Source organism: Cryptosporangium minutisporangium (assembly GCF_039536245.1).
Classification (GTDB): Bacteria; Actinomycetota; Actinomycetes; order Mycobacteriales; family Cryptosporangiaceae; genus Cryptosporangium; species Cryptosporangium minutisporangium.
In genome coordinates this window covers 113141-161732 of the sequence record NZ_BAAAYN010000048.1, presented here as the reverse complement: position 1 = coordinate 161732, position 48592 = coordinate 113141, and the positions used below count along the sequence as shown (strand labels likewise).

Annotated in this window: 40 protein-coding genes and 1 pseudogene (1 of these 41 only partly in view); 12 read left to right on the top strand and 29 right to left on the bottom strand. The window is 70.1% G+C overall.

Features of this window, described 5'->3' with window-relative positions:
- Positions 1 to 297 precede the first annotated feature (297 nt).
- Complete coding sequence (sucD, locus tag ABEB28_RS34690) at positions 298 to 1194, bottom strand: succinate--CoA ligase subunit alpha (RefSeq protein ID WP_345732487.1); 897 nt, start codon at positions 1192 to 1194, stop codon at positions 298 to 300.
- A gap of 10 nt (positions 1195 to 1204) precedes the next feature.
- Positions 1205 to 2377, bottom strand: a complete 1173-nt coding sequence (sucC, locus tag ABEB28_RS34685) for an ADP-forming succinate--CoA ligase subunit beta (RefSeq protein ID WP_345732486.1) — start codon at positions 2375 to 2377, stop codon at positions 1205 to 1207.
- A 77-nt stretch (positions 2378 to 2454) separates the two neighbouring features.
- Between sucC and ABEB28_RS34680 the strand changes: the two genes are divergently transcribed.
- Positions 2455 to 2604: a hypothetical protein gene (locus tag ABEB28_RS34680; RefSeq protein ID WP_345732485.1), complete on the top strand. Its 150-nt coding sequence runs from the start codon at positions 2455 to 2457 to the stop codon at positions 2602 to 2604.
- Between the two features lie 981 nt (positions 2605 to 3585).
- Positions 3586 to 4227 (top strand): M23 family metallopeptidase, encoded by a 642-nt coding sequence (locus ABEB28_RS34675; RefSeq protein WP_345732484.1) that lies wholly within the window; start codon positions 3586 to 3588, stop codon positions 4225 to 4227.
- A gap of 565 nt (positions 4228 to 4792) precedes the next feature.
- On the opposite strand, the gene pcrA is transcribed toward ABEB28_RS34675, so the two are convergent.
- Positions 4793 to 7189 (bottom strand): DNA helicase PcrA, encoded by a 2397-nt coding sequence (gene pcrA, locus ABEB28_RS34670; protein ID WP_345732483.1) that lies wholly within the window; start codon positions 7187 to 7189, stop codon positions 4793 to 4795.
- Between the two features lie 83 nt (positions 7190 to 7272).
- On the opposite strand from pcrA, the gene ABEB28_RS34665 reads away from it, so the two are divergent.
- The 3 genes from ABEB28_RS34665 (at position 7273) to ABEB28_RS34655 (ending at position 10854) form a co-directional block, all read left to right on the top strand.
- The gene (locus tag ABEB28_RS34665; protein ID WP_345732482.1) at positions 7273 to 7749 is read left to right on the top strand and encodes a chorismate mutase; all 477 of its coding nucleotides are present in this window, start codon (positions 7273 to 7275) and stop codon (positions 7747 to 7749) included.
- Positions 7750 to 7929: 180 nt separating this feature from the next.
- On the top strand, positions 7930 to 8667 hold the full coding sequence (locus tag ABEB28_RS34660) for a PIG-L deacetylase family protein (protein WP_345732481.1): 738 nt from the start codon (positions 7930 to 7932) through the stop codon (positions 8665 to 8667).
- Positions 8668 to 8832: 165 nt separating this feature from the next.
- Positions 8833 to 10854: a PhoX family protein gene (locus ABEB28_RS34655; protein WP_345732503.1), complete on the top strand. Its 2022-nt coding sequence runs from the start codon at positions 8833 to 8835 to the stop codon at positions 10852 to 10854.
- 103 nt (positions 10855 to 10957) lie between these two features.
- On the opposite strand, the gene ABEB28_RS34650 is transcribed toward ABEB28_RS34655, so the two are convergent.
- Positions 10958 to 11668: a sensor domain-containing protein gene (locus ABEB28_RS34650; protein WP_345732480.1), complete on the bottom strand. Its 711-nt coding sequence runs from the start codon at positions 11666 to 11668 to the stop codon at positions 10958 to 10960.
- 144 nt (positions 11669 to 11812) lie between these two features.
- On the opposite strand from ABEB28_RS34650, the gene ABEB28_RS34645 reads away from it, so the two are divergent.
- Positions 11813 to 13777, top strand: a complete 1965-nt coding sequence (locus tag ABEB28_RS34645; protein ID WP_345732479.1) for a neutral/alkaline non-lysosomal ceramidase N-terminal domain-containing protein — start codon at positions 11813 to 11815, stop codon at positions 13775 to 13777.
- A gap of 357 nt (positions 13778 to 14134) precedes the next feature.
- On the opposite strand, the gene ABEB28_RS34640 is transcribed toward ABEB28_RS34645, so the two are convergent.
- The 16 genes and pseudogenes from ABEB28_RS34640 to ABEB28_RS34565 all read right to left on the bottom strand — a co-directional run bounded on the left by ABEB28_RS34640 (position 14135) and on the right by ABEB28_RS34565 (position 33464).
- Positions 14135 to 15166, bottom strand: a complete 1032-nt coding sequence (locus ABEB28_RS34640) for a polyprenyl synthetase family protein (protein WP_345732478.1) — start codon at positions 15164 to 15166, stop codon at positions 14135 to 14137.
- On the bottom strand, positions 15163 to 16722 hold the full coding sequence (gene nuoN, locus ABEB28_RS34635) for an NADH-quinone oxidoreductase subunit NuoN (RefSeq protein ID WP_345732477.1): 1560 nt from the start codon (positions 16720 to 16722) through the stop codon (positions 15163 to 15165). Before nuoN ends, ABEB28_RS34640 begins: the two co-directional genes overlap by 4 nt.
- Positions 16719 to 18260, bottom strand: coding sequence for an NADH-quinone oxidoreductase subunit M (locus ABEB28_RS34630; RefSeq protein WP_345732476.1), 1542 nt, complete (start codon positions 18258 to 18260; stop codon positions 16719 to 16721). Before ABEB28_RS34630 ends, nuoN begins: the two co-directional genes overlap by 4 nt.
- On the bottom strand, positions 18257 to 20218 hold the full coding sequence (gene nuoL / locus ABEB28_RS34625) for an NADH-quinone oxidoreductase subunit L (RefSeq protein ID WP_345732475.1): 1962 nt from the start codon (positions 20216 to 20218) through the stop codon (positions 18257 to 18259). The genes ABEB28_RS34630 and nuoL overlap by 4 nt, the downstream gene beginning before the upstream one ends.
- Positions 20219 to 20232: 14 nt before the next feature.
- Positions 20233 to 20532 carry an NADH-quinone oxidoreductase subunit NuoK gene (gene nuoK / locus ABEB28_RS34620; RefSeq protein ID WP_345732474.1) on the bottom strand — a complete coding sequence of 100 codons (300 nt, stop codon included), beginning with the start codon at positions 20530 to 20532 and terminating at the stop codon, positions 20233 to 20235.
- 4 nt (positions 20533 to 20536) lie between these two features.
- Positions 20537 to 21301 (bottom strand): NADH-quinone oxidoreductase subunit J, encoded by a 765-nt coding sequence (locus tag ABEB28_RS34615; RefSeq protein ID WP_376981261.1) that lies wholly within the window; start codon positions 21299 to 21301, stop codon positions 20537 to 20539.
- A gap of 26 nt (positions 21302 to 21327) precedes the next feature.
- Positions 21328 to 21885 carry an NADH-quinone oxidoreductase subunit NuoI gene (gene nuoI / locus ABEB28_RS34610; protein ID WP_345732473.1) on the bottom strand — a complete coding sequence of 186 codons (558 nt, stop codon included), beginning with the start codon at positions 21883 to 21885 and terminating at the stop codon, positions 21328 to 21330.
- 1 nt (position 21886) lies between these two features.
- Entirely contained in the window at positions 21887 to 23251 is a 1365-nt protein-coding gene (gene nuoH, locus ABEB28_RS34605; RefSeq protein ID WP_345732472.1) for an NADH-quinone oxidoreductase subunit NuoH, read from the bottom strand.
- Entirely contained in the window at positions 23251 to 25857 is a 2607-nt protein-coding gene (locus ABEB28_RS34600; RefSeq protein ID WP_345732471.1) for an NADH-quinone oxidoreductase subunit G, read from the bottom strand. Before ABEB28_RS34600 ends, nuoH begins: the two co-directional genes overlap by 1 nt.
- Entirely contained in the window at positions 25857 to 27164 is a 1308-nt protein-coding gene (nuoF, locus tag ABEB28_RS34595) for an NADH-quinone oxidoreductase subunit NuoF (RefSeq protein ID WP_345732470.1), read from the bottom strand. The genes ABEB28_RS34600 and nuoF overlap by 1 nt, the downstream gene beginning before the upstream one ends.
- Positions 27165 to 27778: 614 nt before the next feature.
- Positions 27779 to 28675: pseudogene (gene nuoE / locus ABEB28_RS43265) on the bottom strand (NADH-quinone oxidoreductase subunit NuoE); the annotation flags it as partial.
- A gap of 34 nt (positions 28676 to 28709) precedes the next feature.
- Positions 28710 to 30032: an NADH-quinone oxidoreductase subunit D gene (locus tag ABEB28_RS34585; RefSeq protein ID WP_345732468.1), complete on the bottom strand. Its 1323-nt coding sequence runs from the start codon at positions 30030 to 30032 to the stop codon at positions 28710 to 28712.
- 28 nt (positions 30033 to 30060) lie between these two features.
- Entirely contained in the window at positions 30061 to 30717 is a 657-nt protein-coding gene (locus ABEB28_RS34580; RefSeq protein ID WP_345732501.1) for an NADH-quinone oxidoreductase subunit C, read from the bottom strand.
- Positions 30718 to 30779: 62 nt separating this feature from the next.
- Positions 30780 to 31442 carry a NuoB/complex I 20 kDa subunit family protein gene (locus ABEB28_RS34575; RefSeq protein WP_345732467.1) on the bottom strand — a complete coding sequence of 221 codons (663 nt, stop codon included), beginning with the start codon at positions 31440 to 31442 and terminating at the stop codon, positions 30780 to 30782.
- Between the two features lie 108 nt (positions 31443 to 31550).
- On the bottom strand, positions 31551 to 31928 hold the full coding sequence (locus tag ABEB28_RS34570) for an NADH-quinone oxidoreductase subunit A (protein WP_345732466.1): 378 nt from the start codon (positions 31926 to 31928) through the stop codon (positions 31551 to 31553).
- A 237-nt stretch (positions 31929 to 32165) separates the two neighbouring features.
- The gene (locus ABEB28_RS34565; protein WP_345732500.1) at positions 32166 to 33464 is read right to left on the bottom strand and encodes a geranylgeranyl reductase family protein; all 1299 of its coding nucleotides are present in this window, start codon (positions 33462 to 33464) and stop codon (positions 32166 to 32168) included.
- Between the two features lie 458 nt (positions 33465 to 33922).
- Between ABEB28_RS34565 and ABEB28_RS34560 the strand changes: the two genes are divergently transcribed.
- A complete protein-coding gene (locus ABEB28_RS34560) occupies positions 33923 to 34528 on the top strand; it encodes a superoxide dismutase family protein (protein ID WP_345732465.1) in 606 nt (201 codons plus the stop codon).
- Positions 34529 to 34655: 127 nt separating this feature from the next.
- Here the strand turns inward: ABEB28_RS34560 and ABEB28_RS34555 are convergent, their stop codons facing one another.
- The gene (locus ABEB28_RS34555; RefSeq protein ID WP_345732464.1) at positions 34656 to 35348 is read right to left on the bottom strand and encodes a demethylmenaquinone methyltransferase; all 693 of its coding nucleotides are present in this window, start codon (positions 35346 to 35348) and stop codon (positions 34656 to 34658) included.
- A gap of 166 nt (positions 35349 to 35514) precedes the next feature.
- On the opposite strand from ABEB28_RS34555, the gene ABEB28_RS34550 reads away from it, so the two are divergent.
- Together ABEB28_RS34550 and ABEB28_RS34545 are read left to right on the top strand one after the other, a co-directional pair.
- Positions 35515 to 36063: an SCP2 sterol-binding domain-containing protein gene (locus ABEB28_RS34550; protein WP_345732463.1), complete on the top strand. Its 549-nt coding sequence runs from the start codon at positions 35515 to 35517 to the stop codon at positions 36061 to 36063.
- Between the two features lie 56 nt (positions 36064 to 36119).
- Complete coding sequence (locus ABEB28_RS34545; RefSeq protein ID WP_345732462.1) at positions 36120 to 37760, top strand: AMP-binding protein; 1641 nt, start codon at positions 36120 to 36122, stop codon at positions 37758 to 37760.
- 44 nt (positions 37761 to 37804) lie between these two features.
- On the opposite strand, the gene ABEB28_RS34540 is transcribed toward ABEB28_RS34545, so the two are convergent.
- The 3 genes from ABEB28_RS34540 to mqnC form a co-directional block, all read right to left on the bottom strand.
- Positions 37805 to 38914: a polyprenyl synthetase family protein gene (locus ABEB28_RS34540; protein WP_345732461.1), complete on the bottom strand. Its 1110-nt coding sequence runs from the start codon at positions 38912 to 38914 to the stop codon at positions 37805 to 37807.
- Between the two features lie 44 nt (positions 38915 to 38958).
- Positions 38959 to 39948, bottom strand: coding sequence for a MerR family transcriptional regulator (locus tag ABEB28_RS34535; protein ID WP_345732499.1), 990 nt, complete (start codon positions 39946 to 39948; stop codon positions 38959 to 38961).
- A gap of 110 nt (positions 39949 to 40058) precedes the next feature.
- Positions 40059 to 41255 carry a cyclic dehypoxanthinyl futalosine synthase gene (gene mqnC / locus ABEB28_RS34530; protein WP_345732460.1) on the bottom strand — a complete coding sequence of 399 codons (1197 nt, stop codon included), beginning with the start codon at positions 41253 to 41255 and terminating at the stop codon, positions 40059 to 40061.
- A 75-nt stretch (positions 41256 to 41330) separates the two neighbouring features.
- On the opposite strand from mqnC, the gene ABEB28_RS34525 reads away from it, so the two are divergent.
- Positions 41331 to 41621, top strand: coding sequence for a hypothetical protein (locus ABEB28_RS34525; RefSeq protein WP_345732459.1), 291 nt, complete (start codon positions 41331 to 41333; stop codon positions 41619 to 41621).
- A 57-nt stretch (positions 41622 to 41678) separates the two neighbouring features.
- Here ABEB28_RS34525 and ABEB28_RS34520 read toward each other — a convergent pair whose 3' ends face one another.
- From ABEB28_RS34520 to ABEB28_RS34510, 3 genes are all read right to left on the bottom strand, one after another.
- Positions 41679 to 43403, bottom strand: a complete 1725-nt coding sequence (locus ABEB28_RS34520) for a molybdopterin-dependent oxidoreductase (protein WP_345732458.1) — start codon at positions 43401 to 43403, stop codon at positions 41679 to 41681.
- Positions 43404 to 43514: 111 nt separating this feature from the next.
- Positions 43515 to 44369 carry a menaquinone biosynthetic enzyme MqnA/MqnD family protein gene (locus ABEB28_RS34515; protein WP_345732457.1) on the bottom strand — a complete coding sequence of 285 codons (855 nt, stop codon included), beginning with the start codon at positions 44367 to 44369 and terminating at the stop codon, positions 43515 to 43517.
- A 45-nt stretch (positions 44370 to 44414) separates the two neighbouring features.
- A complete protein-coding gene (locus ABEB28_RS34510) occupies positions 44415 to 44690 on the bottom strand; it encodes an isoamylase early set domain-containing protein (protein WP_345732456.1) in 276 nt (91 codons plus the stop codon).
- A gap of 274 nt (positions 44691 to 44964) precedes the next feature.
- Here ABEB28_RS34510 and ABEB28_RS34505 point away from each other — a divergent pair, with 274 nt between their 5' ends.
- The gene (locus ABEB28_RS34505; protein ID WP_345732455.1) at positions 44965 to 47025 is read left to right on the top strand and encodes a HelD family protein; all 2061 of its coding nucleotides are present in this window, start codon (positions 44965 to 44967) and stop codon (positions 47023 to 47025) included.
- A 77-nt stretch (positions 47026 to 47102) separates the two neighbouring features.
- Positions 47103 to 47693 carry a Uma2 family endonuclease gene (locus tag ABEB28_RS34500; RefSeq protein WP_345732454.1) on the top strand — a complete coding sequence of 197 codons (591 nt, stop codon included), beginning with the start codon at positions 47103 to 47105 and terminating at the stop codon, positions 47691 to 47693.
- Positions 47694 to 47700: 7 nt separating this feature from the next.
- On the opposite strand, the gene ABEB28_RS34495 is transcribed toward ABEB28_RS34500, so the two are convergent.
- Both ABEB28_RS34495 and mqnE read right to left on the bottom strand, forming a co-directional pair.
- A complete protein-coding gene (locus ABEB28_RS34495) occupies positions 47701 to 48000 on the bottom strand; it encodes a DUF4229 domain-containing protein (RefSeq protein WP_345732453.1) in 300 nt (99 codons plus the stop codon).
- Between the two features lie 6 nt (positions 48001 to 48006).
- On the bottom strand, positions 48007 to 48592 hold the 3' portion of the coding sequence (gene mqnE, locus ABEB28_RS34490; RefSeq protein WP_345732452.1) for an aminofutalosine synthase MqnE. 584 nt of this gene lie beyond the right edge of the window; only the last 586 of its 1170 coding nucleotides appear in the window; the start codon falls outside the window, past its right edge; the stop codon is at positions 48007 to 48009.

Sequence of the window (48592 nt, the reverse complement as noted above, 5' to 3'; positions counted from 1 at the left end):
CCCGCGCCCGCGCCCGCGCCCGCCATGACTTTTCGGGAAGGCCACGCCTCTCGTCAGCGCGCGAGACGTGCTCTTCCCGAAAGCCCGCCCGCGCCGCCCGCGTCAGGCGCGGTCTTCCCGAAACTCACCTGTGGAGCGCGGTGAGGGGCGCTCTTCCCGTAGACCCGTCCCGCCTGCGGGCGGCGGCGCGCGGTGGAGCGTCCGCATAGGTGGTGAGGGGCGGCAGGGCACGGGGCCGCACGAACGACGCCGGCCGGGCCCCGCGGAAGCGGGACCCGGCCGGTTGGTACGAAAACGTCAGGCGGTGACGATCTCGCGCATGAGACGCGCGGTCTCGGACGGCGTCTTGCCGACCTTGACGCCGACGGCCTCCAGGGCCTCCTTCTTCGCCTGCGCGGTACCGGCCGAGCCGGAGATGATCGCGCCGGCGTGGCCCATCGTCTTGCCCTCGGGGGCGGTGAAGCCCGCGACGTACGCGACGACCGGCTTCGTGACGTGCTCGGAGATATAGGTCGCGGCCCGCTCCTCCGCGTCGCCACCGATCTCGCCGATCATCACGATCGCCGTGGTGTCGGGGTCGGCCTCGAACGCCTCGAGGCAGTCGATGTGGGTGGTCCCGATGACCGGGTCACCGCCGATGCCGACCGCGGTCGAGAAACCGATGTCCCGCAGCTCGTACATCATCTGGTAGGTCAGCGTGCCGGACTTGCTGACCAGTCCGATCTTGCCGGACTTGGTGATGTCGGCCGGGATGATGCCCGCGTTGGACGCCCCGGGAGAGATCAGACCCGGGCAGTTCGGGCCGATGATCCGGGTCTGGCCGCCCTCGGCGCGCTTCTTCTGCGCGTAGTCCCAGGCCCAGGTGGTGTCGTGCACCGGGATGCCCTCGGTGATGACGACCGCGAGGCCGATGTTGGCGTCGACGGCCTCGATGATCGCGGCCTTGGCGCCGGCCGGCGGAACGAAGATGACGCTGACGTCGGCGCCGGTCTCCTTGATGGCCTCCGCGACGCTGCCGAACACCGGCACGGACACACCGTCCTCGAAGTCGACCGACGTGCCGGCTTTCTTCGGGTTGACGCCGCCCACGATCTGGGTGCCGGAGCGGAGCATGCGCTGCGTGTGCTTGCGCCCCTCGGACCCGGTCATGCCCTGGACGATGACCTTGCTCTTCTCGGTCAGGAAGATCGACATCTCGCGTCCCTTACTTCGCTGCCAGCTCGGCGGCGCGACGGGCGGCGCCATCCATCGTGTCCACCTGCTCGACCAGAGGGTGGTTCGCCTCGGTGAGGATCTGCCTACCCAGCTCGGCGTTGTTGCCGTCCAGCCGGACGACCAGCGGCTTGTTGACCTCGTCGCCACGCTCGGCGAGCAGCTTCAGGGCCGCGACGATGCCGTTGGCGACCGCGTCGCAAGCGGTGATGCCGCCGAAGACGTTGACGAAGACGCTCTTGACCGAGGGGTCGGAGAGGATGATCTCCAGGCCGTTCGCCATCACCTCGGCGGAGGCGCCGCCGCCGATGTCGAGGAAGTTGGCCGGCTTCTTGCCGCCGAACTCCTCGCCGGCGTAGGCGACGACGTCGAGCGTCGACATGACCAGGCCGGCACCGTTACCGATGATGCCGACCTCACCGTCGAGCTTGACGTAGTTGAGGCCCTTGGCCTTCGCGGCCTGCTCCAGCGGGTCGACCGCGGAGACGTCCTCGAGCTCGTCGTGGCTCGGCTGCCGGAAGTCGGCGTTGCCGTCGAACGTGACCTTGCCGTCGAGCGCGATGATCCGGCCTCCGGGGGCCTTGACCAGCGGGTTGACCTCGACGAGCGTGGCGTCCTCCTTGACGAAGACGTCCCACAGCTTGACGACGGCCGCGGCGGCCTCGTCCAGCACGTCCTCGGGGAACTTGCCGGCGACGAGGATCTCGCGGGCCTTCGCGGCGTCGACGCCGTCAACGGCGCTGACCGGGATCTTCGCCAGCGCGTCCGGGTTCTCGACCGCGACCTGCTCGATCTCGACGCCACCCTCCCGGCTGGCCATCGCGAGGAACGTGCGGTTGGCCCGGTCGAGCAGGAAGGAGAAGTAGTACTCCTCCTCGATGTCGCTCGCCTCGGCGACCAACACGCGGTGGGCGATGTGGCCCTTGATGTCCATGCCCAGGATGTCGGTCGCCCGGGCCTCGGCCTCGTCCGGCGTGGCGGCCAGCTTGACGCCACCGGCCTTGCCGCGACCACCGACCTTCACCTGCGCCTTGACTACGACCTGGCGGCCGACCTTCTCCGCGATGGCGCGAGCCTCCGCGGGAGTGTCGGCTACGGAGCCGGCCAGCACCGGAACCCCATGCTTGGCGAAGATCTCCCTCGCCTGATATTCGAACAGATCCACTGCCGCGTCCGTCCTCGCTCGTGTCGACGCGGGTCTCAAGCCGCCGCTCGGCCCGCTGTCGCTGCCTCGTCGCACGGATGTCGGAGGCGAAACCCGTCGTCGCGGTGCCGACCGCACGGGTGCTGCCGCTGCGGCCGATGCTGCCGGGCCGGGGCCCGGTTCGTCGGGGCATCCGCGGCGCGGCCGCGGGTGACCCGGCGCGCCGAGCCGGATGGACCGGCAAGTAACACGACGTCCGGAGATGACGGGTATCCGACACCCTCTTGCGGCAGGCTATCGGTGGCGACACGCCCTGTGCGTCTCCGCGTCGGTGTGTTACCTCACAAGCACGACGATAAGAACATCAGGTGTCCGGTCGGACACCCGAAAGCCGCCAGGTCACGCAGGTTTCGACGCATCGGGCGAGGTGGGTGGCGGGTCGTGTGACGTGGACCGCCGGCGAGCGGACCACCGATCCTGCCCGCCACGATCCGACCAACGGCGCAGCGCGCTAACCGGACAGACATCTTTTTGCTCTTCAGCCCCGTTCGACACACCAGCCCCCGTTACCCCAGGCGTGGCCGTGCGTTGTTCCCCACGACCGCCCACTGGCAACGGTGGGCGGTCGGGGTCGGGCGTTCGAGGGGTGCGCCCGACCCCTCCGTTCGGACCGGGTCCGAGGCGGTCGACGGTAACCCTCCGTAAGCGCGATCCGAAGCCAGGCCGGACGTCGGCCGGTACTCAGCCGTACGGGGGAACACCCGCCCCGGACCCCGTACGCGTGACCCAAGCCTTCTTTAGATAGGTTTAATGATGGATCCAGCGCCCGCGATCTGGCGGTATCGAGGGATCTGACCCGATTCACTAAAGTGCCCCAGAGAAACGGTTGATAACCAGAGGTGCTTCCACGGCTACTGAAAGCCGCGGTTTCGGAGCGAATAAAAGGGATTCCAGGGGCGGAAAGCCACGGGTTCGTATGCCATTCTTGTGTCTGCCGTCGAGGGCTGGCTACCGTAACGCCCTGTGTCGGGCTGGCTTGCTAGCAACGACGCCTCCGGACCTCGATCCGTCGGCACCACCCGGTGCCGTAGTGAACACTTCTGCGGTGTCACACGTGAACGAGGAAGGGAAGCAGGTAGGCCGTCGAAAGGCAGTTTGTGCACGAGAGCGGGAAGGTCCGACACGTCGGACGCCATCGCGCGCCCACAGCACCACGCGCCGGATATGCCATGGCGGTCACGACTGCCGTGGTCGGCGTCAGCGTCGCGGCGTTGGCGGTGGGTTCCGCACTCCCTTCGACGGATGCCGCATCCGCCTCGGCGGCCCTGGGCCAGCAGGTCGACGCCGGCAAACTCGCCGGCCAATCCAGCGACGCGGGGAACACCACCCAAGCGGAGACGCGCAGCGGTACCCCCCGCGCCTCCCGGTCACTGAAGCGCAGCGGAGTCGGCGAGCCGGAGCAGCTCCCGGTCTGGACGCGACCCGCCGCGGGCCCGCTGAGTTCCCTCTTCGCCGCCCGCTGGGGAGCGTTCCACTACGGCATCGACATCGCGGCCGGCTACGGCGCTCCGGTGAAGGCGGCTAGCGCCGGCACCGTGATCCGCTCGGGCTGGTACGGCGGCTACGGCCAGATCGTGATCATCGACCACGGCGACGGCGTCACGACCCGGTACGGGCACAACTCAGAGCTGACCGTCTCGGTCGGCGACCAGGTCGAGGCCGGCGACACGATCGCCAAGATCGGCAGCACCGGCGCCTCGACCGGGCCGCACCTCCACTTCGAGGTCCGCATCGACGACGTCCCCAGCGACCCGCTGGCATGGCTCGAGGACCACGACGTCGCCATGACCGGCGTCGACACCACCCTCTGAGGCTCCAGGGCGATAGGGCCCGATGACGTAGGCCCCCCGCACCTCCGCGTGCCGCCGTTCGGCCGCCGGAACGCTCGAGCGCACCGCCGCCACCGCCGGCCGGAACCGCGCACGCAGTACCGCACTCGGACCGGGGCGCCGATGACGTCCGGGCTTGCGAAGCACTACGAGTACGTCATTCCGCGAGCCAACACCGTTCATGTCGCACCGCCCTCGCCGCTGCCGACCGCGAACCCATCGTTCGAACATGTGTTCGATCCTATCGGGACAGCGGGTCGAACACCACCCTTTCGGCCGACCACCTCGTGGCGAATAACGGCTGTTGTGACGCGTGTTGCCGCTGCGTTCGCCGCTCGCCGAAACGTCGACTACTCAGCAAACGAGCGAGAAGGCACAAAGATGCGCAGGAGCCGCTTCACAGCGTCGTCAGCCGCGGGTATTTGTCCTTATTACGGCGCTGGAGCCCGCTGAGGGCGGCGCTGGCAGTCGAGCGCGAGGCCGCGTCGTATTAGTCGTACTCACGGCCTCGCGCTCGCCTGCCAACGTCGTTCTCAGCGGGTCGCCATCAAAGCTTCTGGAAGGGGGCGTAGCGGAGCAGGAACCACCGCGGCTTGCCGTCACCGAAGTCGACGCAGGCCTGCGCCCGGTCGCCTTCGCCGCGCATCTCCACGACGCGGCCCAGCCCGTGAGCGTCGTGGGTGACCCGATCGCCGATGTCCAGCGAGATCACCGGCCGGTTACCGCCGCCCGCCCGAGCGTTCGGCCGCGCCGAGGAGGCGTAGTGCTCGGCCAGCCGCTCCTGCGCCGACCCGGTGCCGCTCCACTTCGACAGCGTCTCCTTCGGCGCCGGCGCCTGCCGCTCCCAGCTCAGCAAGCCGGTGGGCACCTCGTCGAGGAAGCGGGACGGCGGGTTGTACTGCGGCTGCCCCCACGCGCTCCGGGTGATCGCCCGGGACAGGTAGAGCCGCTCCCGCGCCCGGGTGATGCCGACGTACGCCAGCCGGCGTTCCTCCTCGAGCTCCTTCGGGTCACCGAGGGACCGGAGGTGCGGGAACACCCCGTCCTCGAGCCCGGTCAGGAACACGACGGGGAACTCCAGGCCCTTCGCGGTGTGCAGCGTCATCAACGTGACCTGCCCCTGCTGGGCCGCCTGATCGGCGCCCTCCGCGTCGTCCGGAGCAGGTGGGACGCTGTCGGCGTCGGCCACCAGCGCGACCTGTTCGAGGAACTCGACCAGACCCGCCTCGGTCTCGGTGGCCGCCGCGCGCTCTTCGAACTCGCGTGCGACGCTCACCAGCTCCTGGAGGTTCTCGACGCGCCCCTCGTCCTGCGGGTCGGTGCTCTCCTCCAGCTCCGCCAGGTAGCCGGTACGGGTGAGCACGGCCTCCAGCACGATGCTGGGCGGCTCGGTCTCGGCCAGATCCCGCAACGACGACATCAGGCCGGTGAAATCGCCGATCGCCTTCACCGCCCGGCTCCCGATGCCGGGGGCTTCTCCGGCGCGCTCCAGCGCCGCACCGAACCCGATGCGCTCCCGGGACGACAGGGCCTCGACACAGGCCTCGGCCCGGTCACCGATGCCCCGGCGGGGTGTGTTAAGCACCCGCCGGACGCTCACCGTGTCGTCGGGGTTGGCGATCGCCCGGAGGTACGCGAGCGCGTCGCGCACCTCTTTCCGCTCGTAGAAGCGGACGCCGCCGACGACCTTGTACGGCAGGCCGATCCGGATGAACACTTCCTCGAACACCCGGGACTGGGCGTTCGTGCGGTAGAACACCGCGACGTCGCCGGGCCGGTGGGTGCCCGAGTCGGTGAGCCGGTCGACCTCTCCGGCCACCCAGGCGGCCTCGTCGTGCTCGTTGTCGGCCACGTAGGCGGTGAGCGGATGCCCGTCACCCGCCTGGGACCAGAGGTTCTTCGGCCGCCGGTCGGGGTTGCGGGCGATCACGGCGTTCGCCGCCGACAGGATCGTCTGCGTCGAGCGATAGTTCTGCTCCAGCAGGATCGTGGTGGCCTGCGGATAGTCGCGCTCGAACTCCAGGATGTTCCGGATGCTCGCGCCGCGGAACGCGTAGATCGACTGGTCGGCGTCGCCGACGACGCACAGCTCGGCCGGCGGCGGGTCGCCCGCCGCGTCGGTGCCCACAAGCTCGCGGATGAGCATGTACTGCGCGTGGTTCGTGTCCTGGTATTCGTCGACCAGGACGTGCCGGAAGCGCCGCCGGTAGTGCTCGGCCACCGCCGGAAACGCCTGCAGTAGGTTCACCGTGGTCATGATGATGTCGTCGAAATCGAGTGCCTGGGCCTCGCGCAGCCGCCGCTGGTAAAGCGTGTACGCCTCGGCCAGCATCCGCTCCGCCGTGCCGGACGCCCGGGACGCGAACGTCTCCTCGTCGACCAGCTCGTTCTTGAGGTTGCTGACCTGAGCCAGCAGGGAGCGCGCCGGGTACCGCTTCGGGTCGAGGTCGAGTTCCCGGCCGACGAGCGTCATCAACCGCCGGGAGTCGTCGGCGTCGTAGATCGAGAATTGCGACTTCAGCCCGGCGGTCTTCGCCTCGGCCCGCAGGATGCGGATGCACGCCGAGTGGAACGTCGACACCCACATCGAGCGGGCGCGCGGGCCCACCAGCTCGGTGACCCGCTCCTTCATCTCGCCCGCGGCCTTGTTCGTGAACGTGATCGCGAGGATCTCGCCAGGTTGGGCGCCGCGGTGCGCGAGGGTCCAGGCCACCCGGTGGGTCAGGACGCGCGTCTTGCCCGAGCCGGCACCGGCCACGATCAGCAAGGGCGTGCCCTCGTGGACGACCGCGGCCCGCTGCTGGTCGTTGAGCCCCTCCAGCAGCGTCGTGGGGTCGACCGCGAGGCGGACGGGCCGCCGGGAAGCGGGCACTCCGGACGCCCCGGGCGCCGGCTCGGAGCCGGGTTCCTGGCCTGCGTTGGGGATGTCGAAGAGGGTGCTCATCGCCCAGCGACATTACTCCGCGGCGCCGACAGTTCCCGTCCGCGCCAGGAGCCGGCGGTGGCGCGCGGGCACGCGTCCACATAGTGAGCGCCGTTGGCCGAACGGCGGCGCACGTGTCACACTTCTCCCGTGGTTCAACTGACGGCACGATTTTTTTACGGCTCCGGGCATCCGGCAGCCGTCATCGTCGTCTGAACCCAGACCACTTCGACGCCCCGGGGCCCACCCCGGGGCGTTTTTGTGCGCCTCGGGTAGCGCCCGGCCACCCGAACGGAGAGCACGCCATGACTGCACCCACCGACACCGCCGTCGAACAATCGACCGCCGAGATCGACGCACTCCGGGAACGCATCGACGCCGCTGATGCCGAGCTGATCCGAATTTGGCGCGAACGCGCTGAACTGAGCCGTCAGGTGGGCGTCGCACGGATGGCCGCGGGGGGCACCCGGCTGGTCCTCGCCCGCGAGCAGAAGATCGTCGACAAGTTCCGTGCCGCTCTCGGCACCGACGGCGCCCAGCTCGCCATGCTCCTCCTACGCGCCGGCCGCGGAAAACTGTGAGCGGCCCGCCCAGGGGGCGAGCCTGACAGGCGAGCGGGCCTCCTTATGACGGCCCCCAAATGTCACGACGTCGGCCCGCTCGACTGCCAGCCTCGTCCTGGGCGGGCTCCACGTCAGAACTTTGAGCGCCTGGCGGCGCTCGAAAAGCAAGTGCGGAGCCGACCTGCCTACGATTCGGTCGTGAGCTTCCCGCCCTCCCCGCGCCCCATCGACGACGTCGAGCGTGTTCTCGTCGTCACGGCCCACCCCGACGACGTCGATTTCAGCGCCGGCGGCACGGTCGCCACCTGGACCAAAGCCGGCATCGACGTGGGGTACGTGATCGCCACCAGCGGAGACGCCGGCGGCTTCGACGACACGCCCCGCGACCAGATGGCCGGTATCCGTGAGGCGGAGCAACGCGCCGCCGCCGCGGTCCTCGGCGTCACCGACGTGACGTTCCTCGGCTATCCGGACGGCGCGCTCTACGTCACCGACGACCTGCGTCGTGACATCACCCGGCAGATCCGGCGGTTCCGCCCCGACCGGGTCCTCACCACGTCACCGGTCCGCGACTGGTCGCGGGTGGCCGCCGCACACGGCGACCACGCCCGCATCGGGGAGGCGACGTTCGACGCGGTCTACCCGGACGCCCGCAACCCGTTCGCCCACCCGTCGCTGCTCCGCGACGAGGGCCTGGAGCCGTGGACGGTGCGCGAGATGTGGTTCTCCGGCACACCCACCGCCGACCACGCCGTCGACATCACCGACGTGTTCGAGCAGAAGCTCAACGCGCTGCGGGAGCACGTCAGCCAACTCCCCGGCGAGCTGGACGCGATGCGGTCGCGGATCGAGCAGTGGAACCGGGCCAACGCCGTGCGAGGCGGCCTGCCGGAGGGTTCCTACGCCGAGATCTACACGGTGATCCACACCGCGTAACCCTGTCCACCTCCTGTTCACCCGGCAGGCCCGGTCTGCTCATGGAGCTTCCTTAGGTTCGCGGTGCTTCCCTCGTATCGTTGAACCCCAGGAGCTGCTGTGACGCTCGCCCCCGAACATCGTCGGGTCCTCCCGCTGGCCGACCACAAGCCCGGCCGGTCGGCGATGACCTGCCTCTACCGTTGCGGCAACGCGTGCGCGCACCCGGCGCCGAACGAGAGCGACAACGAGTACTTCGGCGACATCGTCGCCGGCGCCGTCGCGGCCCGGCTCTCCCGCCGCGGGCTGCTGCGTCTCTCCGCGCTCGGGGCGGGTGCGGTCGTCGCGGGCGGGGCCGTCAGCGGCCTGGTCGGTGAGGTGGCGGCCGCAGCCACCCCGGCGGCTCCGCGCGCGCCCCGGGGCGCGCTCACGTTCGCCCCGGTCCCGCCGAACACCGCCGACGCCGTGACGATCCCGTCCGGATACAAGAGCAGCGTCGTCATCCGGTGGGGCGAGCCGGTCCTCCCCGGCGCTCCGGCGTTCGACGTGAAGAAGCAGACCGCTGCGGCCCAGGCCCAGCAGTTCGGCTACAACAACGACTACGTCGCGGTGCTCCCGCTCGACCGGCACGGGGAGCGTGCCCTGCTCGTGGTCAACCACGAGTACACGAACGAGGAGCTGATGTTCCCCGGCGTGAAGTCGGTCACCGACACCACCGCCGAGCACAAGAAGATCGCGATGGCCGCCCACGGCATGTCCGTGGTCGAGCTGGAGCGGGTCGGCAACACCGGTCAGTACCGCCCGGTCAAGAAGGGCAAGCGCTACAACCGCCGGCTCACCGCGGCGTCCAAGTTCCTGCTGACCGGGCCGGCCGCCGGCTCCGACCTGCTGAAGACGAAGGCCGACCCGACCGGAACGGTCGTCCTCGGCACGCTGAACAACTGCGCGGGTGGCCTCACCCCGTGGGGAACCGTGCTGAGCGGCGAGGAGAACTTCAACCAGTACTTCGTGGGCGGGAACGGCGCGCCCACCGCCGAGCAGGCCGCGCTCAAGCGCTACGGCATCGACATCACCGCGGCCGTGCCGTCCGGCAACCGCCGCTGGGACCTCGTCGACGAGCGCTTCGACCTCGCCAAGCACCCGCACGAGGCCAACCGCTTCGGCTGGGTCGTCGAGCTCGACCCGTACGACAAGAACTCGCTGCCGCGAAAGCGCACCGCGCTCGGCCGCTTCAAGCACGAGGGTGGCGGGCCGACCCTCTCCGACGACGGTCGTGCGGTCGTCTACCTGGGCGACGACGAGCGGTTCGACTACATCTACAAGTTCGTCTCGGACAAGAAGATGCGCCGCGGCGACACCAAGCACAACATGACGCTGCTGGACTCCGGAACGCTCTACGTCGCGAAGTTCTCCGGCGACAGCCCAGCCGCGGAGATCGACGGCACCGGCAAGCTGCCCACTGACAAGGCGTTCGACGGCACCGGCACCTGGATCCCGCTGGCGCGCGGCAACGAGTCGCTGGTCGAGGGCTTCACGATCGACCAGGTGCTGGTCCACACCCGGCTGGCCGCCGACAAGGTCGGTGCGACCAAGATGGACCGCCCCGAGGACATCGAGCGCAACCCGGTCGACGGCAAGATCTACTGCGCGCTGACCAACAACTCGAACCGGGGCGCCACCGGCGCGGCCCCCGCCGACGAGGCCAACCCGCGCAACAGCAACAAGCACGGGCACATCCTCGCGATCGCCGAGAAGGGCAACGACGCGGCCGCCGAGACGTTCACCTGGTCGCTGCCGATCGTCTGCGGCGACCCGAAGGACGCCTCGACCTACTTCAACGGCTACGACAAGACGAAGGTCAGCCCGATCTCCTGCCCGGACAACGTCGCGTTCGACAAGGCGGGCAACCTCTGGATCTCCACCGACGGCAACGCGCTCGGGTCGAACGACGGCCTGTTCGCGACGCCGGTGTCCGGCCCGGAAGCCGGTCACGTCAAGCAGTTCCTGACCGTGCCGAAGGGCGCCGAGACCTGCGGTCCGTTCATCACGCCGGACCAGAAGAGCGTGTTCGTCGCGGTGCAGCACCCGGGCGAGCTCGACGGCGCGACGCTCGACACCCCGAAGAGCGTCTGGCCCGACGGTCAGTACGCCCGCCCGGCGGTCGTCGTCACCTGGCGTCCGAAGGGTGACCCGCGCATCGGCGCCTGACCCTCTCCACGCCACGGCCCCGGCACCCTTTTCGGGTGTCGGGGCCGTCGTGGTTGCTGCTCCAACTGCTCTTGGGGACGCTCAACCGCGCGCCGCCTCAGGCTCAGCGGCCGGTCTGGCTCGGGCCGAGCAGGAACTCCGTGTACGCCGCGCTCATCCGGGCGAGGCCCTTCGTCACCCAACCGGCGACCCAGAGCAACACGATCCCGACGCCGATCCAGGGCAGCGACGATCCGAGGCTGTCCACCGTGAACGGGTTGTCGGCCCAGTCGCCGAAGATGTAGATCGTGTCGTTCGGCATCGCCCAGTACCAGGTCCAGAGCGTCATCGAGCCGAGCGCGGCGCCCCAGAACGAGAGTGCGACGATCGCGCTGAACAGCGTCACCGGGAACAGGAACAGGTGGTGGGCCAGGTCCCGCCAGGTCGACGGCGCCGCGAGCCACTGGCCGATCCGCCGCAGGTAGCGGCCGCTCACCAGCGGGTAGGGCACGGGCACCGCGGTCCCCAGGACGATCCCGGCCCGGCGACGCTCGATCTCGGCCATCCCCCGACTGACCGCCAAGGCTGCGAGCAGCACCGGAACGCCGACGATCAGCGCGGAGAACGTCACGCCGACGACGACCACCACGATGAACGCGGCGAGGCCGAGGACGCCGGTGAACAAGCCGAGCGCGAGGTAGCCGGCCGAGCGCCAGGTCTGGGTGTCCCAGGCGCCGAGGAGCGCGTTGGCGGCCACCGGCGGCTGGCGGGCCTCGTACGGGGCGGGCTGGGTTTCCATGGTCTCCACGTGCGGGGTGATCGTCGGCGCGCTCATCGGGCCGCCTTTCTCGAATGCGACAGGGTCTCTCTCGGTTCCAACACGTTCGAACCTAGGGATGCACGCGGCCGACCGAATCGCCGTCGAGAGCCAACCCGAACTAGCTCTCAGGTATTGGTTCGGTGCGGCAGAGTGTCCTTCGTGACCCAGGCGCTGGATCCGTTCTTGACCGCTGGCACGCATCGGGCCACGTTCACCGTGGCGTCCGCACCACCGACACCGCTCGATCCGGTGCCCGAGCTACTGGCGGGCGCAGCCGAGGTCGACCTGACACCGCCACCGGGCCTCCCCAAGGCCGGGTACTCGCGCAACGCCCGCACCGGCATCGGCTTCCGGGGCCGGCTGCGCGCCCGCGTGCTGCACCTGCGGTCCGGCACCTCGTCGGTCGCGATCGTCCAGTGCGATCTGCTCGGTGGCTCGGCGGTGGTGCAGCGGTTGGTGGCCTCCGCGGTGGCCGGTTCGACGGACGTGCCGCTGGCCGGGCTGTTCGTCGGTGCCACGCACACCCACGGCGCACCGGGCCAGTTCCTCGGCACCGACCTCTACAACGGCTTCGCGTCCAATCAGCCGGGATTCGATCCGGTCTGGACCCAGTTCCTCGTCGACCGGATCACCGATGGCGTGGTGAGCGCGGTGGCTTCGCGACGCCCGGCGCGGCTCTCCTGGGGTTCGACGGAGGTTTGGGGGTTGACTCGGAACCGGTCGCTCGCCGCCCACGTCCAGAACCCCGACCGCACCGACCGCCGGGTGGCCGCGCAGCGCACCTACGCGTCGGTGGATCCACGGCTGCGTCTGCTCCGGGTCGACGCGGTGGACGGCGGGCCGCTGGCCGCGCTGGTCGTGTTCGGAGTGCACGGCACCGGGATCCCGATGCGCAACAGCGTCTACAACGCCGATCTCTGGGCGTACGTGTACGAGGAGATGCGATCGCGGCTGGGGTCCACGCCGGTGATCGGGGCGCTGCAGGGCACCCACGCCGACGTGGCACCAGCGCTGCGTCCCGGGCGTGCGGGTGACGTCGAGGCGGCCCGGGTCGGGCGCGGGATCGGAGCGGCAGCGTCGTCGCTCTTCTCCTCGTTGGAGCCGTCCCTGCAGACCGACGTGGCGCTGGGCGCAGGGCTGCGCGAAGTCGACTTGGCAACGTCCCGATCGGTGGACGGCATCGAGTTGCCCGCGCGTCCGGCGTTGGGGGCCGCGCTGATCGCCGGCGCCTTCGAGAACGAGACGCCGGTGGTGCACCGCATCCCACCGTTCCGTGCCGGCACGCCGAAACCGCACGGCGACGAAGACCCGCACGGTGCGAAGTGGGTGATCGGGTCGCGCTGGCTGCAGCCGGTGGTGATGCCGCTCCGGCGGTTCCCCCGGGTGATCCCGGTGCACGTGCTGCGGATCGGCTCCGCCGTGCTGGTCGGCGCGCCGTTCGAGATCACGGTGGACGCCGGGCGCCGGGTCGCGACGGCGGTGGCGGCGTCATCGGACGTGGACGACGTGATCGTGTCCTCGGTGGCCAACGAGTACGCCGGGTACTGCACGACCGCCGAGGAGTACACCCGCCAGCACTACGAGGGCGGCCACACGCTCTACGGGCCGCGGACCAACGCCTTCCTGGCCGCGCACGCGGCGTCGCTGGCCTCTTCGGTGGTGCCGGGCGCCGTGGTGGACGAGGCGCTCCCCGAGCGCACGTTCGACCTGCGGGCGCACCAGTACTGGCCGTCGGCGTCCGGGGGGTCCGGGGCGTCCGGGGCGTCCGGGGCGTCCGGGGCGTCCGGGGCGTCCGGGGCCTCCGCCGCGCCACGGGCGGCCGGGTCGGCGCGGTTCATCGACGTGACCGCCGAGCAGGACGCCTACTGGGAGCAGGGCTGGTACGACGGCGCACCGGGCGATCTGGCTTGGGACCAGCCGATCGTCCACGTCGAGTGGACCCCGTCCGGGGAAGAGTCCTGGCAGACGCTCGTCGACGACTCGTCGTGCGCCCTCGAGGTACGCCACGCCGGCGCCGCCGACGGGGGGCACCGATATCTGGTGCGGTGGCACGGGCCAGAGCTGCGCGATGGGCGCGACTACCGCTTCGTGGTCCGAGGCCTGCCCCTGCGCCCCTTCAACTAACCGCAGCCCGGGGCCCCGCTCGGCAGAGATACACGTCGGGCTTGCGGAACCTGATGGTTGGCACCCCTTCCGGGCGACGCCGCGGGTGGTCGTCGCGCCTTCCGGGCGGCCCGCGGTGCGGTTGTCGCGCATTCCGGGCGGTGCGGCGGGTGGTTGTCGCGCATTCAGTGCCATGGCGCAGGAAGCGCGACAACCATCTCGGCGGGCACCCGGAAACGGCGACAACGAGGCCCCACCGACGGCGCGTGAGCGAGGGCCCGTGCCCAGCACCGGTGTCGATTTGGCGTCCACCGACACCGATCCAACGGCGTCACGGGACACCGCGACCCGGTCAGGCGCTGCGCGGGACGCCGACGGTCAGCCTGTGCGGTCCACCACGTAGTACGTCAGGGACTCGAGTGCCCGGCGAGCGGGCACGTCCGGCAGGGTCGCCAGCAAGTCCCTGGCGCGCTGCGCGTACGCCGCCAGCGTCTCCCGAGCCGTCGCCATCGCCGGCGACTCCCGCAGCAGCGCGAGCGCCTCGGCCACCTCGTCGTCGTCGGTGATCGGCCGCGAGATCAGCTCGCGCATCCGCGCCTCGGCCGGGTCGTCGCCGGCCAGCGCGTGCAGGACGGCCAGCGTCGGCACGCCCTCCCGCAGGTCGGTGCCGGGCGTCTTGCCCGACTCCGCCGACGTGGACGCGATGTCGAGCAGATCGTCGGAGAGCTGGAAGGCCACGCCGATCTCCTCGCCGTACGCGGTGAGGGTCTCGGTGATCGCCGGCCCGCACCCGGCGAACATCGCACCGAACCGGGCCGACGTGGCGATCAGCGACCCGGTCTTCTCGGCGAGCACGTGCAGGTGGAACTCCACCGCGTCGGCGCCGTCGAGCGGCCCGGCCGTCTCCCGGATCTGACCGGTCACCAGCCGGGCGAACGTCCGGGCCTGCAGCCGCACCGCCTCCGGCCCGAGGTCCGCCACCAGATCGGACGCCCGGGCGAACAGGTAGTCGCCGGTGAGGATGGCGATCGTGTTCGTCCAGCGGGCGTTCGCACTCGGTGCGCCCCGCCGCACGGGCGCCTCGTCCATGACGTCGTCGTGGTAGAGCGTCGCCAGGTGGGTCAGCTCGGCCACGACCGCTGCCTGCACGACGGCGGGCGCCTCGGGGTTACCGAAGTGCGCCGCCGACAGTGCCAGCAGCGGCCTGAACCGCTTGCCTCCGGCCTCGACCAAGTGGCGTGCCGCGCTGCCGACCAGCGGGTCGGCGTCCGACACCGCGGTGCGGAGTGCGTCCTCCACCTGCCCCAGGCCGACGCGGACGGAAGCGGCAAACTCAGGCTCGATGGCCTCGATGCCGAGCAGACCTGTCCCGGTGGGTGCCACGTCCATCCCTGCTGTGCGCGTGTTCATCGAACAAATTGTGCCGCCTGCCCTGCGAGGTCCAGCAGTTGAGTCGGCACCACGCCAAGAGCCACCGTGGCAAGCACCCCAATAGTCAGGGCAGCTGCGGTGAAACCACCCGGAACCGAAACGGTCGGACCATCCTCAGCAGGGTCAGACAGGTACATGAGCACAATGACTCGAAGATACGGAAATGCGAGGACCATGCTGGCGATGACACCGACGATCACGAGCGAAACTGCATCGCCCTCGATCGCCGCCGCGAACACCGCGAACTTCGAAATGAAGCCGCTGGTCAGCGGCAAGCCGGCGAACGCCAGCAAGAACAGCGTCATCACGCCGGCGTAGAGCGGGGAGCGCCGCCCCAGACCGGCCCACCGGGAGAGGTGCGTGGCCTCACCATCGGCGTCGCGGACCAGCATGACGACCGCGAACGCGCCGATCGTCGTGAAGCCGTAGGCGGCCAGATAGAACAGCGTCGAGGACACGCCACGCTCGTTCATCGCCACGACACCGGTGAGGATGAAGCCCGCGTTCGCGACCGACGAGTACGCCAGCAGCCGCTTGATGTCGGTCTGAGTAACGGCGAGCACGGAACCGACCACCATGGTCAGCATCGCGATCCCGATCAGCACCGGCCGCCAGTCCCACTTGGTGGACTGGAAGGCCACGTAGAACACCCGCAGGATCGCGCCGAACGCGGCGACCTTCGTGCAGGCCGCCATGAGCGCGGTCACCGGCGTCGGAGCGCCCTGGTAGACGTCCGGCGTCCAGGAGTGGAACGGGACGACGCCGGCCTTGAACCCCAGGCCGATGATCAGCATCGCCAAGCCGACGAAGAGCAGCACGTCGTTCGCCGGCGAGCTGTTCACCGCTGCGTGGATCGACGCCAGGTCGACCGCACCCGCGTAGCCGTAGATCAACGCGACGCCGTACAGGAAGAACGCCGACGCGAACGCACCGAGCAGGAAGTACTTGACCGCCGCCTCCTGGCTGAGCAGCCGCCGGCGACGAGCCAGCGCGCACAGCAGGTAGAGCGGCAGCGAGAGCACCTCGAGCGCGACGAACATGATCAGCAGGTCGTTCGACGAGACGAACAGCACCATCCCGCCGAGCGCGAACAGCGCGAGGGGGAACGCCTCGGTGTGCGACGTCGGCTCGCTGGCCAGCCGACGGTCCGACGGCGAGCCGGCCACGACCGCCGCCTGCGCGACGAACGAGCCACCGGCGTCCAGCGACCGCTCGGCCATCAGCAGGACGCTGACCGCACCGAGGACGATGATGCTGCCGGACAGGAACAGCGCGGGGCCGTCGATCGCGACCGCGCCGGCGGCGGTGATCAGTTCGCGCTGCGCCTGGATGACCACCGCCACGAACGCAGCGGCCAGCGCACCCAGCGACAGCACCACCTGGACGAGATGCCGCGCCCGGCGAGGCACGAACGCCTCCACCAGGATGCCCACGCATGCCGCGCCGAGGAGGATCAGCATCGGCGACAGCGCCGCGTAATCCAGCTTGGGCGCCTCGATGTCAGCGGCCAGCACGGTGTCGGCCACGGTGGTCATCGGTCTCCTCCGGCCACTTCACTGGGTTGCGGATCGCTCTTGCCGACGTCGGTGAGCGTCGCCTTCACCGCGGGGTTGATCACGTCGAGCAGCGGCTTCGGGTAGACGCCCAGGCCGATGATGAGGACCAGCAGCGGCGCGATCACCCACGCCTCACGTCGACTCAGGTCTCGCCACTTCGGGCGGCTTTCGTCGAGCAGGGCCGGGTTCACCGGCCCGTGCATCGTCCGCTGGATCATCCACAGCACGTAGAGGGCCGCGACGACGATGCCGAGCGTCGCGACCACACCCGCGACCGGGTTCCGCGAGAACACACCGAGCAGCACCAGGAACTCGCTGACGAACGAGTTGGTCATCGGCAGCGCCAGCGACGCCATGCCGGTGATGAAGAACGCCCCGTAGATCCACGGGACGAGCTTCCCGGCGCCGCCGTAGTCGGCGATCAACGCCGAACCGCGCCGGGCGATCAGGAAGCCGACCACCAGGAACAGCGCACCGGTCGCGATGCCGTGGTTGACCATGTACAGCACGGCGCCGGAGCCGCCCTGGGTGGTGAACGCGAAGACGCCGACCGCGATGAAGCCGAAGTGCGCCACCGAGGTGTAGGCCACCAGCCGCTTCATGTCGTTCTGGCCGATCGCCAGCAGCGCGGCGTAGAGGATGCCGCAGATGCCGAGCACGATCACCATCGGCGCGAAGAAGCGGGACGCCTCCGGGAACAGCGGCAGGTTGTAACGCAGGAAGCCGAACGTCCCGACCTTGTCGAGGACGCCGACCAGCAGCACGGCCGCGCCGATCGGTGCCTGGCCACCGGCGTCCGGCAGCCAGGTGTGGAACGGGAACAGCGGCGCCTTCACCGCGAACGCGATGAAGAACCCGAGCCAGATCCAGCGGCCGGTCGCCGTGGACATGTCCAGCCCGGCCAGATCACTGAACGCGAACGTGCCCTCGCCCAGTTCCCGGGCGCTGACCACGTAGAGCGCGATCACGCTGGCGAGCATGAACAAGCCGCCGACCAGCGAGTACAGGAAGAACTTGACCGCCGCGTACTGCCGCTGCGGGCCGCCGTACGACCCGATCAGGAAGTACATCGGGACGAGCATCGCCTCGAAGAAGACGTAGAAGAAGAACACATCGGTCGCGACGAAGACACCGATCATGCAGGTCTGCAGCGCCAGCATCAGCGCGTAGTACGTCTTGACCGACCGGCGTCCGGCGCCGGACTCGTGCCAGGACGCCAGCAGGACGATCGGCGTCAGGACCGCGATCAGCGCGAGCATCACCAGCGCGATGCCGTCCACACCGAACGCCAGCCGGGTGCCGAACTGCGGGATCCAGGTGTACGAGGTGACGAATTGGAACCGGTCGCCGTCGGGGTCGAAGTTGGCGCAGATGATGATCGTCAGCACCAGGACCACGAGCGACCAGCCCAGCGCGAGCAGCTTCGCCAGCCGGTCGGCGCTCTTCGGCAGGAACGCGACGACGATCGCGCCGACCAGCGGCAGCGCGGTCAGTACGGGGAGCCAGGGACCGTTCATCCGAGCCGCACCACCAGCAGCGACGCCAGCACCACGACCGCACCTCCGAGCATCGTCAGGGCATACGACCGGACGAAGCCGGTCTGCAGGCGGCGGAGCCGGCCGGAGCCGCCACCCACCGCGGCGGCCAGGCCGTTGACCAGCCCGTCCACCCCACGGCTGTCGACGTACACCAGCGCCCGGGTGAGCCACTGGCCAGGCCGCATGAACACGGCCTCGTTGAACGCGTCCGCGTAGAGGTTCCGACGGGCGGCCACCACGACCGGACCGGCCGGCTGCTCCACCTGGGCGGTGCCGCGACGGAACAGCAGGTAGGCCAGCGCTGCCCCGGCGAGCGAGAACAGGACGACCAGGGACGTCACCACGATCGGCTCCATCTTGTGCGCCGACTCCGCGACGCTCTCACCGCCGGGCTCCCCGACGAGTACCGGCTCGAGCCAGTGCACGGTGCGATCGCCCTGGGTGAGCAGGAAACCACCGGCCACCGATCCGACGGCCAGCAGCATCATCGGCACGGTCATCGACAGCGGCGACTCGTGCGGGTGCGGTGCCCCGCCGAGCTGCTCGTCCTCCGCGGTGGGCCAGCGCGGCTTACCGAGGAACGTCAGCACGAACAGCCGCGTCATGTAGAACGCGGTCAGCCCGGCGCCGAGCAGCGCTGCCCCGCCGAACAACCAACCGGTCCAGCCCGGACGGTCGAAGGCGTGCTCGATGATCGGATCCTTGGAGAAGAACCCGGAGAGCGGTGGGATACCGATGATCGCCAGGTAGCCGAGGCCGAACGTCACGGCGGTGATCGGCATGTACTTGGCCAGACCGCCGAACCGCCGGATGTCGACCTGATCGTTCATCCCGTGCATCACCGAACCGGCGCCCAGGAACAGCCCGGCCTTGAAGAAGCCGTGCGCGAGCAGGTGGATGATGCCGAGCGCGTACGCCTCACCGCCGAGCCCGACGGCCAGGAACATGTAGCCGATCTGGCTCACCGTCGAGTACGCCAGGACCTTCTTGATGTCGTCCTTGGCGCAGCCGATGATGCACCCGATCAGCAGCGTCAGCGCACCGATCGAGCAGACGACGAGCTGGCCGGTCTCGGACAGGTCGTAGATCGGGTGGGCCCGGGCGATCAGGTAGACGCCGGCGGTCACCATCGTCGCGGCGTGGATGAGCGCGGACACCGGGGTCGGGCCGGCCATCGCGTCCGGGAGCCACGCCTGCAGCGGGAACTGACCCGACTTACCGCAGGCGCCCAGCAGCAGGAGCAGCGCCAGGATCGTCACCGTCGTCGACGAAAGCTGGTCGACCGAGGAGAAGACTCCCTCGAACGACGTCTCGCCGAGCGTCGCGAACATCAGGAAGATGCCGAGTGCCAGGCCGACGTCGCCGACCCGGTTCATGATGAATGCCTTCTTCGCCGCGGTCGCGGCTTCCGGCCGGGTGTACCAGAACGCGATCAGCAGGTACGACGCCAGACCGACGCCTTCCCAGCCGACGTAGAGCGCGACGAAGCTGTCGCCGAGTACCAGTAGCAACATCGCGGCGACGAACAGGTTCAGCATCGCGAAGAAGCGCCGCCGGCCCTCGTCGTGCGACATGTACCCGATCGAGTACACGTGGATGAGGAACCCGACGCCGGTGATCAGCAGGACGAAGACCGACGAGAGCGGGTCGTAGAGCAACCCGGCCTCGACCTTCAGCGAGCCGACGTCGATGAACGTGAAGAGCTGCTGGGAGATCTCCCGGCTCTCACCGTCGAGCCCCCGCAGCTGCAGGAACTGGACGACGCCCAGCACGAACGCGATGCCGACCGTGGCACACCCGAGCAGGTGGCCCCAGGCGTTGGCCCGGCGTCCGAGTAGGAACAGCACGGTGGCGCCGACCAGCGGCAGCGCGATCAGCAGCCAGATCAGAGAGAGCGAACCCGTCGGCTCTGCGTACTCGACGGCGAGTGGCGACACGGCGGTTTATCTCCTCAGTACTTCAGCAGGTTCGCGTCGTCGACCGAGGCCGACCGGCGGGTGCGGAAGATCGACATGATGATCGCCAGCCCGACGACGACCTCCGCCGCGGCCACGACCATCACGAAGAACGCCATGATCTGGCCGTCCAGCGTCCCGTTGATCCGGGAGAACGTGACCAGCGTGAGGTTGGCCGCGTTCAGCATCAGCTCGACGCACATGAACACGACGATCGCGTTGCGGCGCACCAGAACGCCGACCGCGCCGATCGTGAACAGCGCGGCGGAGAGCAGCAGGTAGTAGGTAGGTGTCACGCCCTCAGCCCTTCGGAGTGGTCAGGCCGCTGTCGAGTTCACGCCGCTCCACCGAGGGCGCGACGCTGCCTTCCGCCGGGGTGCCGTCGGGCAGCAGGCCGGGGGTGGCCACCGAGTCCGACAGCGCGTACACACCCGGGCCGGGCTTCGGAGCCGGGTGGTTGCCCTTCCGGAACCGGGCGAGCGACCGCTCGCGCTGGGTGGGGACGCCGGCCTTGTCGCGCTCGATGTGGGCCAGGATCATCGCGCCGACCGCGGCGGTGATCAGCAGCGCGCTGGTGACCTCGAACGCGAAGACGTACCGCGTGAACAGCACCGCCGCGATCGAGTCGACGTTCCCGCCGCCGGCCGCGTTGGTCTCCGCCAGACCGCGGGCGGACACGTCGCCGAGCGCGCGGTAGAGAGCCGTCGTGACCAGCGCAGCCAGGCCGATGCCGAGCAGCACCGCGGCGAGTCGCTGCCCCCGGAGCGTCTCCACGATCGAGTCGGACGAGTCTCGTCCGACCAGCATCAGCACGAACAGGAACAGGATCATGATCGCGCCGGTGTAGACGATGATCTGCACCATGCCGATGAACGGCCCGGCTTGGAGCACGTAGAACACGCCGAGGCTGAACATCGTGCAGACCAGGAACAGCGCCGAGTGGATCGCGTTACGGGCCAGCACCATGCCGATCGCGCCGCCCAGCGCGATCGGGGCGAGGACCCAGAACGCGACCTTCTCCCCGGTGGGCGGATCGCCCGGTGCCGCCGCGGACAACACAGTCAGCCCGTCGAGTGCCACCTGAAGCGTGCTCACCGGACGACCTCCTTCGGCTCCGACCCTTCCGGCCGCTCGGCACCGGCCGACGCACCCGGGTTGGTCGGGCCCTGCACGTAGTAGTCGGTCTCGTTCTCGCCCAGCCGCATGGCGTGCGGGGGCGCCTCCATCCCGGGCAGCAGCGGCGCCATCAGCTGCTCCTTCGTGTAGATGAGGTCGGCCCGGCTGTCGCTGGCCAGCTCGTAGGTGTTCGACATGGTCAGCGACCGCGTCGGACAGGCCTCGATGCACAGCCCGCAGAAGATGCAGCGGGCGTAGTTGATCTGGTAGACCGCGCCGTACCGCTCACCCGGCGAGTAGCGGGCTTCCTCGGTGTTGTCGCCGCCCTCGACGTAGATCGCGTCGGCCGGGCAGGCCCAGGCGCAGAGCTCGCACCCGACGCACTTCTCCAGCCCGTCCGGGTGCCGGTTGAGCACGTGCCGACCGTGGTAGCGCGGCGTACCGGGCTGCGGGGCGTCCGGGTACTTGATCGTCACCCGCTTCTTGAACATCGTCGAGAACGTCAGCCCGAAGCCTTTGACGGAGTCGAACATGTCAGTTCCCCTTGCCGGTCGTGGTGTCGCCGGATGCTTCGGAGGGCGGAGCGTCGGCCGGAGAGTCCTCGCCGCTGCTGCCGTCGGCACCGCCGCCGACCTTCGCCGGGACCTGCGGCCTGAGCCGCGGTGACGGCGGGACCACCAAGTCGAGCGGTGGCACCGGGAAGTCGGAGTGCGGGTTGGGGTCGCGGGCGTCGACTTCCTTCTTCGTCCGCTCGGGCACCAGCAGGCTCAGCGCCAGCACGGCCAGCAGCACCACGCCGACCGCGATCATCACGTCGCGGGTCGAGAAGTCCAGCTCGCGGCGGAGCGTGTTCATCGCGGCGACCAGCAGCACCCAGACCAGGCTGATCGGCACCAGGACCTTCCAGCCGAAGTGCATGAACTGGTCGTAGCGCAGCCGCGGCAGCGAACCCCGCAGCCAGACGAAGACGAACAGCGCGGCGAGCACCTTGAGCATGAACCAGAGCACCGGCCACCAGTTCTCGTTCGCGCCCGGCCAGATCGTGCCGATGCCGAACGGAGCCCGCCAGCCGCCAAGGAACAACGTCGCGCAGAGCGCGGACACCGTCACCATGTTCACGTACTCGGCGAGGAAGAACATCGCGAACTTCAGCGACGAATACTCGGTGTGGAAACCACCGACCAGCTCACCCTCGGCCTCGGGCAGGTCGAACGGGGCGCGGTTCGTCTCGCCGACCACCGAGATCGAGTAGACGACGAAGCTCGGCAGCAGCGTGAACAGGAACCAGGTCTGCTCCTGCGCCCCGACGATCTCGCTGGTGGACAGCGATCCGGCGGTGAGGAACACCGGCACGATCGACAGGCCCATCGCGACCTCGTACGAGATCATCTGTGCCGCCGACCGCAAGCCACCGAGCAGGGGATACGTCGACCCGGACGCCCATCCGGCGAGCACGATGCCGTACACCCCGAGCGACGAGCAGGCCAGGATGTACAGGACGCCGACCGGCAAGTCGGTGAGCTGCAGCGCCGTCGTGTGCCCGAACACCGAGACGTTCGGGCCCAGCGGGATCACCGCGAACGCGACGAGGGCGACGATCGCGGAGATGATCGGCGCGAGGACGTAGACCACCTTGTCGGCGGCGGTCGGGATGATGTCTTCCTTGAACGCCAGCTTGATGCCGTCGGCGAGACTCTGCAGCGTGCCCCACGGCCCGACCCGGTTGGGCCCCGGCCGCACCTGCATGTAGCCGATGATCTTCCGCTCGGCGACGATCGCGAACAGCACCAGCACGACGAGGATCGCGAACGTCGCGATGATCTTCGCGAGGACCAGCCACCACGGGTCGTTGCCGACCGCGGCCGGCTCAACGGCTGCCAGCACCGCCTGCGCGTCCATCAGCCCTCGCCCCCTTCGGATACAGCCGCTCCGTCCGAATCGACGGCCGGTCGGCCGCCGTCGGCCGGGTCGCCACCGTCACTGGTGGCGCGGGCCTCGACGTCTCCCAGGCCCCCGTCCGCCGGAACACTGCCGGCAGGGACACTGCCAGGAACCCCCGACACTTCCCCGGGTGCCACACCGGTGGCCGAGCCGGCAGTGATCCGCACCAGGTCACCGGCCCCCACGCCAAGCGTCGGCCGTACCCGCGAGTCGGCCGAGTTCGTCGGAACCCACACGACGCGGTCGGGCATCTCGGTGATCGCGACCGGGAGCTGGATCGCGCCCCGATCGGTGGAGACCAGGATGTGCGCCCCGGGCCGGACCCCGAGCTCGGCGGCGGTGCCCGGCGAGAGGTGCGCGAACGCCGGCTTCGCGGTGCCCGCGAGGTGCTCCTCGCCGTCCTGCAGCGTGCCCAGGTCCAGCAGGTGGCTCCAGGTCGCCAGGACGGCCTCGCCGTCGCCGGGGCTGACCCGCGGCGCGGCCGGCTCCATCGGTGACGGTGGCGGGTCGACGTCCGGGCCTGCGGCGCCCAGCGCGGTGATCTCGGCGAGCACGGCCTCGGTGGACGACGCCCCCAGGTACGCGCCGAGCTCGTCCGCGAGCGTGTTCAACACGCGCGCGTCGGAGAGCGCACCGGTGCCCTGGAGCGTGAGCCCGAACGGGCGCACGCGGCCTTCCCAGTTGACGAAGCTGCCGCCCTTCTCGGTCACCGGAGCGACCGGGAAGACGACGTCCGCGTAGTCGGTCACCGCCGAGCGACGTACCTCCAGCGAGACGACGAACGACGCCGCCTCCAGGGCGGCCCGCGCGGCCACCGGGTCCGGCATGTCGTCGGGGTCGACGCCGCCGACCACCAGCCCGCCCAGCGTCCCGTCGGCGGCCGCGGCGAGCATTTCGCCGGTCGAGCGTCCCGGGGTGTCGGGCACGGACGCGCCCCACGCGGTCTCCACCGCCGACCGACCGGCCAGCGACGTCACCTGACGGCCCCCGGGCAGCAGTGTCGGCAGTGCACCGGCCTCGACCGCACCGCGCTCACCGGCGCGCCGCGGCACCCAGCCGAGCGTCGCCCCGGTGTTCAGCGCCAGCAGCGACGCGGCCGAGTAGGCACCGCGGATCCCCGCCGCCCGCTCACCGACCAGGATCACCGCACCCGGCGTCCGCAGGGCTTCCGACAACGACGTCAGGCCGGCCAGTTCGCCGGCGCGCAGCGCGTCGAGCACCTTGGGCTCGGCACCCGGCGTCGCCTGGATCAGCGTCCCGCCGAGCTTGTCGAGTCCGCGGGTCGCCAGCGGCGCCACGGACCAGACCCGAGCGCCCCGCTTCCGCCACGCCTTGCGCAGGCGGAGGAAGACGATCGGCGACTCCTCCTCCGGCTCGAACGCGACCAGCAGGACAGCGGGTGCGTTCTCCAGGTCCGCGTAGGTCGGGCCGAGGCCGCGACCGGCGACGTGCGCCCCGAGGAACAGCGCCTCTTCGTTCGAGTGCGGCCGTGCCCGAAAGTCCACGTCGTTGGTGCCCAGTGCCACCCGGGCGAACTTCGCGTACGCGTACGCGTCCTCATAGGTGAGACGGCCACCCGGCAGCACGCCGACGCCCCCGGCCTCACGCGCGGCCGACAGGCCGCGCGCCGCGACCGAGAACGCCTCGCTCCACGACACCGGCTCCAGTTCACCGGCGGTGTTGCGCACCAGCGGCTGGGTCAAACGGGCCTTACCGGTCGCGTACGTGAACGCCCAGCGGCCCTTGTCGCAGTTCCACTCCTCGTTGACGGCCGGGTCCTCGCCGGCCAGCCGACGGAGCACCTTGCCGCGACGCCAGTCCGTCCGCAGCGCACAGCCCGACGCGCAGTGTTCGCACACCGAAGGCGTCGAGACCAGGTCGAATGGGCGGGCCCGGAACCGGTACGCGGCGCCGGTCAGCGCACCGACCGGACAGATCTGCACGGTGTTGCCGGAGAAGTAGGACTGGAACGGCTCGTCGGACGCGATGCCGACCTGCTCCAGCGCGGACCGCTCCAGCAGCTCGATGAACGGGTCACCGGCCACCTGCTTGGAGAACCGGGTGCAGCGCGCGCACAGCACGCAACGCTCCCGGTCGAGCAGCACCTGGGACGAGATCGCCAGCGGCTTCGGGTACGTCCGCTTGACGTCGCGGAACCGCGACTCGGCGGCCCCGTTGCTCATCGCCTGGTTCTGCAGGGGGCACTCGCCGCCCTTGTCGCAGACCGGGCAGTCGAGCGGGTGGTTGATCAGCAGCAGTTCGAGCGTCCCGCGCTGTGCCTTCTCCGCCACCGGGCTGGTGAGCTGCGTCTTGACCACCATGTCGGGCGTGACGGCGGCGGTGCAGCTCGCGACCGGCTTGCGCTGGCCCTCGACCTCGACGATGCACTGACGGCAGGCGCCGACCGGGTCGAGCAACGGGTGGTCGCAGAAGCGCGGGATCTGGATCCCCAGCTCCTCGGCTGCCCGGATGATCAGCGTTCCCTTGGGGACGGTGACGCTCAATCCGTCGATCGTGAGCGTGACCGTCTCCACGGCCGCTTTCTGTTCGGGTGCGATCGTCATCAGTGCGCTCCGGCGAGGGCGGCCTGTTCGGCGGAGAAGTACGGCGCCTTGCGGCCCTCGATGTAGTCGAGGTAGTCGTCGCGGAAGTACTTCAGCGACGACGTGACCGGGCTGGTCGCACCGTCGCCGAGCGCGCAGAACGACCGGCCGAAAATGTTGTCGCAGGTGTCGAGGAGCGTGTCCAGGTCGGCCTTGGTGCCCTGGCCGGACAGGATCCGGCGCAGCACCTGGACCATCCAGTAGTTGCCCTCGCGGCACGGTGTGCACTTGCCGCACGACTCGTGGGCGTAGAACGCGATCCAGCGGTAGGTCGCGTAGACCGGACAATCCTGGTCGCTGAAGATCTGCACGGCGGTGGTGCCGAGCATCGACCCGGCGGCGGCCGCGCCCTCGAAGTCGAGCGGGACGTCCAGGTGCTCGGCGGTGAACAGCGGCGTCGAGGAGCCGCCAGGCGTCCAGAACCGGAGCTGGTGGCCTTCCTTCATGCCGCCGGCGAGTTCGAGCAGCTCGCGCAGCGTGATGCCGAGCGAGCACTCGTACTGACCTGGGCGGTTCACCCGTCCGGAGATCGAGTAGATCTTCGGCCCGGGCGACTTCTCGGTGCCCATCGACTTCCACCACTCGGCGCCGCCGAGCACGATGTACGGCACGCTCGCGATCGTCTCGACGTTGTTCACGACGGTCGGACCGCCGTAGAGGCCGGCGACCGCGGGGAACGGCGGCTTGAGCCGCGGCTGGCCGCGGTAGCCCTCGAGCGAGTCGAGGAGCGCGGTTTCCTCGCCACAGATGTAGGCGCCGGCGCCGGAGTGGACGACGAGTTCGAGGTCGAAGCCGCTGCCGAGGATGTTGCGGCCGAGGTAGCCGCGGGCGTAGGCCTCGTTCACCGCGTTGCGCAGCCGGCGGGCGGCGTGCACGGCTTCACCACGGATGTAGATGGCTGCGAAGTTCGCCCGGATGGCGTACGCCGCGATGACGATTCCCTCCACGAGGCCGTGCGGGTCGGCCATCATGTACGGCAGGTCCTTGCAGGTGCCGGGCTCCCCCTCGTCGGCGTTCACCACGAGGTAGTGCGGCTTGCCGTCGCCCTGCGGGATGAATCCCCACTTCAGACCGGTCGGGAAGCCGGCACCGCCGCGACCGCGGAGGCCGGAGTCCTTGACCATCTGGATCAAGTCGTCCGGATGGGCCTTGATCGCCTTGCGCAGGGCGGCGTAGCCGTCCAGGCGCTCGTAGACCGAGATCTTCCAGGCCTCGGGCGAGAGCCAGCGCTTGGTGAGGACCGGGGTGAGGACTTCGCGCTCGCTCATTTGTCGTTCCCCTCGGTGGTGTTCTCCGACCTCGGGTCAGCCGGCGGCGCGTCCCCGGCCGGCTTGGAGTCGGCGGACGGCTCCGGGACCGTCGGCGAGGTCTCGGCCGGCTCGGTCGGGGTGGTCGTGTCCTCGATCTTCGGCTCGGTCGTGGGCCGAGTCGGGGTGGCGTCGGCCTGCTCGACCGCCGGCGCCGACCGTTCGGTGTTGGGGTCGCGGTTCGTGGGGCGGCGGGTACCGCCCCGCTTCGCCGGGGCCTTGTTGCCCGGCCGGCGCTTGGCCGGCTCGGCCGTGGCCGACACCAACGGCCCGCTGCGACGGCGCGGGCGCGGGGCGGGCTTCTCCGCCGTTTCGTTCTCGTCGGACGCCGCGGAGCCGGCGTTTTCGCCACTCGACGCCGCAGGTTCGGCGGGCTGGTCGGCGCCGGAGTCCTTGGCGGTGGCCGGCGTGGACCCGGCTACCGGACCCGTGGCTTTGCGGCCGGGCGCCTTCCGACCCGGCGCCTTGGCGGGGGGCGTCGCAGCGGCATCCGCCGGAGCGGCGTCCGTTGCCGGGGCGTCGGCGGCCTTGCCCTCGGCCGGAATGATCGCCGCGGGCGGCTCCGCCGCGGGAGGAGCACTTGCGGCTGCGGCGGCCACCGCGGGCTTGGCGTCCTCGGTCGGGGTGGCGGGCGCGCTGCTCGCCGCGACCGCGGCGGGCGGCTCGGCGCTCTTCGGGCCCTCGGACGTGACGGCGGCAGCCGCCTTCTCGGCCGGCGCCGCGGCCGGCTTGGGGGCGGCCTTGGTCGGAGTGGGCTTCGCGTCCTTCTCGGCCTTCTTCGGGATCGGAGTGTTCGGGAAGAAGCCCGGGACGCTCACCCCGCGCTCCTCCGCGATCCGGTTCCCCGCCACCGTCGGCTCGACGTTCGTCATCGGATCGGCGACCGCGCCGTTCCGCGCCTCGGCGAACCCCGCCAACTGGCGCGACATCTCCTTGAACGAGCAGAGCCGCGCACCGCGCGTCGGCATCGGCCGCTCACCGTCCTGGAGCTGCTTCACCAGGGTGAGCGCCGACTCGGCGTCCACCTGGTCGAAGTACTCGTAGTTGACGGTCATCACCGGCGCGTAGTCGCACGCCGCGAGGCACTCGGCGTGCTCCAGCGTGATCCGGCCGTCCTCGGTGGTCTGGTCGTGCCCCACCTCGAGATAGGCCGAGAGCGCTTCGTACGCCTTGTCTCCGCCGAGCACACCGCACATCGTGTTGGTGCAGACGCTCACCAAGTACTCGCCGGTCGGGCGGCGCTTGTACATCGTGTAGAACGTCGCGACCGCGGCCACCTCGGCCTTGGTGATCCCGAGCTGCTCGGCGCAGAACGCGATCCCGGCCGGGCTCACGTACCCGTCCACCGACTGCACCAGGTGCAGCATCGGCAGCAGCGCGGAACGGGACCGCCCCTCCGGGTAGCGCGCGATGATCGTCGCGGCCTGCTCGATCAGGTCGGCGCGGACCGTTTCGTCGGTCAGCTCACTCATGCTGCGGCCTCGCTCAGATCGAAAGTTCCCGCCGTCACCGGTCAACGCCCCCCATTACCGGGTCGAGGGAGGCGCCGGACGCGATCGCGTCCGCGATCGGCGCACCCTCGACCATCGCAGGGAACGCCTGCAGGTTCACGAAGCTGGGGTCCCGCACGTGGACGCGATAGGGCCTGGTGCCGCCATCGCTCACGACGTGGTAGCCCAGCTCACCGCGGGGCGACTCGATCCCGACGTAGACCTGGCCCGGCGGCACCCGGAAGCCCTCGGTCACCAGCTTGAAGTGGTGGATCAGGGCCTCCATCGACTGGCCCATGATCTGCCGGACGTGCTCCAGCGAGTTACCCATGCCGTCCTTGCCGAGCGCGAGCTGCGCCGGCCAGGCGATCTTCTTGTCGGTCACCATCACCGGCCCCGGCGCCAGCCGGTCGAGCGCCTGCTCGATGATCCGCAGCGACTGCCGCATCTCGTTGACCCGCACCAGGTACCGGCCGAAGACGTCGCCGGTGGTCTCGGTGACCACGTCGAAGTCGTAGTTCTCGTAACCGCAGTACGGCATCGTCTTGCGCAGGTCCCACGGCAGACCGGCCGACCGCAGCACCGGGCCGGTGACCCCGAGCGCCAGGCAGCCGGTGACGTCGAGGAAGCCGACGTCCTTGGTGCGTGCCTTCCAGACCGGCTGGCCGGTCAGCAGCTTCTCGTAATCCTCGATCTTGTCCCGCATGTACGGGATGAATTCGCGGATCTTGTCGACCGCGTCGACCGGCAGGTCCTGCGCCAGCCCGCCCGGCCGGATGAAGGCGTGGTTCATCCGGAGCCCGGTGATGAGTTCGAACAGGTCGAGCACGTGCTCCCGCTCGCGGAAGCCGTAGATCATCATCGTGGTGGAGCCGAGCTCCATCCCGGTGGTGGCGAGCCAGACCAAGTGCGAGCTGATCCGGTTGAGCTCCATCAGCAGGACGCGAATCGTGGTGGCCCGCTCCGGCACCTCGGCGCCGAGCAGCTTCTCCACCGCGAGGCAGTAGCCGGTCTCGTTGAACAGCGGCGACAGGTAGTCCATCCGGGTGACGAACGTGGTGCCCTGCGTCCAGGTCCGGTACTCGGTGTTCTTCTCGATGCCGGTGTGCAGGTACCCGATGACCGTGCGGGCCTCGGTGATCGTCTCGCCCTCGAGCTCGAGGACGAGACGCAGCACCCCGTGCGTCGACGGGTGCTGCGGGCCCATGTTGACGACGATGCGCTCGCTGGCCAGCGGATCTTCGGCGTGGATCGAGTCCCAATCACCGCCGGTGACGGTGTAGACGCGGCCCTCGGTCGTCTCCCGGGAGTCGGCGTACGGGTCCGTGGTCTGGGTCATTTGGCCACCTCCTGGCCGAGTGCGCCGGTCATCGGTAAGCCCGGCGGGTGTCGGGCGGCGGGATCTCCGCGCCCTTGTACTCGACCGGGACACCGCCGAGCGGGTAGTCCTTGCGCTGCGGGTGGCCGTCCCAGTCGTCGGGCATCAGGATTCGGGTGAGCGCCGGGTGGCCGTCGAAGACGACGCCGAACATGTCCCAGACCTCGCGCTCCTGCCAGTCCGCGGTCGGGTAGACCGAGGTGACCGACGGGACGTGCGGGTTCTCGACGGTGACGCCCACTTCCAGCCGGATCCGCCGCCGGTAGGTCATGCTGGTCAGGTGGTAGACGACGTGCAGCCGCTCGGACTGCTCGGTCGGGTCGGTGCTCAGCGGGGCGTCCAGGTAGTCGACGCCGGAGACCGAGCTGCACAGCTCGAAGCGCAGGCCATCGCTGTCGCGCAGTAGCTGGCAGACCTCGACGATGCGCTCGGGACGGACGTAGAGCGTCAGCTCGCCGCGGTCGACGACGACGCGGGTGACCGCGCTCTCGAATCCGACGTCCCGCTTGGCCAGCTCCTCGGCGAGGAGGTCGGCGACCTCGTCGAAGTAGCCGCCGTAGGGGCGCTGGGCTCCGTGCGGGTCGCCGACCGGCCGGACCAGCCCGCCGAACCCGGACGTGTCACCCGAGCCGGAGACGCCGAACATCCCCTTGCGGGTGCCCTGCTCGCTGCCCTCGCCCGTGCCGGGCTCGCCGGCGCCGTTGGTGCTCACTTGCGGGCCACCCCTGCCTCGATCTGCCGTGCGGCCTCTTCGATCCGGAACTGCTCGGCGCGCCCTTCGGCTGCGGCCTTCTCCCACTCCCGGCGGAGCGTCTTGTCGTGCCGGAACGAGGACGGCATGGTGCCGTACCGCTCCGCGGTTCCGTTCGCCCGCGCCTCCGCGAGCTCGGCGCGGCGCTTCGGCCCGAGCGGCTCGTGCATGACCTTTTCGTGCAGTTTGAGGACGGCGTCCAGCAGCATTTCCGGCCGTGGCGGACAACCCGGCAGATACATGTCAACCGGCACCACGTGATCGACGCCCTGGACGATCGCGTAGTTGTTGAACATTCCACCCGAGCTGGCGCAGACGCCCATCGAGAGCACCCATTTCGGCTCCGGCATCTGGTCGTAGATCTGCCGCAGCACCGGCGCCATCTTCTGGCTCACCCGACCGGCGACGATCATCAGATCCGCCTGCCGGGGAGTAGCGCTGAACCGCTCCATTCCGAAGCGGGCGAAGTCGTACCGGGCGGCTCCGGTCGTCATCATCTCGATGGCACAGCAGGCCAACCCGAAGGTGGCCGGCCACATCGACGACTTACGGCTCCAGTTGACGATCTTCTCGACGGTGGTCACCAGCACCCCGCCGGGGAGTTTCTCCTCCAGCCCCATGGCGCGGACCCCTCTCAGTCCGGTCGACCGGGTATCCGGTCTCAACCGGTTATTCAGACGGTCAGTTCAGTCGGTGGATCGATACGAGCGGACGAGTCTTGGCGGGACTCAGTCCCAGTCCAGGCCGCCGCGACGCCAGACGTACGCGTAGGCGATGAACACGGTGGCGATGAACAGCACCATCTCCACCAGCCCGAACAGGCCGAGCGCCTCGTTGGCGACCGCCCACGGGTAAAGGAAGATGATCTCGATGTCGAAGATGATGAACAGCATCGCGGTCAAATAGAACTTGATCGGGAATCGGCCACCGCCGGTTGCCTGGGGTGACGGCTCGATGCCGCATTCGTAGGCGTCGAGTTTGGCTTTGTTGTAGCGCTTGGGCCCGACGACCGCCGCCGCACCGACACTGAACACCGCAAAGAGAGCGGCGAGCACGAAGAGGCCGACGATCGGCGCATAGAGCGCGAGTGAACCACCGGTGTCCATCGGTTCCCTTCCCGGACGTCAGTGTTCAGCGAGGAGGTGCCGTTGAGCTATTGGTCCTGCGTCTATCTGTGGGCTACGACCCGAATCTTCCACACCGGACGAGTGATCCGGGGACGCCAGGGCCCAGACCGACGATGGCCTGTTTCCCTGGCTGCAGTTGACGCGGGATGCAGTTCCTTAGTGAGGGTCGCTTTGGTTAACGGGGAGTTCTGCCTGGTGCCATTCGGACGTACTCAATCACACCGCGGGCGCCAGCTTGGACAGGCCGTTGATGACCCGGTCCATGGCGTCCCCACCGCGAGGGTCGGTGAGATTCGCGAGCAATTTGAGAACGAAGCGCATGAGAAGCGGATGCGGCAGCCCGTGGCGGGTGGCGACCTTCATGACGTCCGGGTTGCTGATCAGCTTCACGAACACGCCACCGAGGCGGTAGTACCCGCCGTACCGCTCGGTGAGCAGAGTCGGGTAGGCGCGGAGTGCACGCTCCCGGCTCGGCCCGGCGGCGCGCGCGAGGGCCTGGACGGCGACCTCGGCGGCGATCTCGCCGGACTCCATCGCGTAGGCGATGCCCTCACCGTTGAACGGGTTCACCATGCCGCCGGCGTCGCCGACCAGCATGAGCCCGCGGGTGTAGTGCGGCTTGCGGTTGAAGCCCATCGGCAACGCCGCGCCCCGGATCGGGCCGTCGGCGTTCTCCTCGCGATAGCCCCACTCCTCTGGAGTGCTCGCCATCCAGGTCTTGAGCAGCTGCCGGTAGTTGACGTCCTTGAACGCCGCGGAGCTGTTGAGGATGCCCAGACCGACGTTCGACCGGCCGTCACCGAGGCCGAAGATCCAGCCGTAGCCGGGCAGCAGCCGATCCTTGCCGTCGACCTTGTCCCAGAGTTCCAGCCACGACTCCAGGTAGTCGTCGTCGTGGCGCGGGCTCTCGTAGTACCGACGCACCGCGACACCCATCGGCCGGGCCTCGTTGCGGGCCAGCCCCAGCGCGAGCGCGAATCGGCCGGAGACACCGTCGGCGGCGATCACCAGCGGCGCACGGTAGGTGGCCGACGTCTTCTCCGGCCCGACCTCGGCCTCCACCCCGACGACCCGCCCGGCGGTGGAGAGCACCGGGCCGGTGACGGTCGTCGAGGTACGCAGCTGGGCGCCGGCCTTCACGGCAGCCTTCGACAGCATGTCGTCGAAGTCCATCCGGGTCCGGGTGAGGCCGTAGTTCGGGTAGGCCGCCAGGTCGGGCCAGGGCAGCTCCATCCGGACGCCGCCGCCGATGACTCGCAGCCCCTTGTTGTGCAGCCAGCCGTTCTCGACCGACGTGTCGATGCCCATCGAGATCAGCGAACGGACCGCGCGCGGGGTCAGTCCGTCGCCGCAGACCTTCTCCCTGGGGAACTCGGTCTTCTCGAGCAGCAGGACGTCGAGCCCGGACCGGGCCAGGTGGTAAGCGGCGGCCGAGCCCGCAGGCCCAGCGCCGACCACGATCACGTCCGCGTCGGCCCGGGTTTCGACCGGGCCGACGGAGGCAGCTCTTTCCAGCCTGCCGGCGGTGCCGGTCGGGCTCACGGAAAGGCTATCGGCGGCGGTGTCGACCACGGGGGGCTCGGCACCGCGGGGAGCGGGCTCGGTGGTCACGGCTGCCTCTCGACTGTGTTGCTGATAGAGGGGGCCATCGGGCAGGGCTTACGTGCGCTTGTGAAAATGTTCACGAACTCAGCAGAGGCAGTCTATGCCGCGCATCACATGCCTGGGTACTAAGGCTCGCCTAACCCCGGTGAACGGTGGTCGACGCGAGCCCGACCAGCCCCATCGCACCCCGAGCGAACACCAGGCTTTACGGCGTTTTGCCCGCGCCTTCCGGCCACGAATCGCTTGTGCGGGGGGTCACAAAAAATCGACGCGAGGAGTAGCGTCGCCGAGGAGCCAAACCGCCACATATCCACACTTACGCTGATTGCTCGTCCCCCAGCGATCCCCGCCGTCCCTAGGAGACCGTGATGCGCCGTTCGGCAGCACTCGTCCTCGTGGCCACTTCGCTGCTCACCGCCGGGTGCGGTGGGGCGTCCCGGGAGGAAACCAGGTCGCAGGAGGAGTCGGCATCCGCTGCGGTGGAAGCGGCCCAGCCGACGGTCGCCGAGGGGACGTTCAGCGACTACTCGCCGAACAGCGTCGCGGTCACCTACGACCCGACGCTCGTTCCGTCCGGCGCCTTCGCCCAGTTGACCGTCGCCGAGATCGCCGACGCGACGACCGTGACGCTCAACGTCCGGGGCCTGAACCCGAACCGCACCTACGGCGCGCACCTGCACACGAAGCCGTGCGGCCGCACCGGTGCTGCGGCCGGCCCGCACTACCAGCACCGCCCCGACCCGGCAGCGGCCGCGTCCCCGCCCTCGGTGAACCCGACCTACGCCAACCCGCAGAACGAGGTGTGGCTCGACGTCACCACCGACTCGCAGGGCGTCGGCACGAGCAAGAGCACGCAACCGTGGCGGTTCAGCGCGAGGCCCCAGTCGCTGGTCGTCCACGCCGAGAAGACGCAGACCGCCCCCGGCAAGGCGGGCATGGCCGGCACTCGGGTGGCGTGCTTGACCGTTCGCTAGAAAGGCGCCGAGCGCCGTTTGCTTGAACGTGGAGCCCGCTGAGAGCATCGGGGACAGTCGAGCACGACGACGCCGCGACATTTGCCTTGCGTCTCAAGTCGTCGTGCTCGCCTGTCATCCGTCGCTCTCAGCGGGCCGCCCTCAAAGCGTGGTGGAGGGCGACTATTCCGCCGGAGAGATTCCGCCAGCGGACGGAGCGCCAGCCGTGGGCAGCGATCACACCGGCGAGCTCGGCCTGGTCCGGCCAGGCGCGGATCGACTCGGCCAGGTAGACGTAGGCGTCCGGTGCGCTGCTCACCGTCCGCGCGACCTGCGGTAGGGCCCGCATCAGGTACTCGGTGTAGACGGTCCGGAACGGCGCCCACGTCGGGTGGCTGAACTCCAGCACGACGAGCCGCCCGCCGGGCTTCGTCACCCGCGCCATCTCGGCGAGCCCGGCCGCGGTGTCGGCCACGTTCCGCAGCCCGAGCGAGATCGTCACCGCGTCGAACGCGGCGTCCGGGAACGGTAGGTGCATCGCGTCGCCGGCCACCAGCGGGACGCCGCGGTCCCGCCCCTCGCGCAGCATGCCGAGCGAGAAGTCGCAGGCGATCACCTCGGCGCCGGAGTGCGCGAGCTCCGCGGTGGAGACCGCGGTACCGGCCGCGAGATCCAGGCACCGCTCCCCCGGCCGCAGGTCCAGCACGTCCGCGGTGAGCGCACGCCAGCGCCGGTCCTGGCCGAACGAGATCACCGTGTTCGTGAGGTCGTACCGGCGCGCGACCTGGTCGAACATCGCCGCTACGTCTCTCGGTCGCTTGTCCAGGGATGCGCGCGTCATGCCGCTCAGCCTAGTCAGGCTCGGCCTGGGCGCTCGCGCCACGTCCAGCGCCGACGACCTGTTCGTTCCCACCGATTGATGGCAGAGTTTGAAGGAATCAGTAGCCCGCTTGTTTAACTCGGGAGTAACCTACTGGCGCGTTAAGTCGAACAGAGGGAGCACCACCGTGTCGTCCTTCGATCCTCGGCAACTGGCCGAGATTGATCCCAAGAAGATCAGCACCGCTGAATTCCAGGAGCTGCTGACCGCGGCCTCGCAGCAGGCCGGAGAGCCGGGTGGCACCGAGGGCCTCGAGGCCGTCGACCCCGCGGCGTTCGCCCGGCTGATCGGACGCGCCCGCCGCGACCAGCTCGAAGCGGTGATGAGCAGCCCGGTGCGGTCGGTGGTCCTGGACCAGATCTTCCATCGGTTCGCCGACCACTACCGGGCCGGTGAGCCCCGCCCGCCGAAGGTCATCCACTGGAAAGTCTCCGGGCGGCCGGACGGCGGCGTCGACGAGTACGAGTTGGTTCTCCACGGCGATCGGTGCGAGGCCAACTCGGTCGTGCAGCACGGCGCCGACACCACGATCATGCTCGGCGGGCCGGAGTTCCTGCTGTTGACCTCCGGCAACGCGAAGCCCACCACGATGTTCATGACCGGCAAGCTGAAGGTCCGCGGCGACCTGGGGCTCGCCGCCGTGCTCGCCAAGATCTTCGTCATCCCCACGTCGTAGCCGTAAGGCCCTACCTCCCGAGTAACCCCCGCTCCCGAGGAACGAGGTGTCACCGAATGGCAGCGCAGGAAACCCTCGCCAGCCCGACCGGCAGCAAATTGGCGTACACGTCCCAGCTGGCCACGACGCTGATCCGGGCGGGGGTGATCGCGCCCGGCCGACCGGACCGGGTCACTCGGCAGCTCGTCGCGCTGAAGAGCTGGGGGCTGAGCCTGGCCGGCGGTTACACCAGCGCGGCCGCCCGGGACCCGCAGCGGATCGCCCTGATCGACGAGCGTCGGCAGGTCACGTTCACCGAGCTGATCGACCGAGCCACCCGCATGTCGCAGGGCCTGGCCGCGCTCGGGATGAAGGGCAAGAGCCGGGTCTCGGTGCTCTGCCGCAACCACGCCGGGCTGATCGAGGCGCTGGTTGCCTCCGCGACGCTCGGCGCCGACACCGTGCTGCTGAACACCGGCCTCTCGGCGACCCAGATCCAGACCGTCCTTCGTGAACAGAAGGTCGAGCTGATCATCGCGGACGAGGAGTTCCTGCCGCTGATCGGCACCCCGCCGCCGGGCGTCCAGGTGTTGCTCGCGTGGACGGACGGCGAGAGTCAGGATCTGACGACGCTGGAGGACCTGGTCGCCGCGAACCCGGGCGGAAAGGCCTCACCGCCCGAGGTGGTCGGCCGGACGATCGTGCTTACGTCCGGCACCACCGGCGCTCCGAAGGGCGCCCGCCGACCGCCGCCGCACGGTCTGGGCGCGCTCGGCTCGATCCTGTCCAAGATCCCGTTGAAGGTTCGGGACACGATCGCGATCCCGGCCCCGCTGTTCCACACCTGGGGGTTCGCCGGCCTGCAGGTCGGGATGGGGTTACGCGCGACGCTGGTTCTCCGCCGCCGGTTCGAGCCGGAGGCCCTGCTCGCCGACATCGCCCAACACCGCGCCGGCGGCGTGTTCGTCGTCCCGATCATGATGCAGCGGATGCTGGAGCTGCCGCCGGACGTCCGCAGCAAGTACGACCTGAGCGCCCTGCGCGCGGTCGCGAGCAGCGGCTCGGCGTTGATCGGCGACTTCGCGCTGCACTTCATGGACGCGTTCGGCGACGTGCTCTACAACCTGTACGGGACGACCGAGGTGTCGTGGGCGACGATCGCGACGCCGAGCGACATGCGCCGGGAGCCGCGGACCGCCGGCCAGGCCCCGCTCGGAACGCAGTTGGCGATCCTGGACGAGAGCGGCAACGACCTCCCGGCCGGGACGCCGGGCCGGATCTTCGTCGCGAACGGGATGCTGTTCGAGGGGTACACGAACGGGGCGAACAAGGAGGTCCGACGCGGATTCATGAGCACCGGCGACGTCGGTCACCTGGACGCGGACGGGCTCCTCTTCGTGGACGGCCGGGACGACGACATGATCGTTTCCGGTGGAGAGAACGTGTTCCCGCGCGAGGTCGAGAACATCCTCAGCGAGGCCGAGGGGGTTCGCGAGGTTGCGGTGGTGGGGGTTCCGGACCCGGACTGGGGTCAGCGGCTCGCGGCGTACGTCGTCCTGAACGACGGGTACTCGCTGGACGCGGACGAGGTACGTGACTTGGTGAAGAACCGGGCCGCCCGGTTCTCCGTACCGCGCGACGTGTACTTCCTGGACGAGCTGCCCCGCAACGCGACAGGCAAAGTGGTGCCGCGCCTCCTCCGCGAAGCCACCCCCTGAGCCGTGCACCGAACCGGGGTCTGAGCGGCGCTCAGACCCCGGTTTCATGCCGTGCGGTCCACGGCGGCGACGGCCAGCTCGCGGAGGGCTGAGCGGCCCTCCGCGGTCAGCGGCGCACTCTCCAGCACCGCCAGCGCGTGGTGGCACCGCTCAGCGATCATCCGCTCGGCCCCGTCCCGCGCGCCGGTCTCGACGATCAGCCCGCGCAGCGCCGCGACCCCCTCGTCGTCCAGGTCGGGATCGCCCAGACGCGCGGCGAGGAGGGCCCGCTGGGCGTCCGACGCCTGCTCGCGCGCCAGCGCGATCAGGACGGTCTGCTTGCCCTCCCGCAGGTCCTCTCCGGACGGCTTACCGGTCACGGCGCTGTCCCCGAACACCCCGAGCAGGTCGTCCCGCAACTGGAACGCCTCGCCGAGCGGCAGCGCGAACGCGGTGTAGGCGTCCACCACCGACGCCGGAGCCCCGACCACCGCGGCGCCCAGGTGCAGCGGCGCCTCGACCGTGTACTTCCCGCTCTTGTACCGGGCGATCCGCAGCGCACGCTCCAGCGGCACCCCGCCCCGCGTCGGTGCTGCGATGTCGAGGTACTGCCCGGCCATCAACTCCAGCCGCATCGACGCGAAGACGTCCCGCGTCCGCAGCGCCGCAGTGGTCGGCAGCCCTGCGGTCGCGAGCATCTGCTCGGAGAGCACCAGCAGCAGGTCCCCCAGCAGGATCGCGGCCGCCTGACCGAACCGGGCGGGGTCGCCGTGCCGCTCGGCCGCCCGGTGAGCGGCCTCGATCGCGCGGTGCGCCGAAGGACGACCTCGGCGGAGGTCGGAGTCGTCCATCACGTCGTCGTGGATGAGCGCGAAGGCGTGGAGGAGCTCCAGCGACGCGGCGACCCGGATCAGCCCTTCCTCGTCCGCCGCTCCCGCGGCCCGCGCGCCCCAGTAGGCGAACAGCGGGCGCAGTCGCTTACCCCCAGCGAGGACCGCGGTCTGCAGCGGCCCGTCGAGGTCGGACAGCTCCTCGCCGATCCGTCCGAGCACGGCAACGTAGTCGGCCAGGAAGTCCTCCAGCGCCAGTCCGACGCGGGCTCGCACGTCTGCGCTGGTCTGTCTGGGTTTGACCAGTCCGACCGGCCGAGCGCTGCCGTTGGTTCGCGTGCTCATCTCGACCTCGTCCCGTTCAACCTGCATCGCTTGTGAGTCGATTCCTACCGCGAGAGCCGTCGACTCGCATCTCGAGAAGCACCGCTGCCGCTCGGACCACCCAGCGCGGCGAGCACACCTTCGACCGCCTCGACGAGCGAAGTCGGCTGCGCCACCCCCGCGGGCAGCCGCCGTCGCGCTCCGAGCCACCCGGGCCCGGCCGCGATCATCCGCAGCGGACGCCCGAGCCCGGCCAGCCGCCCGAACACCGTCGGGTCCGCGGTCTCCGGCACCTGCGACCACAGCACGACCACCGACGGACCGGTACGCCGCACCGCCTCGACCATCGCGTCGGTGGGCACCCGGGCGCCCAGGATCCGGGTTCCGCGCCGAGCCTCGCGCAGGGCGGCGGCCAGGGCCTCCAGCGGCAGCGTGTGCTGCTCCTCCTCCACCGCGGCGAGCAGCGTCCGGGGCGGCGCGAGCGCGGGCACCGGCTCGTCGGCCGAGCGAGCCCGTCGAGGACCCGCCGGTCCGGGCACGACGAGCCGCAGCTCGGTCGAGATGTGCCAGGACAGCAGGTGTTCGATCTCGACGACGCCGTGACCGGCCTGCCACCGCTGGCCCAACGCGGTGAGCACCGGAACCAGCACTTCGCTCCACGTCAGCACCGTGCCGTACGTACGCAGACAGGTGCGAATCTCCTCGGAGATCGCGTCGGAGTCCATGCTGCCCGCGGCCCTGGCCAGGCCACGCGCTGCCGCCTGCGCGAGCCCGACCGGCATCACCCGCCGGCTCGGCACGCGTCCACCCGGCCGGGGCGCGGGCTCGGCCAGCTCCCCCGGGTTGGCGGCCAGAGCCGTACGCGCGGCGTCCGCCGGGGAAACCCCCTGGAACGTCAGGCGCCGCATCATCTCCAGCCGCCGGACGTCCTCTGCGGAGTACCGCCGGTGCCGGCCGGCCTCGTGCTCACTCGGTCCGAGGCCGTACCGCTGATCCCACGTCCGGAGCGTGGTCACCGCGACGCCGAGCCGCCGGGCCACCGCGCCCGCGGTCAGGCGGGGACCGGCCCAGGACGGGCGTACCGCCTCGGACGCCCCACCGCGCTCGTCACTCGCCACCTACGAATCATCGCGCGCAACGGCGCATCGCGCGCGCCGAGAGCTTCCTAGGAGGCTTCGACCAGCGGCAGGTTGCGGCCGACGCCGCCGCCGGGCAGGGCGGTCGACGCGAAGTGGGACACGATGTGCTCGTCGCTCGGGTCGTTCGCCGGGTCGTCGTGGACGATCAGGTGGTTGTAGAGCGTGTCGCGCTGGGCCGGCGTCCGCCCGGCGCTGCGCATCAGGTGGATCAGCTCGGTGCGGTTCGACCGGTGCTTCGCGCCGGCGCTGGAGACCACGTTCTCCTCGAGCATGACCGAACCCAAGTCGTCCGCGCCGTAGTGCAGCGTGAGCTGACCGATGTCCTTGCCCGTGGTGAGCCAGGAACCCTGCAGGTGGCGGACGTTGTCGAAGAACAACCGGGCGACGGCGACGAGCCGCAGGTACTCGAGGCTGGTGGCCTGCGTGCGCCCCTTGAGATGGTTGTTCTCGGGCTGGTAGGTCCACGGGATGAACGAGCGGAACCCGCCGGTGCGGTCCTGCACGTCACGGATCATCCGCATGTGCTCGATGCGCTCGGCGTTGGTCTCGCCGGTCCCCATCATGAACGTCGCGGTCGATTCGACGCCGAGCCGGTGCGCGGTCTCCATCACCTCGAGCCAGCGCTCACCGGACTCCTTCAGCGGCGCGATCGCCTTCCGCGGCCGCTCCACCAGGATCTCGGCGCCGGCGCCGGCGAACGAGTCGAGACCGGCCGCGTGGATCCGGGTGATCGATTCCTCGATCGGAACGCCGGAGACCTTCGACATGTGCTCGACCTCGGAGGCACCGAGCGAGTGCAGCGTCAGCGACGGGAACTCACGCTTGATCGCGCCGAACACCGTCTCGTAGTACTCGACGCCGTACTCCGGGTGGTGGCCGCCCTGGAGCATGATCTGCGTCGCACCGAGCTTCACGGCCTCGTCGCACCGGCGCAGGATCTCGTCGAGATCGTGCGACCAGCCTTCCTTGTGCTTGGGCGCGCGGTAGAACGCGCAGAACTTGCACGCGGTGACGCAGACGTTCGTGTAGTTGATGTTCCGATCGATGATGTACGTCGCGATGTGGGCGATATCGCCATACATCCGGCGCCGCACCGTGTCGGCCGCCTCGCCGAGCGCGTGCAGTGGCGCGTCGGTGTACAGCAGCAACGCCTCCTCCGGCGAGATCCGGCCGCCGTCGGCGGCGCGCTGGAGGATGGCGGCAGTGGCAGCGTTTCCGGTCACGAGGTCGAGCGTAACCCGGGTGCGGCTGGCGGAGTTCGTGGAGTGCACAACCGCGGAGTGGGTAACCGGCCGTCCATGCAGAAGATCGATGTCCGGCCACTGGGGCCACACGAGTACGCCGTAACCCTCACCGAGGGGACCGACACCACCAACCATCGCGTCGTGGTGCCGGACGATCTGCTCGACCAGCTGGCGCTCGATCCGGACGACCGGGAGACCGAAACGGACCTGGTCCGCGAGTCGATGGCCTACCTCCTCGACCGGATCGCCGCCGACGAGATCGACCACGACGTCGACCTCGAGGAGCTCGCGAACGAGAACGCGGGCTACTCCGGTGAGGTGCTGTCCCGCCTCGGTCTCGGCTGATCGGTCGCCGGTCGGGGCCGCCCCGCCTGACTGCGGGCGGCCCGACCGGCCAGCGCGTTAGCGGACGACGACGCTGATGTGGTGCCAGCCTTCGGAGCCGTTCGGAGCCGGCGGGCGGTAGTCACCGGACTGCGTCGCTCCGGCACCGTCGGTCGCCCGCACCTCGAGCGTGTGGCGTCCGGCGCCGACGGTCGCGGTGTCCCACTCCCACCGCCACTGCCGCCAGACGTCGACCGAGTCCGCCGCCGCGAGAGTCGCCGACCCCCACGGGCCCTCATCGACGCGAACTTCGACGCGGGTGATCCCCCGACGCTGCGCCCAAGCCACCCCAGCGACCGTGATCGTGCCGGAGACCCGGTCGGACTGTCGTGGGGTGTCGATCCTCGACGTCGTTTTGATCGGGGCCTCCCGCGACCAACCGCGCGGCACCCAGTAGGCGTCGAAGTCACTGAACCGGGAGAGCTCCAGGTCGACGAGCCACTTCGTCGCCGAGACGTAGCCGTAGAGGCCAGGGACGACCATCCGCACCGGGAAGCCGTGCGCGATCGGTAGCGGCTCTCCGTTCATGCCGATCGCCAGCATCGCGTCCCGGCCGTCGCGGCAGGCGGCGGTCGGTGTGCCGCAGGTCCAGCCGTCCGCGGAGCGTCCGACGAGTTGGTCCGCGTCCGGGTCCGGGTCGACCCGGTCGAGCAGATCGGCCAGTCGGACGCCGAGCCAGCGGGCGTTACCGGCGAGGTCGCCACCGACTTCGTTGGAGACGCACGCCAGCGTGATGTCGCGTTCGATCAGCGGCAGGTCCAGGAGGTCCTGGTAGCTGAGCGTGAGCTCGCGACCGACCCGCCCGTGGATGCGGAGCCGGTAGGAGTTCGGGTCGACCTGCGGGAGCACGAACGCGGTGTCGACCCGGTAAAACGTGTCGTTCGGGGTGGTCAGCGGCGTGATGCCGCGGACGTCGAGGCGCGCGCCTGCCGGGACCGCCGGTGCGGGCGACGCGGGCTCGGGGAGGCGGATCGCCGCCCGCTGGTCGCTCACTCCTCGCCAGCGTGCGAGCAGGCGACCGGCCCCACCGGCGACCACCGCCGCTCCGGCCGTGCCACCCGCGATCGTGAGAAACATCCGCCGCGACGCAGTGCCCCCACCCCCGACCAGCCACGGCGCCTCCGCCTCAACCGCGGAGCCCGGCGAAGCAGGGCGGGGCTGGGAAGCGGAGCCGAGCTGGGAAGCGGAGTCGAGCTGGGAAGCGGAGCCGGCCGTACCCCCGACATCGGCCGGCTCCGCGGTTCGTCGGGAGTACTGCGATGCCCGCGCCTCCGCGTCCAGCGTCGCACCGGCCTCTCGGGCCCGCGCGGCGAGCGCGTACAGCACCCCCATCGCAGCCCCGGCGCCGACCAGCGTCGGGATCACCGCGAAGCTGGTCGAGTCCGGACGAGCGGCGGTCGCGAATGCCCCGACGGCAGCAAATACCGCAATTACTCCCAAACCGAAGCTTATATGACGTACTGCGAGCACGCCCGCCAGCGCTGCCGCCGCCGCGAGCGACAGCAGAATCACCGCCGTGAGCAGCGGCTTGTCCCAGCTGCCGAACGTCCGAACCCCGAATTGTTCGACCGACCGCGGAAGCCGATCCACGACCTCACCCGCGACCGCGGTCAGCGGCGAGGACGACGGTCCGACGAACGCCGCGAGTATCTCCGCGACGCCGAGCGCGGTGGCCGCCGCCACGATTCCCGCCAACGCGGCGAGCGGGCGCGCCGCACGCGACCGCGGCTCAAGGGTGATCACAGCTGTCCACGATCCCGCGCCTCGGCAAGGCGCCGCCGTGGTTGTCGGATCTCGGCCCCCTGGGGGTTCAGGATCCGACAACGACGCGCGCCGGAGATCCGACAATCACCCTCAGAGCTGGACGAACTCCGGCCCCTCGGCCGGCAGCGGTGGCGCCTCGCCGGCGGCCGCCGCCTTCGCCGCGAACGCCCGCAGCCCCTCGACCTGCCGCTCGCCGAGCGAGAAGTCGAGCGTGCGGAAGTAGTTCGCGAGCGTGTGTGCATCGAACACCTCCCAGCGGGCGGCGTCCACGGCGACCTCGTCGATCTGGGTGAGGCACAGGTCCCGCGAGCGCAGGAACGCGTCGTGGACGTCCTTGACCTGGCCGGGGTGCCGCTCGGCGAAGTCGCGCCGCACCGCCCAGACCGCGAACACCATCGGCAGGCCGCTCCACTCGCGCCAGGCCTCACCGAGGTCGGTGACGGTCAGGCCCATGTCCGGACCCTCGTAGAGCGCCCGCAGCGCAGCGTCCCCGATCAGGACGCCCGCATCGGCTTCCTGCATCATCACGCCCAGGTCGGGCGGGCACACGTAGTACTCCGGCCGCACGTCGTACCGCTCGGCGAGCAACATCCGGGCGAGCAGGACGCTGGTCCGGCTCGTCGAACCGAGCGCGACCGGCCGACCGTCCAGCTCCGTTAAGGGCCGCTGCGACACGACGTTGACCGAGAGGACCGGCCCGTCCGAGCCGACCGCGATGTCGGGGAGCAGCAGGAGCTGATCGGCGTTGCGCAGGTACTCGACCAGGCTGATCGGCCCGATGTCGAGATCGCCGCGCACCAGGGACTCACTGAGGCGGTCCGGGGTGTCCTTGGTCAGCTCGACGTCCAGCAGGGCACCGGTGCGCACGAGCCCGTAGTAGATCGGAAGACAGTTCAGGAATTGGATGTGTCCGACCCGGGGGCGGCGCGGCGCGTCCTGTCTCACGGCTCGACAGTACGTCGGCCTTTCCCCGGACGCCCCAAAGGTGGCCTATACCTCCAGGACACTGCCCTGGGCATCGATCCGATCGGCCTCGGCGTCGTCGAGCCAGACACCACCGGTGCCGAGGTACCGGAAGCGGTGCACGCCGGTCGGCAACGTCAGCGTGACGCTCCGGGTGCCGTTGCGACGCGGCGTCAACTCGTGCTTGCCCGGCTGCCATCCGTTGAAGTCCCCGACGACGCTGACCGAGGGTGTCGTCTCGTCGATCGGCAGCGAGAACGTGACCTTGGTCTTCGCATCGTTCAACCGTGTGCGCTTGAGCACGGACGGACTCCTCTCCTACCGCGAGGGCGGCCGAACTGTGACTTACTGGACATTATTCCACAATTTTCCAGAGTTATTCTCGGCTCTTCCCGCGGGGGCAACCGGGCAGGGAGCCGGCGACAAACGGCTCGCGGCCCCTCGTCGCCTGCTCTAGTCTTTGCCGGTCGCCGAAGGGCGACCGACCCCGTCGAAGCCGGGCGCCCCGGAGCAGACCGCACATTGCGCCGGGCCTAGGGCAGTGGGGACCTCTCCCGCCTAGGTCCCGGAGGCCCCGATGACGTCGTTGGACGTCGAACTCGCCCACGAAGCGGCACATCTGACCACGTCCCGCGCCGCGCTGGCCGCCATGCGGACACGCACCGAAGAACTGACCCGCAGCGACGTCGCCGGTGACCCCTTCTCCGCGGAGATGCTGGCCAGGGCGCTCGCCCGGCGCCTCGAGCAACTGCTCGACGACGGCACCACACCGCTGTTCTTCGGCCGCCTCGACTTCGCCGCAGCCGGGACGCCGTACGCCGGCGAGACGTTCCACGTGGGACGCCGACACGTCACCGATGCCGCGGGCGACCCGCTCGTAGTCGACTGGCGCGCACCGGTGTCGACCGCCTTCTACCAGGCCAGCGCGCTCGCACCGCAGGGCGTGCGTCGGCGGCGACGGTTCGGGTTCGCCGGGGGGCGGCTGACCTCGTTCGAGGACGAGCACCTGGGCTCCGGCGAGGAGGCCGGGCTCGGCTCACGCCTGCTGACCGAGGAGATCGAACGTCCGCGCGTCGGCCCGATGCGCGACATCGTTGCGACGATCCAGCCCGACCAGGACGCCCTGGTCCGCGCCGATCTGGACACCAGCCTCTGCATCCAGGGCGCTCCCGGCACCGGGAAGACCGCGGTGGGCCTGCACCGGGCGGCTTACCTGCTGTACGCGTACCGCGAGCGGTTGAGCCGCACCGGCGTGCTCGTGGTGGGGCCGAACGTGGCGTTCCTGCGCTACATCGCCGAGGTGCTGCCCGCACTCGGCGAGGTCGACGTGCTGCAGCGGACGATCACCCAACTCGTCGATCGCGTCCCGGTCCGGGCCGTGGACACCCCCCAGGCGCTCGCGGTCAAGGGCGACGCCCGGATGGCGGCGGTACTCGCCGCGAGTCTGACCAGCGCGCTGCGAGCCCCCTCCGAACCCCTCGTCTACACCGAGACCGGCGCCCGGCTGCGGCTCGGCCCGAGCGAGCTCGGCGAGATCACCGCCGAGGCTCGAGCCTCCTACGCCGCCGGAACGCCGTACTCCACCGCGCGCGACCGGGTCGCCCACCGAGTCGCCGAGCGCTTCCGCCGACAGGTCGAACGCCGCGGTGGTTCGCCGTCGGACGCCTGGGTGACTCGGGTGGTGCGGTCCCGCACGATGCGGACCTGGCTCGATGCGGTGTGGCCGCCCGCCGACCCGGTCGCACTGGTCGCTCGGGTGCTCGGCGATGCGGACCTGCTGGCCCGTGCCGCCGACGGCATCCTCACCCCCGCCGAGCAGGACGTGATCGTCTGGCCGGAGCCCCGCCGACGTCCGCGCTGGACCGAGGCCGACGCCGTGCTCATCGACGAGGCCGCCGGTCTGCTCGAGCGGACGCCGGGCTTCGGGCACGTGATCGTCGACGAGGCGCAAGACCTGTCGCCGATGCAGGCCAGGGCGATCGCCCGCCGGTCGCCCTACGGCTCGCTGACCGTCCTGGGTGACCTCGCACAGGGCACCGCCGCGAGCGGGGCGCGGGATTGGCCGTCCCTGCTGACCCACCTGGACAAGCCGGCCACGGTCGTGACACCGCTGACCACCGGGTACCGGATGCCGGCCGAGATCGTCGAGTTCGCGAACCGGCTACTGCCCGCGCTGGCTGCCGGAGTAGCCCCGGCCCGGTCGGTGCGGCGCGCACCCGGCGCGCTGAGCGTGGAGCAGGTGCGGAACCCGGTCACGGCAGCCGTCGCGCTGGTGCGGGCCGCCGTCGCCGAGCCCGGCTCGGTCGCACTGATTTGTGCGGACGCGACGACAGCGCGCATTTTCCGCGCGCTGACCACCGCCGGTCTCGCCGCGGTCCGCGCCGACCAACCGCCCGAGGAGTCCCCCGCCGACGCCACACCCGGAACCGCGGGCAGCGTCGGCGCGGCGCCGCCGGTGACCGTGTTGCCGGCGACGCTAGCGAAGGGCCTGGAATTCGACACGGTCGTCGTGCTCGAACCGGCCGCGATCGTCGCCGCGGAGCCCCGTGGACTCAACCGCCTCTACGTAGTGTTGACCCGCGCGGTCTCCCGCCTGGTCGTGTTGCACGCCCAGAGTCTTCCCGCCGCACTATGCTGAGCCGGTAGCACTCGTTGGCACGTGTGGTTAGGATCGGAGGTGACCAATTGAACTTCCGACGGAAGCAGGTGCAGCTGATGAGCGCCCCGGCCCCCGCCTACGGCACCGCGACGATCGACGACTACGACGCCCTGGGAGAAGACACCGACATCCGCCACGAGCTGATCGACGGACACATCATCGTGTGCGCAAGCCCCGTCAACCTGCACAACACCGTCGTCTTTCGACTGCAGGTCGCGCTCGACCGAGTGTTGCCCGAGGACTTCGTCGTCGTCAGTGACGTCGACGTCGCGATGGAGGACAAGCGGCAGTGCCCACGCCCCGATCTGATCGTCGTCCCTCGCGAGGTGGGCGAAGGCTACGCACGGACGCAGAGTGACGCGGTTCGGCTCGCCGTCGAGGTCATCTCCCCCGGCACGGGACGGCTCGATCGACAGACCAAGCCCCGGATCTACGCGACCGCAGGCATCCCGTCGTACTGGCTCGTCGACCTCGATCCGTTCACGATCGTCGAGCACCGACGGGTCGGACGCTGGTACGAAGAGGTGCAGCGGGTGACCGGTGACCAGATCGTCGTCACCGAGCCGTTCGATCTGGAGGTCGACGTCTCGGCCGCCCGAACCGCCACCATCCGAGCCGGGTTATCCCGCCCGCGCCGCCGCCGGTAAGAAGCGGTCAGCGCTCGTCGTCGTCGCCGGCCAGGGCGGCGCGCAGCCTGGCCTTCTCCTGCTGACGCTTGCTCATCCGCCCCTCGACGCGCATGGCGAAAGCCTCCCGCTGCCGACGCAGCAGGAAGAACGACAGCGGTGCGGAGAGCAGCAACGCCCCGAGCACGAGCATCCAGGAGCGGAACCCGATCAGGAACAGCACGATCACGCAGGCCGCGAACACCATGAAACGAGCCACCGTGTAGAGGAAGCCCGGGTGTAGCTGCTCCAACGTGCTCGACCGCCCGGCCGGATCCCGCTCAGTCATCAGCGATCAGCTCCACATCGGCTGCGGCTCGGCCCGCCGCTCCGCCAGCGGCGTCGGCCCGTCGTACCGCCGCACCACCTCGTACCGTGTGTTCCGCTCGACGGGCGTGAACCCGGCGTCGCGGATGAGGTCGAGCAGCCCGTCCCGGTGCATCGTGTTCGGCGTCCCGTACCGGTCGGCGTCGTGGGTGATCTTGTACTCCACGACCGAACCGTCCAGGTCGTCCACACCGAAGTTGAGCGACAGCTGGGCCAGCGAGAGCCCGTGCATGACCCAGAAGCACTTCACGTGCGGGACGTTGTCGAACAGCAGCCGGGAGACCGCGAACGTCTTCAGCGACTCGGCGGGCGTCGCCATCTGCGTCCGCTCCTCGAGCCGGTTACGGATCTTCCCGTCGGCCGGCTTCGCTCCGTCGTGCTGGTAGCGCAGCGGGATGAACACCTGGAAGCCGCCGGTCTCGTCCTGCAGCTCGCGCAGTCGGAGCACGTGGTCGACGCGGTGACGCGGCTCCTCGATGTGGCCGTACAGCATCGTGCAGGGCGTCTTGAGGCCCTTCGCGTGCGCCAGCCGGTGGATCCGCGACCAGTCTTCC

Excerpts from the sequence above, each read along its gene's own strand:
- sucD (WP_345732487.1), bottom strand. The coding sequence starts at position 1,194 with ATGTCGATCTTCCTGACCGAGAAGAGCAAGGTCATCGTCCAGGGCATG.
- ABEB28_RS34680 (WP_345732485.1), top strand. The coding sequence starts at position 2,455 with ATGTCGGAGGCGAAACCCGTCGTCGCGGTGCCGACCGCACGGGTGCTG.
- ABEB28_RS34675 (WP_345732484.1), top strand. The coding sequence starts at position 3,586 with ATGGCGGTCACGACTGCCGTGGTCGGCGTCAGCGTCGCGGCGTTGGCG.
- pcrA (WP_345732483.1), bottom strand. The coding sequence starts at position 7,189 with ATGAGCACCCTCTTCGACATCCCCAACGCAGGCCAGGAACCCGGCTCC.
- ABEB28_RS34655 (WP_345732503.1), top strand. The coding sequence starts at position 8,833 with ATGACCTGCCTCTACCGTTGCGGCAACGCGTGCGCGCACCCGGCGCCG.
- ABEB28_RS34650 (WP_345732480.1), bottom strand. The coding sequence starts at position 11,668 with ATGAGCGCGCCGACGATCACCCCGCACGTGGAGACCATGGAAACCCAG.
- ABEB28_RS34640 (WP_345732478.1), bottom strand. The coding sequence starts at position 15,166 with ATGAACACGCGCACAGCAGGGATGGACGTGGCACCCACCGGGACAGGT.
- nuoN (WP_345732477.1), bottom strand. The coding sequence starts at position 16,722 with ATGACCACCGTGGCCGACACCGTGCTGGCCGCTGACATCGAGGCGCCC.
- ABEB28_RS34630 (WP_345732476.1), bottom strand. The coding sequence starts at position 18,260 with ATGAACGGTCCCTGGCTCCCCGTACTGACCGCGCTGCCGCTGGTCGGC.
- nuoI (WP_345732473.1), bottom strand. The coding sequence starts at position 21,885 with ATGTTCGACTCCGTCAAAGGCTTCGGGCTGACGTTCTCGACGATGTTC.
- nuoH (WP_345732472.1), bottom strand. The coding sequence starts at position 23,251 with ATGGACGCGCAGGCGGTGCTGGCAGCCGTTGAGCCGGCCGCGGTCGGC.
- ABEB28_RS34600 (WP_345732471.1), bottom strand. The coding sequence starts at position 25,857 with ATGACGATCGCACCCGAACAGAAAGCGGCCGTGGAGACGGTCACGCTC.
- nuoF (WP_345732470.1), bottom strand. The coding sequence starts at position 27,164 with ATGAGCGAGCGCGAAGTCCTCACCCCGGTCCTCACCAAGCGCTGGCTC.
- ABEB28_RS34585 (WP_345732468.1), bottom strand. The coding sequence starts at position 30,032 with ATGACCCAGACCACGGACCCGTACGCCGACTCCCGGGAGACGACCGAG.
- ABEB28_RS34580 (WP_345732501.1), bottom strand. The coding sequence starts at position 30,717 with ATGTTCGGCGTCTCCGGCTCGGGTGACACGTCCGGGTTCGGCGGGCTG.
- ABEB28_RS34575 (WP_345732467.1), bottom strand. The coding sequence starts at position 31,442 with ATGGGGCTGGAGGAGAAACTCCCCGGCGGGGTGCTGGTGACCACCGTC.
- ABEB28_RS34570 (WP_345732466.1), bottom strand. The coding sequence starts at position 31,928 with ATGGACACCGGTGGTTCACTCGCGCTCTATGCGCCGATCGTCGGCCTC.
- ABEB28_RS34560 (WP_345732465.1), top strand. The coding sequence starts at position 33,923 with ATGCGCCGTTCGGCAGCACTCGTCCTCGTGGCCACTTCGCTGCTCACC.
- ABEB28_RS34555 (WP_345732464.1), bottom strand. The coding sequence starts at position 35,348 with ATGACGCGCGCATCCCTGGACAAGCGACCGAGAGACGTAGCGGCGATG.
- ABEB28_RS34545 (WP_345732462.1), top strand. The coding sequence starts at position 36,120 with ATGGCAGCGCAGGAAACCCTCGCCAGCCCGACCGGCAGCAAATTGGCG.
- ABEB28_RS34540 (WP_345732461.1), bottom strand. The coding sequence starts at position 38,914 with ATGAGCACGCGAACCAACGGCAGCGCTCGGCCGGTCGGACTGGTCAAA.
- ABEB28_RS34525 (WP_345732459.1), top strand. The coding sequence starts at position 41,331 with ATGCAGAAGATCGATGTCCGGCCACTGGGGCCACACGAGTACGCCGTA.
- ABEB28_RS34505 (WP_345732455.1), top strand. The coding sequence starts at position 44,965 with ATGACGTCGTTGGACGTCGAACTCGCCCACGAAGCGGCACATCTGACC.
- ABEB28_RS34500 (WP_345732454.1), top strand. The coding sequence starts at position 47,103 with ATGAGCGCCCCGGCCCCCGCCTACGGCACCGCGACGATCGACGACTAC.
- ABEB28_RS34495 (WP_345732453.1), bottom strand. The coding sequence starts at position 48,000 with ATGACTGAGCGGGATCCGGCCGGGCGGTCGAGCACGTTGGAGCAGCTA.